Consider the following 56,490-nt stretch of genomic DNA (forward strand, 5'->3'; position numbering starts at 1 on the left):
CTGCCGCCTGTTGCACCAGCGCGCCCGTGCGCACTGATCCGGTAAAGCTGATGTGCTGGACACCGGGGTGCGCGGCCAGCGCCGCGCCTGCCTCCGGCCCACGTCCGGGCACCACGTTCAAAGCGCCATCCGGCAGACCCGCCTCGCGCGCGATATGGGCAAAGGCAAGGGCGGTCAGGCAAGCCTCTTCCGCCGGTTTCAAGACACAGGCATTGCCCATAGCGAGGGCCGCGCCGACCGAACGGCCAATGATCTGCATCGGGTAGTTCCACGGCACGATATGGCCTGTTACTCCGTGCGGTTCGCGTAAGGTGTAAACCGTGTAGCCGTCGAGATAGGGGATGGTTTCGCCCATCACCTTGTCTGCCGCACCGCCGTAAAACTCCATATAGCGTGCCAGAGCCACGGCATCGGCGCGGGCTTGCGTCAGCGGTTTGCCCACGTCATGGGCCTCGATCTCGGCCAGCTGATCGATACGGGCGAGCACCGCGCGGCCGATATCGCTCAAGATACGGCCCCGTTCGGTGGCGCTCATCCGGCCCCAAGCGCCTGCCCGGGCGGCATGGGCGGCGCGGGCGGCGGCATCGATATCACTGGCCTGCCCAGCGGCGATCCGCGCCAGATCGCTGCCATCAGATGGGTTGATCAGCGTCAGTGTGTCCGCCGCAGCACGCCAAGAGCCGCCGATCAGCATTGTGGAAGGGTCGAACCAGAGGGCCTGCGTCATGGCGCACCTTTATATGCAAACGTGTAGCTGTGAGACTGATATGGCGTCAGCGCGGGGCCCCGTGCAAGCCCTGTCACACCGGACAGAGTCGGCAACAGCCCATCCCAGAACCGCGCTGTGCCGGGCAACGCCTTGGCCACACCCAGCGCCCACGGGCCGGGAAAACGCGCAAAACACAAGGGCGCAGCACGGGTGCCAAGGCCCTTGCCGCGCCAGTCGTGAAGTATGCCGAATTCCGACAGGTCGTGATGGGCGTCCAGACGTTCGATCAAGGCAAAACCGACGCGGCGCTCTTGGTGCATTATCAACAGCGCAAAGGTGTCGGGATCGTCAAACCAGTCGATGATTTCCTCCAGGGGCGGGGGCGGCTCGTCTGGAGCTAGTTCGCCGAAATAGGCGGTGGCCGTGGCCTGCAGCCAAGCCATCTGATCGCGGGGCGCGGGGATCAGTGCAACGCTCATGCGGTATCGGTTATGGGCAAGACCGGCGCCGCCTCGATCAGCGTTTGGGTGTAGGGGTGCTTGGGGGCCGAAAACACGTCCTCGGTCGCGCCTTTCTCGACAATCTTCCCGTTCTGCATGACCAGAACGTGGTCGGTGATACTACGCACAACGCTGAGGTCATGGCTGATGAACAGGTAGGTGAGGTTGTATTCACCGCACAGCTTGGCAATCAGATCGAGGATCTGGGCGCGGACCGAAACGTCAAGCGCGCTGACCGCCTCGTCAAAGACTATGAGTTCGGGACGGATGATCAAGGCGCGCGCGATGGCGAGCCGTTGGCGCTGGCCGCCGGAAAACTGATGCGGGTATTTTTCGGCATCATCCGGCGACAGACCCACCGCACGCAGCGCCTCGGCAATGCGGGCGTCGCGATCCTTGGGCGGCGAGGGCAGCAGATGAAACGGCTCGGTGATCAGGCGTGATACTCGGTGGCGTGGGTTGAAACTGCCGTAGGGGTCCTGAAAGACCACCTGCATCTTGCGCCGCACATCGAGGTTGGGATGACCGTCGGAATAGACCGGCATCCCATCAAGCAGGATGCTGCCCGATTGCACTGGCTCCAACCCCAGAATGGCGCGGGTCAGTGTGGACTTGCCACAGCCGGATTCTCCCACCAGCCCAACCCGCCCACCGCGCGGGATATCAAAGCTGACTAGATCGACGGCGCGGAATGTGCCGGGGTCGGAAAACAGACCGGTACGGGGCAGGGCATAGTCGCGCACCACGCTGCGCACTTGCAGCAGCGGGGCATTTTCCACAGGCTCCGGCAGTTTCGCCTGATGGGCAGAGGCCGCGAACAGCGCCTTGGTATAGGGGTGCTGCGGGGCGCTCAATAAGACGGGGGTGTCCCCCGCCTCAACCACGGCGCCATTCTGCATGACGGTGATGCGCTGCGCCATCTGGGCGACGACGGCGAGGTCATGGGTAATCATCAACAGCCCCATGCCATCTTCGTGGGCCAACTCGACCAGCAGATCGAGAATCTGGGCTTGCGTGGTGACATCAAGCGCTGTTGTCGGCTCATCCGCGATCAGCAGTTTTGGTCCGCAGGCGATGGCGATAGCGATGACAACCCGCTGGCGCTGTCCACCGGACAACTCATGCGGATAACGGCGCGGCGACATGCCCGCCAGACCGACGCGAGCCAGCACCTCTTCGGTGCGCGCTGCGGGGTCAAGGTCAGAGCGATGCAGCCGCACGGATTCCCCGATCTGGGCGCCGATGGTCTGCACGGGGTTGAGCGCGGTCATCGGTTCCTGAAACACCATGCCCAAGTGATTTCCGCGCAAGTCGCACATCTGCGCCTCGCTCAGTTGCGTCACATCCTGCCCGTCGAGGATGACGGTGCCTTGCGCCTCGCTGCCATCGGGCAGCAATTGCATGATGGCCAGCGCTGTCATCGACTTGCCCGACCCGCTTTCACCCGTCACCGCAACAACTTCGCCCGGATCAAGGCGCAGCGAGACGTCATGCAGGATCTGGGTGCCGTGGATCGACAGCGACAAATTACTGATCTCAAGCAGGCTCATACGCGGGCCACCCTGAGGCGGGGATCAAGGGCGTCCCGCAAGCCATCTCCCAGCAGGTTCAGGCCCAGAACCGTGATGATGATGGCAAAGCCGGGCACCAGCGCCATATGCGGCGCAATCGATACCAGCGTCTGCGCATCCGCGAGCATCCGCCCCCAACTGGGTGTGGGTGGCTGCGCGCCAAGACCGACATAGGACAATGCGGCCTCGGCCAGAATGCCCAGGGAGAACTGGATCGTGGCCTGTACAATCAGCAGGTTGGCGATGTTGGGCAGGATGTGCTCGACACTGATCCGCGCCGGCCCCTTGCCCGCGACTCGAGCCGCCATTATGAACTCGCGTGCCCAAAGGGGCAGGGCGCCACCCCGCGTGACACGGGCGAAGACGGGGATATTGAAGATGCCGATGGCGATAATCGCGTTGATCGCCCCGGCCCCGAAAATCGCAGTGATCAGGATGGCGATGACGAGGCTGGGAAAGGCAAAGATCAGATCATTGCCCCGCATGATGATTTCGTCCACCCAGCCACCTTGCCTAGCGGCGGCCCACAGGCCCAGAGGCACGCCAAGCCCGATCCCGATGCCCACGGCGACAAAGGCGACGGCAATCGACGTGCGCGCACCGACCATGATCATCGAAAACATATCTCGCCCGAAATGATCCGTGCCGAACCAGTGGGTTGCATTGGGCGTCTGCAGCTTGGCAGGGATGTCCATCGCCGTATGCTCAAACGGGGTCCACACAAACGAGACAAGCGCGGCCAGCACCATTAGCGCCGACAAGACGCCGCCGAGGATCAGCGTACGGCTCATGTGCGCGCCCTCAGCCGGGGGTCGACGGCGGCATAGGCCAGATCGACCGCGAAATTCACCACGATCACGGCAAAGACCAGCAGCATGGTCACCGATTCAACCACGATCAGGTCGCGGGCCGAGATGCTTTGAAAGATCAGTCGCCCGAGGCCCGGCAAATAAAACACCTGCTCGATGATGATGCCCCCAGCCAGCAGGAACGAGAATTGCAGGCCCAGAATGGTCAGCACCGGGATCATGGCGTTACGCAACCCATGGCGGCGCAAGGCCTGGCCCTTGGTCAGGCCCTTGGCCCGTGCGGTGCGCATGAAATCCTCTCCGAGCACATCTAGAAGGGCAGATCGCATGACGCGCGCAAGGATCGCGGCCTGCGGCAAGGCCAGCGCGATGGCGGGCAATGTCAGCGATTTGAGTGCGGCGAATGCCCCCTTGTCCCAACCTGCAAACCCACCCGCGCTGAACCAGCGCAAATTGATTGCAAAGATCAGCACCAACATCATCGCAAACCAGAAATTGGGAATGGCAACGCCAATTTGCGTGGCTCCCATCACGCCAATATCCCCCGCCTTGCCCCGCCGGGACGCTGCATAGATGCCCGCCGGAAAGGCGATCAGCGTCGACAAGGCCAGCGCATAAAGCGCCAGCGGCAGCGACACCCAGAGCCGGTCCGCGATCATCTGGCTGACCGGGGTGCGGTATTGATAGGAGGTGCCGAAATCACCCTGCACCATGCCTCCGACCCAGCCCAGATAACGCTGCAGCTTGGACTGATCGAGGCCCAGTTCAGCCCGCAGGGCTGCCAGCGTGTCCTCTTGCGCGTTGATCCCCAGCATGAACGAGGCGGGGTCGCCCGGTGCCACTTCGATCACCATAAAGATGACCAGCGACGCGATGGCGAGGCTGATCAGAAGGGACAACAGGCGTTTGAAGGTATAGCGCAGCATATGCCTGTGACGTTAGGCGGGGTCTTTCGAGTGCGCAAGCACGTCCCTGAGTGCGCCCATGTCCTGCCCCAGGGTCGCCAGCGCCAGACCACGGACGGTGGCAAGGTAACAGGCCTGATCCCAACCACAGGTTTGAGTCAGGTTTTCCCATGTCCGCACAGACAGCAACGTCCACAGCAGATCGGTCGCCTGTTCGGGGTCAGTATCGGGGGGCAGTGTTCCATCAGCAACGAGCGCTTGGACGGCGGCCGCGCAGCCTTCGCGCATGTCAGCCATGCGCATGTTCCAGGCTTCCGCTGCTTCCGCGTCTGTGTCCACAACAGCAAGGATGGCCCGCGCGACCCCGTAGATGCGCGGGATGTAATTGCCCCACGCGGTGACAAACGCATCCAACCGCTCGATGCCGGACTGGGCTGAGCGGCTGGATGCGAGGGCCGTATTCACGTCGTTGGTTTGGTCCTGATAGCGGGTCGCAGCCACCAAAACATCCGTCCGGCTGGGAAAGTGCAGATAGACGGCCTGACGGCTGACTCCTGACGCCTTTGCGATATCGCTCATGGTCGGCAACTTTGCGTCGGTTTTTTCCAGCAACGACAGAGTGGCCTGCAAAATTCGGGTCGGGGTATCCGGAGAAGTACTTGACATACTGTAAAGTAGCGCTTAGTTGACAGGCTGTCAATTGACACAGTGTAAAGCAACTCTCAGGAAAGGAAGATCCCCATGACCAAACGCATTTTCATCTGGGTGGCACACCCGAAACCGAATTCCCTGAATGCCGCGCTCGCCGCACGCTATGCCAAGGGTGCCGAGGCCAAAGGCGCCGAAGTCCGCGTCATGGCACTTGCAGACATGCAGGTCGATCCTGATTTTGAAGGCTATGACAGCAAACGGGAACTGACCCCGGACCTTGCCACGTGGCAGGACAACATCCGCTGGGCGGATCATGTGGTGATTGTCCATCCCTGCTGGTGGGGTGCGATGCCAAGCAAGGCCAAGGCAGTATTGGATGCGGGCCTGCTGTCGGGCTTTGCCTACAAATATCATGCGCGGGGCATGGGCTGGGAAAAGCTGCTGGAAGGGCGCACGGGCGATGCCATCATCACTTCGGACACGCCTGTCTGGATCGACACAGTGATCTATCGCAGCACAGTGCGGCGCGTGATGCGCAATCAGGTGATGAAGTTCACCGGCATCAAGCCGCGCAAGGTGGTGCAGATGGGATCGGTCAAGCTGGCCCCTCCGGCCAAGATCGACAGTTGGTTGAACCGCGCCGAATCCATGGGGGCGGCAGCCGCCTGAGGGGTCGCCACCCCGCTCGAAACATCTATGTAGGGGGCCATGACGCGCCCCCTTTTCATCGGTTCCGAAATTTATCGCGGCTCAAGCTACGGAGGCTGGCACCCGCTGCGGGTGCCGCGCGTTTCGACAGTAATTGACCTGTCACGGGCCATGGGCTGGTTACCCTCGGATGTCTATGTGCCAAGCCCCCGCGTCAAACCCGCGGCGCTTACGATATGGCACACGCCGGAATATGTCGCCGCACTGCACGCCGCCGAGGCTGCCCAATCCGTCAGCGACGCCGTGCGCGCACGTCACGCGCTTGGCACCCCCAACAACCCGATCTTTCCTGAAATGTACCGCCGCCCCGCCACGGCGGCAGGGGGGTCGCTGCTTGCCGGTGAGTTGTTGGCCAAGGGCGGCATCGTTTATCATCCCGCCGGGGGTACGCATCACGGGATGCCGGACCGGGCCGGGGGCTTTTGTTATCTCAACGATCCGGTTCTGGCGATCCTGTCCTTGCGCCGCAACGGGGCTGCGCGGGTCGCCTATGTCGATATCGACGCGCACCACCCCGATGGGGTCGAACACGCGTTTGGAGATGATCCGGACGTGTTGATGATCTCTGTGCATGAAGACGGGTTGTGGCCGCGCACCGGCGCCTTGGGCGCAACGGACACGACGATCAACCTGCCTGTGCCACGTGGCCTCAATGATGATGAAATGGCGCTGATCCGCGACGACGTCATCCTGCCTCGCGTCACAGCATTCAAACCTGATGCCATCGTGTTGCAATGCGGCGCAGACGGGGTCGAGGAAGACCCGCAATCCCATCTGTCACTGTCCAACCAATCTCACTGGGCGATCATACGTAGCCTGATGGGACTCGCGCCGCGACTGCTGGTGCTGGGCGGCGGCGGGTACAATCCGTGGTCCGTCGGGCGCCTCTGGACCGGCGTCTGGGCGACGCTCAACGGGTTTGACATCCCCGAACGGGTCACGGTGGAGGCAGAGGAAGTGCTTAGAACGCTGCGCTTTGACGGCAACCGCAGGGGCAAGAACCCGCCCGAGCACTGGTTCACGACACTGGCCGACAGCCCACGCCATGGCCCGATCCGCGACACGCTGCGCACGAGGACCAAGTCGCTCTGACCAACCTGATTTTGTCATAATATCCTTGCCCGAGGGGCTGGACTGCTAGGACGGGGACACTTGATAATCCGCATCACTCACATGCTCCAACCACGTCGCGGCTGACCCATCCTGCATCTCTTGCATGGCGATATGGGTCATTGTCGTGTCGGGTCCGGCGCCGTGCCAGTGTTCAACCCCGGCCGGGATCCAGACGGTATCACCTGGCCGGATCAATCGCGGGGCTTCGCCACGCAGACAGACCAGGCCCACCCCTTGGGTCACATGCAATGTCTGACCCAGCGGATGCGTGTGCCAGGCCGAACGCGCGCCCGGTTCAAAGTGCACATTCAGCGCATGAAGACGGGCAGGGGGCTCAGCCGAAATGATCGGGTCCTGCCAGACCGTGCCGGTGAAATAGTCGGGATTGGCCCGCATGGAGGGGCGCGTTCCGGCACCATAAATCTGCATCGGGCGCTCCCCTGCCATTCGACTAAACCCGTAAGGCGCACCTGGTGGTGCGCCCAGCCTTTATTCGGCCCAGCTCACACCGGTGAGGTCTGTGGCCTGGGTCGGCGCGTTGGTCCACAGACCCTGTACACCCGCCTTGGCGACGGACAATTGCGCCAGTTGGAACAGGTAACCATTCACCGCGTCCGCCGCGATGATTTCCTGCGCCTTGGCCATCATGTTGGTGCGCGCCTCGGGATCGGTTGTGGCATTGAGGGTCGTCATCAACTCCTGAAAATCCGGGTTGTCATACTGAAAATAGTAATCCGGATTGCCATAGATACCGATGTCCATGGGCTCGGTATGGCTGACGATGCTCAGACCAAAACTCTTGCCACGGAATACGGTTTCCAACCACTGCGCCCACTCGACATTGATGATTTCTGCCTTGATGCCAACCTCAGCCAACTGGGCGGCAATGATTTCGCCGCCGCGTCGGGCATAGGAAGGTGGCGGCAGGTGCAGCGTGGTTTCAAACCCGTCGGGCATGCCCGCCTCGGCCAGCAAGGCGCGGGCCTTGTCCGGGTCAAAGGCAGACCCGCCGGTCAAGTCGACATATGCCGGGTTGTGCGGCGCAAAATGTGTGCCGATGGGTGTGCCATAGCCAAACATCGCACCATCCACGATGGCCTGGCGGTCAATGGCATGGGCCACCGCTTGGCGAACGCGCACATCATCGAACGGAGCCTGTTTGTTGTTCGTCGACAGGATCGTTTCGCCTTCGGTCGATCCGATCAGGACCTGAAAACGGGGGTCGGCCTCGAACTGGGGCAGGTTTTCCGGGGCCGGGAAGCCCGTAAACACATCGACGTCTTCGGCCATCATCGCGGCAAAGGCCGCAGTGGGGTCAGAGATGAATTTGAATGTCGCTTCGGTGAGCGCGGGCTGTTCGCCCCAATAGTCGGCATATTGGCTGATCTGAATGCTGTCGCCTTGCGTCCATGAATCGAACTTGAATGGGCCCGTTCCTATGGGTTGTTGCTTGATGTTTTCGATGGACTCTGGGGCCACGATCACTGCATCGCCCCAGGCCAGATTGAACAGCATGTTGCCGTTGGGCTCGGACAGGGTGACGCGCACCGTGCTTGCGTCCACGACCTCGACGCTGGCGATCGCCGCATAAAGCGCCTTTTGGGCATTTGCGCTGTCTTCGGCGAGGATGCGGTCGAGGGTAAACTTCACGTCTTCGGCGTCCATTGTGGTGCCGTCGTGAAAGGTGACCCCTTCGCGCAGATTGAAGGTATAGGTCAGCCCGTCTTCGGAAATCTCCCAGCTTTCGGCGAGACCGGGCACAACCGATCCGTCGCCCATGAACCGGGTCAGACCTTCGAATACGTTGGAATAGAGAACCGAATCGATGGCTCCCGCAGCGGCGGAGGTCGGATCGAGATGCGGCGGTTCCAGTTGCATTGCGACGGTGATGTCAGTCTTGGCGGCAGCCATTCCGGCAAACAGTGCAGCGCCAGCGACGCCAAGGAACAGGGGGCGGATGTGGACCATGGGTTTCTCCCTCAGGTGGCAATTTGACCAAAGGCTAGCCAAAACCGCACCGCTTGGCCAGCGTGCAACACTTGGCATGGGCGTTCAGCTGCGATACGTCGGCGTCTTTCGCCGAGAAGAGGAAGTGTGATGGCAGTGCTGGGCGTGGATTTCGGGACGTCGAATTCGGCAGTTGGCATGTGCGTGAACGGGACCGCAAAACTGATCCCGCTGGAGCCGGGCGCACTGACTTTGCCAACTGCGGTGTTCTTTGATTTCGAGGCGCGTAAACGTGTCTATGGCAGCGCTGCGAACTCCGCCCTGATAGCGGGCGACGAGGGGCGCTATATGCGGGCGCTGAAGTCTTTGCTCGGCACTTCGCTGATGCGCGAGCGGCGCAATCTGCTGAACGAGTCGATTGATTTCATCACTATCGTCGGCCGCTTTCTGGCCGAGATGAAAGGCCGCGCCGAAGCCGCGACTGGATTGCAGTTTGATCAGGCCTTGTCCGGGCGACCCGTGCTGTTTCATTCAGGCGATCCCAGGCGAAACGCGCAAGCACTGGTCGATCTAAAGGAGTGTTATCAGGCCGCCGGTTTCAAGGAAGTGTCCTTCATGGCCGAACCGGAGGCCGCAGCGCTCGCCATTCGCGCCGCCCTGCAGCCCGGCGATTTGGGGCTGGTGGTGGACATCGGCGGTGGCACGTCTGATTTCACACTGTTTCGGCAAGGATCAGACGCGGGCATCGACATATTGGCCAGTCACGGCCTGCGCCTGGGTGGTACGAATTTCGACCGCGCGCTCAGCCTTGCCTTTGTCATGCCCGAGCTGGGTATGGGGTCGTCGATCCGGCATGCCTTTGGCGACCAGACGCATGTAGCACCCAACGCGATCTTTCACGATCTGGCGACATGGCAGAAAATCCCGTTTCTCTACACGCAAGACACCCGCCGCGCGGCACGTGAATTGGCACAATACGCTGAAGATCGGGTGCGCCTTAATCGTCTTGTGCGAGTGTTGGAAGAAGAGATGGGCCATGACATGGCTTTTGCCGTGGAAGCCGCAAAGATCGAGGCGAACACCGGGGCCGCAGCCGTTCCTGAGATTGATCTGAAAATGGTGGCACCGAACTTGCGTGTGCCACTTTACCCGGTCGCGATGACTGCGACATTGAGTGAGATGGCAGGCAAGATCGCGGATGCCGCCGAGGAAACTCTGGCGCAGGCAGGGGTAGAGCCGGACGCGGTGGACCGGCTGATCTTTGTTGGTGGATCAAGTCTGATGCAGGTCGTTGAAACAGCACTGACCGGGCGATTGCCACGGGCCAAGGTGCATCGCGGGGCGGCGCTCACGGCGATTGTCGAAGGGTTGGCATTGGCGGCAGGGGACGGGTTTTGACCTAAAGCCCAGCTGCTTTCTGGTGCTGAAAGCACGGTGACCCCATCCGAATTTGCGTCAATTTCGACACATTCTCTGCGTCAGAGAACGGGGTGCAGCAGTTTTTGCAGGGCCGCGCCCATCACTTTGGCGCTGTCCAGCATATCCGTGATCCCGATCCATTCGTCCGGTTTGTGCGCCATTTCCAACTCGCCCGGCCCATAGGCAATGCAATTGCGCAATTGTCCGATCCGGTCGATGTGCTTTTGATCGTAAGAGCCGGGCGAGGCCACATATGTCGGCTCGATTCCCAGTACATCATGGATTGCGGCATGCACCGTCTCTACCACCGGCGCGGCCTTGTCGGTCATTGACGGCAGCACGACGTTCAACTCGCGCATGTCATAGTCGAACCTGTCGCGGGAGGACTTGAGACCTTCGAGAAGGGCAACGACCTCGCCGCGGACGTCCTCGACATTCTCTTCCACAAGGAATCGGCGATCAATCACGATCCGGCAACTGTCGGGCACGCAATGCGCGGGCAGGCCATTATAGTCGTCGCTTTGCTCGGCCTGTCCGCCATGGATGGAATTGATGTTCATCGTCGATTGCCGCGCGCCATCGGGCACCACCGGCATTTCGGTATGGCGCGCCGCCATGGCGGGGAACAGATCGCTTTCGAATTTGTCAAGCACCGCGCCCATATGGCGGACAGCGCAATCGCCAAGGAAAGGCATGGAACCGTGGGCGATCTCTCCCCTCGTTTCGATTTCCGCCCACCAGCCACCGCGGTGGCCGAGGCAGATGCGATCCTTGTTCAGTGGTTCGGGGATGATCACGTGCTGCACGCGTTCGGGATTGAAAAAACCCTGTTCAGCCAGATAGGCCACGCCGCCATAGCCACCGGATTCCTCGTCCGCAGTGGCGCTGATTTCGATGGACCCAGCGAAATCGGGGTGTTCTTCGATGAACCCCTCGGCGGCGATGATCGAGGCGGCAAGACCGCCTTTCATATCGCAGGCCCCACGTCCATAGATCCGGTCGCCGTCAACTTCTGCGCCAAACGGTTCGCGCGTCCAGCCGTGCCCAACCTCGACCACGTCGTGATGGCTGTTGAAATGCACGCATTCGCCCGCACGACGTCCTTCGCGGCGCGCCACAAGGTTCCAGCGCGGAAAGCGATCACTGTCACCCGGCGTTCCCTTTGCGCGGATCATTTGCGTCTCGAACCCGTGCGCTTTCAGCCGCGCCTCAACCAAAGCGCAGACGTCGTGATAGTGCCGCCCCGGCGGGTTTAGCGTGGGGATGCGGATCAAGCCTTGGGTCAGCGCGATCAGGTCATCGCGTTTGTCATCGATGCGTGTGGACAGGGTCATGGGCCGCAGTGTTGAGCGATCATGCGCCAATGGCAAGGGCAGGGGTGGTTGCATCCGACCCTTCGGGGAGGATTTTCTTGAAACAGAGAAGGGGCGAGTTCACTGGCTTTGATAGCCGTCAGGCCTAGAGTTTGCCCAATGGCACCTTGAGCGCCATGTCGCCTTCCTTGTCGCGCGGGATGTCGCCGGCGCGCATGTTCACCTGCAAGGCCGGGATGATCAGCGAAGGCATGGCCAGTTGCGCGTCTCTCTCAGTGCGGAACTTTATGAAATCCTCGCGCGTCTTGCCGCCACCCACATGGATGTTGTTCTCGCGCTCTTCCGCGACTGTCGTTTCCCAGGCGATGGCGCGTCCGCCCGGCCCATAATCGTGACAGATGAACAGACGCATCTCGTCCGGCAGCGCCAACACCCGCATGATGCTGTCATAAAGCTGGCCGGCATCCCCGCCGGGAAAATCCGCCCGGGCCGAGCCGCCATCGGGCATGAACAGGGTGTCACCAACAAAGGCCGCGTCACCCATGACATGCACCATACAGGCCGGAGTGTGCCCCGGCGTGTGCATCGCATAGCATTGCATCGCGCCGACCGAATAGCTGTCATTGTCCTCGAAAAGTGCGTCGAATTGCGATCCGTCGCGCTGAAATTCTGTACCCTCGTTAAAGACCTTGCCGAAAGTGTCCTGTACCTCGGTGATCTTGGCCCCGATCCCGATCTTGCCGCCAAGTGCCTGCTGGATATAAGGCGCGCCCGACAGGTGATCGGCATGCACATGGGTTTCGATGATCCAGTCAAGCCGCAAGCCCTCTGCCTTGATATGCGCGATCATCGCGTCCGCACCATCAAAGCTCAGCTTTCCGGCGGCGTAATCAATGTCCATCACGGCATCGATAACTGCGCATCCAGGCCCGTCCGGTTCCTGCACCACATAAGAAATCGTGTTGGATCGGTCGTCAAAGAAAGGTGTCACCGTCGGTGTCTTGGTCATGTCAGGCGTCATGGCTTGTCCTCCTTTTCAACGGGTCCGCCCTGCGCCTCCCATGTTGAGAACCCTTCCCGCAGATGCGCCGCGTCAAACCCCATATCCTGTAATGTGGCCACGGTCAGGGCCGAGCGCCAGCCTGAGGCGCAGTGAAACAAGTAGGTCTTGTCCGTCTGGCCGAACACAGGCTTGAAATAGGGGCTGTCGGGATCGACCCAGAATTCGATCATGCCACGCGGCGCATGGACCGATCCGGGGATGTAACCTGTGCGCTCACGTTCACGCACATCCCGGATATCGATAATAACCACATCAGGGTCCCCAACCATGGCGATGGCATCTGGTGTCTCGACCTCGCGAATGCGTGCACGTGCGGCTGCAACCAATTCGGCGGCGGTGGTTTTCAAGGCCATGAGGCACCTCCCTTTACTGGAGATCATAGTGGCAGCCTGTCTGCCCTCCGACAAGGCGCAAGAAAATGCAGGTAATCTGACTTATGTTAAGTAAACTGTCCGATTGGAGTTTCCCCGTTGGCTCAGCACCTGGAACTGTGGCGGCTCACCTATGACGACACGCCGGAACCGGTGACGCAATGGTGATCAAGTCGCCTTGCATCTCTTCGGAAACATTCAGACAAACTGCGTTCTGAACAAAGCAGAGGTATCCCGTGTCCGGACTTTTCACTCCCTTCACTCTTCGTGGTGTCACGTTCAAGAACCGGGTCGCCGTGTCCCCGATGAGCCAATACCGGGCAGCCGACGGCATCGCCAACGATTGGCATCTCGTGCATCTGGGCCGCTTTGCCACGGGCGGTGCGGGCCTCGTCTTTGCCGAAGCTACCGCTGTTGAAAACCGTGGAAAGCGCACGCACGGCGATCTCGGCCTGTGGGATGACAGGCATATCGCTCCGCTGAAACAAATCGCGGACTTCATCAAGCAGGAAGGTTCCGTGCCGGGCATTCAGCTGAGCCATGCGGGTCGTAAGGCGTCCGAACGTCGCCCTTGGCATGGTGAGACACCCGTCGATGACACAGATGTGCAAGAGCGGTCAGAAAGCCCATGGCCAGCCATCGCACCATCTGCCTTGCCCTATGCGACGGGCTGGCCAACACCTTCCGAGATGAGGGAAACGGACATTCAGGCAGTCATCGATGCATTTGGCGCTGCGGCGCGGCGCGCGCATTTGGCCGGATTTGAGGTGATCGAAATATATGCCGCCCATGGCTTTCTGGTCCATCAGTTCCTGTCCCCCATCGCCAATCAAAGAGGCGACAAATGGGGCGGCTCCTTTGAAAACCGGGCCAGATTTGCCTGCGAAGTTGCCAAGGCGGTGCGCGCCAGCTGGCCGGAAACGCTCCCGCTGTCATTTCGCTTGTCCGGTACCGACTGGCTGGATGGCGGTCTGGAAATCGACGACATTGTCCGCTTGTCCAAACTGCTCGGGTCTCTGGGTGTGGACATCATCGACTGTTCGTCAGGGGGTATCGGAGGCAAAGATCGTCCGCGCAGGATGACGATTTCGCAAGGGTTTCAGGTGCCCTTTGCACAGCAAGTCAGGCAAGAGACGGGCCTGCCCACAATAGCCGTCGGCTTTTTGTGGGACGCGCATTTTTGCGACCAGATTGTCCGCAATGGGCAGGCCGACATGATCGCACTGGCGCGCGAGCTGTTGGATGATCCCAATTGGCCGCTGCACGCCGCGCAACAGTTGCGGCCAGAGATCGGGCATGACGCGTGGCCAACAGAATTTGGCTGGTGGTTGGACAAGAGAGACCGGCTTTTGACCAAGTTGGGTCTGCGTTCAGGTGCTGGACGCCAATAGAGTTTTGCAGTCTTGTGCTGCCACGCGATCCTGACACGAGGGGAACCCCATGACATTTGCCTTTGACCCTCCACCCCAGGCCTCTGTCGCGATTAGAGGCAGCGATCAGCGGTTTCCAGTGCGGCGTATCTTTTGCGTCGGGCGCAACTATGCCGCTCATGCGCGTGAGATGGGCAAGGACCCCGATCGCGAGCCGCCCTTCTTCTTTACCAAGCCAGCGGATGCGGTTGTGGATTGCCCATGCACCCTGTCCTATCCGTCCCTAACGCAGGATCTACACCACGAAATTGAACTGGTCATCGCGATCGGCAAGGGCGGGTCCAACATCGCCCAAGAGGACGTGACGGATCACATTTGGGGTGCGGGCGTCGGCATTGATCTGACCCGCCGCGACCTGCAGGCCGAGGCGAAAAAGATGGGCCGCCCATGGGATTGGGCCAAGGCGTTTGATCAATCCGCCCCCATGTCCGCCATCACGCCCATCGCGCAAGTGCCAAGCCTGTCGCAGGCCCGCATCTGGCTGGCTGTGAATGGAGAGGTCCGTCAGGATGCGGATATCGCAGACCTGATCTGGGACGTGAACGAACACATCGCGACGCTGTCGCAGGCCATGGAACTGGCCCCCGGTGATCTGGTGATGACGGGGACTCCGGCAGGTGTCGGCGCGGTTCATGCTGGCGATGTGATGACCGGCGGCGTCGATGGGTTGGGCGAAATCGAGGTGACGATCAACCCAAGACCCTGACGTTCCTCAGACCGATTGCGTGGCGGCCACTGCGCGTTGCCAGCGGGCATAGCCCTCTGCCCGCTCATCCTCGGACATCTTCGGATCGAAGCGCGCTTCGCGCGCCCATGTCGCTGCAAACCCCTGCTGATCTGGATAGACCCCTGCGCGCATGCCAGCGAGCCACGCCGCGCCAAGCGCTGTTGTTTCCAGACCTTGGGGACGGTCCACCGGCGCGCCCAAGATGTCGGACAGAAACTGCATCGCCCAGTCATTGGCGCTGAGACCGCCATCAACGCGCAGCACCGCTTCGTCCCCATCCGGCCAATCCGCGCGCATCGCTTCCCACAGGTCGCGGGTCTGAAAGCCGATGCTTTCAAGTGCGGCGCGGGCCATGTCGGCAGGGTTGGTGTCGCGGGTCAGACCGTAGACCGCACCGCGGCAATCCGGATTCCAATACGGTGCACCAAGCCCGGTGAAGGCGGGCACAAGCGTGACTTCACCTCGTCCCTTTTCGGCCAGTGCCTGCGTTTCCGAAGCCGTGCCAATGATGCCCAGACCATCGCGCAGCCATTGCACCACTGCCCCGGCGATAAAGATCGACCCTTCCAGCGCATAAGTTGGCGTACCATCGAGCTGATATGCCACCGTTGTAAGCAACCGGTTGTTCGACGTCACCGGCGCAGCGCCGGTGTTGAGCAGGGCAAAGCACCCCGTGCCATAGGTCGATTTCAGCATGCCCGGTTCAAAACAGGCCTGTCCGATAGTTGCGGCCTGTTGATCGCCCGCGACGCCGTAGATTGGCGTTTCACCCCCCAACATATCCGTAACCCCGAAATCCGAGGCGCAGTCGCGCACTTCGGGCAGCATATTCATCGGAATGCCGAGCATGGCGCACATCTCGGAACTCCACGCACCTTTGTGGATGTCATAAAGCATGGTGCGCGCCGCGTTGGTCGCATCCGTGACATGGGCCGTGCGTCCGGTCATGTGCCAGATCAAAAAGCTGTCGACAGTGCCAAAAAGCAGTTTGCCTGCTGCAGCACGGGCACGCGAGCCCTCGTACTGGTCGAGAATCCATTTGACCTTGGTGGCCGAAAAATAGGGATCAAGCAGAAGGCCGGTGATCTCTGTGACCTGATCGCCAAATCCATCGGCGCGCAGGCCTTCGCACATCTTGGCGGTGCGGCGGTCTTGCCAGACGATAGCGTTGTGCAGCGGCGCGCCGGTTTCGGCGTCCCAGATCACAGTCGTTTCGCGCTGGTTGGTGATGCCGATGGCGGCGATGTCGCTCGCGCCAAGACCGGCCTTTTCCATCGCGCTTTTACAGGTCGCCTGCACGGTGGCCCACAGATCGCGTGGATCATGTTCGACCCAGCCGCTGGCGGGGAAATGCTGGGTGAATTCCTGTTGCGCGCTGGCCCCCGGTTTCATGTCCGGACCGAAAACGATGGCACGGGAGGACGTCGTGCCCTGATCAATCGCCAGAATATGTGTCATTGAGATGGGTCCTTGATGCTGCGCAGGTCTGGACAGGTTTAGGGCATCACGCGGGGCGCATCAATCGCCTCGCCTAGCGTTCGGGCGCGATGTCCTTGAACCCCAAAAGGACCGCTGCCCCGATCATCAACCCGCCGCTGAGGCGGTTGATCCCTGCCATGGAAAGGCGCGCAAGCCGCTGTGCCACACGCGCGCTCGCCCAGCCCCAGGCCACGAGGGTCAGGCCATCCACGACCAGATAGGTGGCCCCAAGGATCAGCAGTTGTGGCAGGATGGCGACGGTGGGGTCGATGAACTGTGGGAAAAGCGCAGCAAAGAACACAACCGCAAAAGGGTTGGTCATGGACGTCAGAAATCCGATCCGAAACAATCCGGTTGCGCGCGCCGCCGGGGGTGTGGCGCCCTCCCCCTCACGCGCCAGCATCAGGCGCAGGCCAATCCAGACGAGGTAAGCCACCCCGAGCCATTTGATCCAGCCAAAGGCCTGCGCAGAGGTGGCGATGATGGCAGCCAGCCCAAAGGCGGCAGCTGTCATTTGCAGGACGTTCGCGCTGAGGTCCCCGGCAATCACCCACAGGCTGCGCCGCAACCCATGCTTCATCGCGTTGGACACGATCAAAAGCTGGCTGGTGTCGGGGGGTGTGGCAAAGAACACCGCAACAGCTGCAAGGTACAGAAAGTAGGTCTCTGCGCTCACGCGCCTGCAACCTGTTCCAGATCCGCTCCAAAGATCGTTTCGGCATGATCGGTCAGGTAAATCCGCAGCCAGGGCGTGAACCGCTCGGGCTGGTTGCAGACCTGCGCCATGAGATCATGAAAGTCCATCCACTCGACGGCCATGACTTCATCCGGGTTCGGCACCACCGTCAGGCCTTGCGGGGCGCGGCCCAGAAAGACGTCGACCACCTCGTGCTCGACCAGCCCATTCCCGACCTCGGCGCGGTATTCCAAGTGGTGGCGATGCGTCAGCGGCAGGCCGGTGATCCCCACCTCTTCATCCAGCCGGCGCACCGCGCAATCGAGCGGTGCCTCGTCCCAATCGGGATGGGTGCAGCAGGTGTTCGCCCACAGACCCGGCGTGTGGTATTTGCCCATCGCGCGTTGCTGCATCAGCACCTCTGTCCCGCGGATTACAAACACCGACACCGCCTTGTGGCGCAGGCCGCGCTGGTGGGCCTCCAGCTTTTCTACCGGGGTCAGAGTGCCGTCGATCCAGGCGGGGATCATGATGCTCATACGTGGTTCGCTTTCACGAGGCCCGTCAGGTGGGCCATGTTCTTGATGCCGATTTTCAGATGCGCCATGGGGCGGGCGCGGACCAGTTTCTTGTTCATATAGGCTTCGAAGGTCAAGCGTTGCACGTCGACATCGTGGCACAGAGACACAAAGCGTTCGCGCCGATCGTCCGAGCGGTAATAGGCGTTCTGCATCGAGGCAAGCACGCGGAACACCATCTTGTGCTCACGCATGAACAGCTTGCGGGCCAGCTTCAGATCCTTCACCCGACCCGAGGCGAGTGTCGCAGCGCATGCTGTTGCTGCAACGCGTCCCCCGACCATCGCATAATAGATGCCCTCACCCGAGGATGGCGCCACAACGCCAGCCGCGTCCCCGGCCAGCACCACATCCTTGCCATTGTCCCAGCACTCGAGCGGTTTGAGGGGGATTGGCGCGCCTTCCTTGCGCAGGGTTTCGCAGTGATCGAGGCCGGAGGCGGTGCGCAGGGCGGCTGTTGCCTTTTTCAAATCGACCGAGGACAGTTCAGAACCCATGCCGACACTGGCGCTGTCCCCATGCGGAAACACCCAGCCGTAAAAGTCCGGCGATATCGCACCGTCATAGATCACGTCGCAACGCATCGGATCGTACTCTTCGGTTTTGAGCGGGGCTTTGATGATCTCGTGATAGGCAAAGACCAGTGGCACTTTGTCGGCGTCCTTGACCTCGGCCAGACCGACCCGCGATTTCGCGCCATCCGCGCCAATGACCAACTTGCAGGGCAGTTCGTGGTATTCCTGTGTGGCCTTGTCGCGATAGATCACGACGGGCGTGCCCTCGGGCCGTTCGATCCGCACGAAGGTGCCGGTGAAGTATTCGGCCCCTGCCTCAGCCGCGCGAGCGCGCAGGAACGGGTCGAAATCCTTGCGATCCACCATCCCGACATAGCCGTTCTCGATCGGAATATCGACATGCCGACCGGTGGGTGAAATCATGCGAGCGGTGGTCACCTTGGTCAGTAACTGCTCTTCCCCGATGTGGAAATCCTGCATCAGACGTGGCGGGATCGCCCCACCACAGGGCTTGATCCGTCCCTCGCGGTCCAGCAGCGCCACCCTGTGACCCGAACGCACCAGATCCTCGGCTGCGGTCGCACCGGACGGGCCTCCGCCCACAACAACTACGTCATACATATCGTCATTCCCCCGGAACCAAGGTTGCATCATTGATTTCTGTTGCACGCATCACTGAGGCGGCCATGACCGCAGCGGCGAGGAACAGGATCGCTTCGAGTGTGAAGACCGACGCGTAGGCCGCAGCGTCGGGCAGGATCAAACGGGTCAGGTCGAGCATGCCTGTCGCAACCAGCCCGGCGAGACCAGCGGCAATCGCTTGCGCGGCCCCAAAGACACCCATGCGTGTGCCTGTCGCCTTGGCGTGGGCGGCGGCCAGTTGCATCATCGACCCCACGGCACCGACAACAAACAACCCGTTGCCGAGGCCCAGCACCACCGTGCTTGGCACCAGCGGCAGGCCCGCGCCCAGACCCAGCAGGCCAAGGGCCGAGATCACACAGCCCGCAATCCCCCAGAACCGCAGCGAGCCGATGCGCAGTTGTGACAAGACGCCGGCACCGACCATGCCCAGCAATGCAGCCCCGTCCTTGCCACCCGACAGCTTGGTACTGTCTTCGGGGCCAAGGTCGTGGATGTGTCCGGCAAAGGGTTCAAGGATCAATTCAGAAAGGTAAAAGGCGAGGATCGACAGGAATACAAACCCGGTAAAGCGCCGCGCGACCGGGTCTGCCCAGGTCTGGCGCAAGGCAGTCCTGAAGGGTGCATCGTCTCGTTCGGCCACGTTGCCCGCGCGCGCCTCGACACCCAATGTCGCGATGATGCTGAGAACACAGGCAATCACCACAACCACCGCGACAACACTCACCAACCGCGCAGGGCTGTAGGGTTCAAGTGCAAAGCCCGTGCCGATGGAGGCTGCAATCGCGCCCGCGATCAGGAACAGCCATGCGGTTGTCGCCACCCCGCCCTTGCGCGCGCCAGATGCACTCGCGAGTAACGCAAGGAACGACGTGCCCGCCGCCCCGATCCCCAGACCGATGGCAATGTATGAGACAAGCCAGACGAACAATGCCATGGGCACGGACGTCTCAGCCACGGAAATGCCCCACGCCGCGCCAAGCACACCAGCACCGGTGACGGCCATGCCGCCAAGGATGAACGGCGTCCGCCCGCCTTTGATGTCCGAGCGATGGCCCCAGACCGGACGGGTTAACTGCACACCATAGTGCAAGGCCACCAGCAGCCCTGGCAGCAGCGCGGGCAGCGCCAGCTCAACCGTCATCAGCCGATTGAACAGATTTACGGGCAACGCGGCGAGGCCGCCAATGGCCGCATTGACGAGACATAGCCGCGCGAGAGTGCCCCAACCGACGCTCATCCCAGCCCCCTGAGCGCGAAGGCTGCAACCATCATGCCGGACACGTAAAGCAGAACGCCGGTTCCATTATACCACGGCGCCCTTGCCTTGGGGTCGCGGAACATGATCGTCATCGCCCAGAACTGCAGGATCAAGACCAGCACCACTCCCGCCGCATGGCCGGGCCGGTCCCACAAGATCAACAGCGCGATCACCACCGCCTGCGGCACGGCCATGACCCAGCAGGCCACTTGCGCCGCGCGGCGTGGGCCAAGCGTGACGGGCAGCGAGTTGACCCCCGTCTGGCGGTCGCCTTCCAGCGCCTTGAAATCGTTGAGGGTCATGATGCCATGCGCACCCAACCCATAAAGCAGCGCGACGATCAGCACTTCGGCGCTTGGCGCTCCTGCACCCAGAACCGCAGCGCCCGTGATCCACGGCAGGGTTTCATAACTGAGGCCCACAAGGCCCGGCCCCCACCAGCCCGACCGTTTCAAACGGACAGGTTCGGCGGAATAGGCCCACGCGGCCAGCACACCCACAACCGTGGCGGCAAAGCCCCACGGCCCAAGCTGCCAACCGACAAAAAGTGAAAGAGCCGACATGGCCAATGCAATCCACAGACCCCATCGGCCGGGAATGCGCCCGGATGGGATCGGGCGATCGGGTTCATTGATCGCGTCCACATGTCGGTCGCACCAGTCGTTCGCAGCTTGAGACATCCCACACACGATTGGCCCAGCCAGCAAGATGCCCAGCAAAACCAGATGCCATTGCCCGGCCACGGCGGCGCCTGACGCGACCAACCCGCAGACATAGGCCCACATCGGTGGGAACCACGTGATCGGTTTGATCAAACGCAGGGCGGCGGCAGGCTCCGGGTAACGGCGCACGGGAAGGGAAGGACTGACATCCATAGTGTCAACTATGGCTTACACTTTGAGTCGGCGCAAGTGTCAGGCCCGCCTGACGGACGGGGTCAGCTGTCTTTGCTCAACAAACCGAACTTGCGCAATTTCACGTAAAGCGACTGGCGCGACAGGCCCAGCATTTCGGCTGCGGCCACGCGGTTGTTGCGCGTCAGGTTTACCGCGGTTTCGATGCACATCTTTTCAACGACATCGGTGGTTTCAGCGACAATTTCCTTGAGCGAGGCAGAGCCGACAAGGTCCATCACATTGCGCCCTGGATCCGGCAGGTTACCTGACGGGGACTCGGCTTTGCGCACAGTTTCAAGGCGGCTGACGTCGCGCAGGATCAGGGCAATCGCCGGGTGCTCTGCGTCTTCGAGACGGGCGGCGGACACCTCAACGGGCACGCGCGCACCAAGGTCATTGACCAGCCGTGTGGAATAGGCACGCACCAGCCCGGACTTGGTTGCGTTCTCAAGCAGTACATTCATGTCGATCTGTCCGCGCGCCATGAAATCTGCGAGCGAGGCACCAACAACATCGCTCAGATGGGCAGCACCGACCAGATCAAGGAAGGCATCGTTGACCGACAGAACCGTGCCACGCATGTCGAGGAATACAATTGAATCCGTGGTCGTGCGGAATAGCGCCACTGCGTGGCGCGCTGACGTGTCGGGTTGTACCGATACGAAATCTTCGCCCCGCAAGCGGCACATCAACACCCGTTGGCCTGCGGCCCGGAACACGGTGGGCTGTACGGTCAGGGTCTGACGCGTGCGGCTGGCGCGCACAGCAATCGGGCCTGCATCGTCCGACAGGGTCGCGTTCATCAGGCTTTCGATCAGCTCGGCACCCGAGCGATCCGAAAACAGGCTGGCAAAGGTCGCACCCATGAGCGACTCGGTCTTGAGACCGAGAAGGGCTGCGGCGTGATCATTGGCGTCTTCGATCCGGCCCGTCTGCACAGAGACAAACACAACCGCATCATCCACATTGCCCATCACCACCCGGTAGCGGGTGTCAAATTCGCGGCGCGCCTCATAGCCCTGTTCCAGCGCGATCTGGGCCTGCACAAGCTGTTGCTGCGTTTCCGCGATGGGTCGCAGGTCACGACCAAGCAGCAGAACCGCATTTTCATGACCAAAGCGGTGGAAGGTATAACGCACCGGATATTGCCACGTCGCATTGTCGAGGTGATTAAGCTCAAGCGATTTCTTGGGCGGCGTTCCCGCAAGGTAGGCGTTGTGGGCGGCCTGAAACTTTTCGATGCTTTCCTCGGTCAAAAAGTCGACGACTGCGCGCCCTTCCCAATGCTTGAGGTTCCCGAAACTGTCATCCTGCGCGTTGATCAGAACCGACAGGATTGTGCCTTCGGCCGAGACGACCAGCGCGATGTCCGACGCGGCTGCAATGATGCTGCTGAGAAACTGGGGTTCGATCAGGGGCACGGCGCCGCTGGACCAGAAATTGCTGCCTCCGGTTGTCATCGCAGACCCAACGCTTTTTTGCGCTTTGCACAAAACCCAACAACTTCGGAGGCTGTATTCGTCACAAGATCGACGCCTGTCTTCCTCTTAATCGCGTCAGCATTTCCTCGCAGAGGCCCGCCAATAGCAAGCACTGGCAGTTGATCCGTCGCCGACTTGATCCGTTTTACTGTTTTTTCCACCAATGCCAATGCATCAACCCGGGCGCAAGACATCATCACCATGTCTGGTCGGTCCACAGCGACCCGCGCTGCAATCTGAGTTGGCGTTTCGGAAATTGCCAAGCTTACATCACAGCCGGACCGGCGCAGTTGTGCGGCAACGACACTGGCGCCCAGAAAATGCTGCTCACCTTCTGGCACAGCAACCAACGCGTGCAGCGTGTCCTCCGGGACCTGTCCTACCCAGACCAGTTCGCCCGATGCTTCGCCCAGCAAAGCCTGTAGACGCAAAGCCCCCACTGTGACTTCGGCAAAGGTAATGTCGTTGCACATCCACTGATCACCAAGCTGCATGGCCGCTTGTGGGATGTAGAGATCAACGATGACATCGCAGGTCAGCCGAAAGCCGCGCATTTCTTCGAGCGCGCGCGCGGCATCAAACCCGTTTTTGCCAAGGATGGCGCGGCTTAGGTAATCGAGGGCAATCTGACGGACTCCGGCGGCCGTGACGGTCTGACGCTCGCACAGCATCGAAATGACCTGAGTGGCCAGGGGCTCAACCCCGTTCCCCCCCTCAATCAGAGAAGGGTTCGTGCCAAATGTGTCGTCTTGCGCCATGGATGACCTCGATCCGTTCAAACGCAATGAACAACTCTGGCGCGTCAGAGTCGCGGATACGCCCAAAACACTCTGCTTCGACACCTGTGTTGTCAACTAGGTTTGACAGTCTCTGGCGCCAAAGTTCGTATACCCAGATGCCGTATCACGGATTTTCCCATAAAAATAGTGCTATCGTGCATTTTTTACGCAGTTGTGAGCCCGAAAAACACACGCCCATCCTCACAGCAGAACTGTAACTTTCAGTTGACACTTTTCCAATCTAGCCGATAGTTTCGGTGTATGAATTCAAGCCAAAGGCACGGCACTATGTCGATGCACACCCAAGCACAGCGCGCGCCCGTCGGACTTTACACTCCCGAAGAACGCACGCGCCGGGACGCGACGATCTGGACCCCTGTTCAGGGCATCCTGGCCCCTGTGCAATTCGTGGTCTTTCTGGTCTCTCTGGTGCTTGTGCTGCGCTACCTTGCGACAGGCGAGGGGTACGTCATTGCGACGTGGTCAATCGTTATCAAGACCGGGGTGCTTTACGTCATCATGGTGACCGGTGCGATCTGGGAAAAAGTTGTTTTTGGCCAATACCTTCTGGCGCCCGCCTTTTTCTGGGAAGACGTCTTTTCCTTTCTCGTGATCGGCCTGCACACCGCCTATCTCTGGGCGCTGTTTTCCGGGGCGCTGGCGCCCGTTTCCCTGATGCTTTTGGCTCTGGCCGCCTACGCCGCCTACGTCATCAACGCGGTTCAATTTGTGCTCAAACTGCGCGCTGCACGATTGCAGATGGCACGCGTTCAGGAGGCCACCGCATGACCGAACTTCCCCGACTTCCAAGCACGGGAGGATGCCGCGATACGCCGATTCTCAAGCAACGCGGACAGCGCGAAGTGTTCTGCGGCCTGACGGGAATCATCTGGCTCCATCGCAAGATGCAGGACGCGTTTTTCCTGGTGATCGGGTCACGCACTTGTGCGCATTTGCTGCAATCTGCTGCCGGTGTGATGATTTTCGCCGAACCCCGTTTCGGCACAGCGATTCTCGAAGAGACAGACCTTGCCGGTCTGGCCGACGCGCAGGACGAGTTGGACAAGGTCGTGACCGAATTGCTGGCCCGACGCCCGGACATCAAACAACTATTCCTTGTTGGGTCCTGCCCGTCGGAGGTGATCAAGCTTGATCTCGCCAAGGCGGCCGAGCGGATGACCCAAGCCCACGCTCCTCGGGTGCGGGTGCTGAATTTCTCCGGCTCAGGAATTGAGACAACCTTTACCCAGGGCGAGGACGCTTGCCTTGCCTCGATGGTCCCGGTTCTGCCCACGGATGACCAGCGCCAGTTGCTGCTGGTCGGCGCACTGCCGGATGTGGTCGAAGAACAGGCCATTGGCCTTCTTGAGGCAATGGGGATCGGTCCGATCAAAGTGCTGCCCGCACCCCGTGCCACGGATGATCTGGGCGTGGGCAGCGGCACAGTCTATGCGCTGACCCAGCCGTTTCTGGGCGACACTCATGATGCGCTGACCCGGCGTGGCGCCCGCCATCTGCCCGCACCCTTTCCGTTCGGCGAAGAAGGCACGACGCAATGGCTGGCCGCGATTGCCAGCGAATTCGGTGTGGCGCCTGAGCTGTTCGAACAAGTGACCGCCGCCCCACGTGCCCGTGCCCGCAAGGCCATTTCGCAAGCCGCCGACGGGTTGCGCGGCAAATCAGTGTTCTTTTTCCCGGACAGCCAGCTGGAAATCCCTCTCGCCCGCTTTCTGACCCGGGAATGCGGCATGGAGGCTGTCGAGGTCAGCGCGCCCTTCATCCATAAGGGCATTGTCGGCCCCGATCTTGATATGCTCGCCGAAGGACCTGTGATTTCCGAAGGACAGGATGTCGATCTGCAACTGGACCGCGCCCGGGACGCACGCCCAGACCTGACGGTTTGCGGCCTTGGTCTTGCCAACCCGCTTGAGGCCGAGGGGCTCGCCACAAAGTGGGCCATCGAACTCGTGTTCACGCCCGTGCATTTCTACGAACAGGCCGGTGATCTTGCTGGCCTCTTTTCTCGTCCGATCCGCCGTCATGGCCTCCTCAAGCTGGAGGCCGCAGAATGAAACTGACGGTGTGGACATATGAGGGCCCACCCCATGTGGGCGCCATGCGCGTCGCAACGGGCATGAAAGGGCTGCACTATGTGCTGCATGCCCCACAGGGCGACACCTATGCCGATCTGCTGTTTACCATGATCGAACGCCGCGATCACCGCCCGCCCGTCACCTACACCACCTTTCAGGCCCGCGATCTGGGCGCTGACACCGCCAATCTGTTCAAGACAGCCGCGCAAGATGCCTACAACCGGTTCAAACCCGAAGCGATCATTGTCGGCGCATCCTGCACCGCCGAATTGATCCAGGACGACCCTGGCGGCATGGCCGAAACCATGGGCCTGCCCGTGCCGGTGATCGCGCTGGAACTGCCGAGCTACCAACGCAAGGAGAACTTTGGCGCGGATGAGACGTTCTATCAGATCGTCAAGGCGCTCGCCAAACCGATGGAGCGGACCAAGCAGATCACGGCCAACCTGATCGGCCCCACCGCATTGGGGTTCCGTCATCGCGATGACATTCAGGAGGTCACGGCACTGCTGTCCGACATGGGCATCAGCGTCAATGTGGTTGCCCCCATGACCTCTTCGCCCAGCGACATCGCCCGCATGGGTGCCGGGCATTTCAACGTGTTGATGTATCCGGAAACCGGTGAAAGTGCCGCGCGCTGGATGGAGAAGGAACTGGACCAGCCCTATACCAAGGTTGTCCCCATCGGTGTTGGCGCAACGCGCGATTTCGTGGCCGAAGTCGCTGCCCTGACTGGCGTGACTCCCTATCTCGATGACAGCCGCCTGCGTCTGCCTTGGTATTCGAAATCGGTGGATTCCACCTATCTGACCGGCAAGCGTGTGTTCCTGTTTGGCGATGGCACCCACGTTCTGAGCGCCGCCCGCGTGGCGCGCGACGAAATGGGCTTCGAAGTGGTCGGCATGGGCTGCTTCAACCGTGAAATGGCCCGGCCCGTGCGCACCCTGGCCAAGGAGATGGGCCTCTCCGCCACGATCACCGACGACTACCTCGAAGTAGAGCGTACCATTGAGGCGTTACAGCCCGAATTGATCCTCGGCACCCAGATGGAGCGCCATATCGGCAAGCGTCTTGGTATTCCCTGCGCCGTGATTTCGGCGCCTGTACACGTTCAGGACTTTCCCGCACGCTATTCGCCCCAGATGGGGATCGAGGGCGCCAATGTGCTGTTTGACACTTGGGTGCATCCGCTGGTCATGGGGCTGGAAGAGCATTTATTGCATATGTTCCGCGACGATTTTGAATTTCACGATGCAGCCGGGCCATCGCATCACGGTGGTCATGCGCCTGCGGCGAGCGGGTCAGGGGGGCCAGCCCCCCGTCCTGCGGACTCCCCCCGGAGTTTACCTGGCCAAGTGAATGCGGGTTCCGTGATCTGGCTCGATGATGCGGAGCGGGAGTTGAAGAAGATCCCGTTCTTTGTCCGCGGCAAGGCGCGCCGCAATACAGAAACATTTGCGAGCGAACGCGGTGTGGCCCAGATCTCGGTCGATACCCTTTACGAGGCAAAGGCACATTATGCGCGATGAAACCGGCATAACGGGGCGTTTGCCCGGCTACCGCGTGGTGATCATCACGCTGGACAGCCATGCCGCTGGCCCCGCGACCCGCGCGATGGAGCAATTGACACAGGACTATCCAGGTCTTGATCTGCAAGTACATGCCGCCGCCGAGTGGGGTGAAAGCCCCGAAGCCTTCGAGGCCGCCGAAGAGGCCGTGCGCCATGGCGACATCATCATTGCAAACCTATTGTTCCTCGAAGAGCACGTGGCTCGTATCCTGCCTGCGTTGCAGGCGCGGCGTAATCATTGCGACGCGATGATCGGTGTGATTGCCGATGCCGAGGTGGTGCGCCTCACCCGCATGGGCACGCTGGACATGACCGCGCCGCCTTCGACCATGGGCAAGTTGATGAAGCGCTTGCGCGGCTCTTCCAAGCCGTCGACCGAAAGCGGGGCCAAGAAGATGGCGATGCTGCGTCGTCTGCCCAAGATTCTAAAGTTTCTGCCCGGCAAGGCGCAGGACCTGCGTGCCTGGTTTCTTGTCATGCAATACTGGCTGGGCGGGTCGGATGACAATGTGCGCGCCATGGTGCAGTTCCTGCTGAACCGCTATGCCACAGATACCGGTTGGGCCATGGCTCCCGAGGCCGCCGCCCCTATCGAATACCCCGACACCGGCCTCTATCACCCTGATCTGCCGCAGCGCATCACCACTGATCCCGCCGATATTCCCGGCCCCAAGGACGCCACGCTGACTGTCGGCGTTGTCATGTTGCGCTCTTACGTCTTGTCGGCGGACACGGCGCATTATGACGGCGTGATCCGTGCGTTTGAAGCCAAGGGCATGCGGGTTCTGCCCGCCTTTGCCGGGGGACTAGATGCCCGCCCGGCGGTAGACACCTATTTCCGCGGTCAGATCGACGCGCTTGTGTCGCTGACCGGTTTCAGCCTTGTGGGTGGACCAGCCTATAATGACAATGATGCGGCCGTGAAGATGCTGGCCGAATTGGATGTGCCCTACCTCGCGGCCCATTCGCTGGAATTCCAGACGCTGGGCCAATGGGCTGACAGCACGGGGGGGCTTGGCCCGATCGAGACCACGATGTTGGTCGCTTTGCCCGAGTTGGATGGCGCGGCCTGCCCGACGGTGTTCGGCGGCCGCTTGGGCCCTGAAGGGTGCACGGGCTGCGCACACAAGTGTCAGGCCCGCGCCGAAGCGAAAGCCATGGTGCCCTGCCCCGAACGGATCGAGAGCCTGGCCGAGAAAACGCGTCGCTTGGGCGATTTACGCCGCAAGAAAAACGCGGACAAGAAGGTCGCCGTGGTCCTGTTCGGGTTTCCCCCCAATGCCGGGGCGGTTGGAACTGCCGCCTATCTTTCTGTTTTTGAAAGCCTTTTCAACACGTTGACCGAGATGAAGGCGCGTGGATATACGGTCGACGTCCCCAAAACCGTGAACGCCCTGCGCGCGCAGGTGCTGGAAGGCAACGCCGCGCAATACGGACAAGAGGCAAATGTCGCAGCCCATGTGGATGCCGATACGATCGTGCGGAATTCCCGCCATCTTGCCGAGATCGAGGCCGTCTGGGGCCCTGCCCCGGGTCGCGTGCAGTCGGATGGGCGCGGTGTCTACGTGCTTGGCGCCGAGATGGGCAATGTCTTTGTCGGCGTGCAGCCTGCGTTCGGCTACGAGGGCGACCCGATGCGCCTGCTGTTCGAGCGTGGCTTTGCGCCGACCCACGCCTTTGCCACCTTTTATCAATGGCTGCGCGACACTTACCGGGCCGATGCTGTGCTGCACTTTGGCATGCATGGCGCGCTTGAGTTCATGCCGGGCAAGCAGGCAGGCTTGGGCGCGCGTGACTGGCCGGATCGTCTGATCGGCGAGATGCCAAACATCTATCTTTATGCCGCCAACAACCCGTCCGAGGCGTCGCTGGCCAAGCGGCGCTCGAATGCGGTGACGATCACGCATCTGACGCCTCCGCTGGCAACAGCGGGCCTGTACAAGGGCATGGCCGAGTTGAAAGACAGCCTGACCCGCTGGCGCGCGATGCCCGACGACGACAGCGCGCGGGCCGATATCGAGGCGCTGATCTCGGAGCAGGCAGATGCGGTGGATATGGGCGGCGTGGCACCTGATGCGCTGTGGCTCAAATTGCTGGAAACCGAGGATGCGCTGATCCCCGATGGTCTGCATATCGTGGGCCAGCCACTGAGTGATGCGGCCCGAACAGAATACCTGGACCTGATGCCCCATGCCGATGCCGAAGCGCGCGGACGCGTCGACGCACTGTTGCGCCAAGAGACAGAACTGCCTTCTATTATGCGCGCTCTTAATGCGCGGTTCACCTTGCCGGTGGCTGGCGGCGATCTGATCCGATCGCCCGAGATCTTGCCGACCGGGCGCAACATCCACGCTTTTGACCCGTTCCGTATGCCCACCGCCTATGCCTGTCGCGATGGCGCGAAACAGGCGCAACTGCTACTGGACACACACCCCACCCTGCCCCGCTCCATCGCGCTGGTTCTATGGGGGTCGGACAATATCAAATCCGACGGTGGGCCGATTGCGCAGGCGCTTGCGCTGATGGGCTGCACACCGCGCTTTGACAGCTTTGGTCGTCTGGCCGGAGCCGATCTGATCCCTCTCACAGAGTTGGGCCGCCCGCGTATCGACGTTGTGATGACACTGTCAGGCATCTTCCGCGATCTGCTGCCCCTGCAAAGCCGCATGCTGGCCGAGGCGGCGCTGAAATGCGCCGAAGCCGACGAGCCACTGGAGCAGAACTTTATCCGCGCCCACGCGCTGGCCTATGCCGAAACGCAAGATTGCGATCTGGCAACGGCTGCGCTGCGCGTTTTCTCGAATGCCGAGGGGGCCTATGGATCGAACGTGAACCAGTTGGTTGACAGTTCAGCCTTTGGCGACGAGGACGAGTTGGCCGATGCCTACGAGACACGCAAGAGCTTTGCCTACGGAGTCGACGGCAAATCGGCCGCCAATCCCAAGCTGTTGCAACAGGCGCTGGCCGATGTGGAACTGGCCTATCAGAACCTTGAGTCGGTCGAATTGGGGGTCACGTCGGTTGATCACTATTTTGACACGCTGGGCGGCATTGCGCGTGCTGTGAAACGCGCACGAGGGTCCGAAGCTGCCGTCTATATTGGCGATCAGACGCGCGGCGCCGCCAAAGTACGCACGCTCAAGGATCAGGTGGCGCTGGAAACCCGCAGCCGGGCGCTGAACCCGAAATTCTTTGAAGGCCTACTGAAACACGGCCCCGAAGGCGTGCGCCAGATCGAAAGCCACGTGACCAACACGATGGGCTGGTCGGCGACAACCGGGCAGGTCGATGACTGGGTCTATCAGCGCATTTCCGAGACCTTTGTGCTGGACGAAGACATGCGCAAACGGCTGGCCGATCTGAACCCGACCGCATCGAGCCGCATGGCGAACCGTCTGCTGGAAGCCTCGGATCGCAACTATTGGGCGCCGGACGCCGACACGCTGGCCGCACTTCAGGATGCAGCCGACGCACTGGAAGACAAGCTGGAAGGGATCGCTGCCGAATGAACCCTTTGCATCACAACACGCGTCGGAGCCTCCGGCGGGCATATTTGAAGAACAATGAAGGGCCGGTTGTGGCCTATGAAAGGAGGCTCGCATGAGCCCACTCGACAGAAACCCACCGTCCTTGCGCGGACAGGATGGCGAAGGATCGGTGCAGGTGCATCAGGACGCCGATGCCAAAATTGAAGGGGCCAAGGTCTTTTCCGTTTATGGCAAGGGCGGGATTGGCAAATCGACCACCTCATCGAACCTGTCGGCCGCTTTTTCCATGCTGGGCAAGCGCGTGTTGCAGATTGGGTGCGATCCAAAGCATGATAGCACTTTTACCCTGACTGGCATGTTGCAGCCCACGGTGATCGACATCCTCAAGGAAGTTGATTTTCACCCTGAGGAGCTGCGACCCGAAGATTTCGTGGCCGAAGGGTTCAACGGCGTGAAATGCGTTGAGGCTGGTGGCCCCCCGGCAGGCACGGGCTGTGGTGGATATGTGGTCGGCCAGACCGTCAAGTTACTGAAACAACATCATCTTCTGGAAGAGACCGACGTTGTAATCTTTGACGTGCTCGGCGACGTGGTCTGCGGCGGTTTTGCCGCCCCGTTGCAGCATGCAGACCGCGCATTGATCGTGACTGCCAACGATTTTGACAGCATCTATGCAATGAACCGCATCATCGCTGCGGTGCAGGCCAAGTCGAAGAACTACAAGGTCCGTCTGGCGGGCTGTGTGGCGAACCGGTCAAAGGACACCAACGAGGTGGACCGATATTGCGACACCGTGGGGTTCAACCGCATCGCGCATATGCCGGATGTGGACGCCATCCGCCGCTCGCGCCTCAAGAAAAAGACGCTCTTCGAAATGGATGACGAAGAAGACATCGTTCAGTGCCGCGCGGAATACATGCGACTTGCCAAGCTGCTTTACGATGGCACCGAAGGCGTTGCCCCGATGCCAATGGAAGATCGCGACATCTTTGAGTTGTTAGGGTTCGATTGATGGAGACTGCCCGGCATACCCCAGATCTGACGGCCCGTGAAATACGGGGCGACGGCAAGGGCTATGACAAGACCCGGGCGCGGGTGGAGGACTATTTCGATCGTTCCGCCACCAAGACCTGGGAGCGTTTGACTTCGGATGCGCCTGTCAGCCGCATTCGCGAGACTGTGCGCGCGGGCCGAGAGCGGATGCGCGACCTCATGCTGTCCCGCCTGCCTGACGACCTGCGCGGTGCGCGGATACTGGATGCGGGCTGTGGCCCCGGTGTGGCGACAATTGAGCTGGCCAAACGCGGTGCAACGGTTGTCGCGGCAGATATCTCTCCGCAACTGATCGACATCGCCGAATTGCGCCTGCCGCCCGAGTTGAAACCGCAGGTTACTTTTCACGCGGGCGACATGCTGGACCGAAAGCTGGGCAGTTTTGACGCGGTGATCGCGATGGACAGCCTGATTTACTACACCGCCGATGACATTGGCGCGTCGCTCGCCAATCTGGAAAAGCGGGTGAGTGGGCCCATTGTGTTCACGGTCGCCCCGCGCACCCCTGCCCTGATGGTAATGTGGTACGCGGGCAAGGCTTTTCCTCGCTCTGACCGCTCACCGGTCATGATCCCGCATGCGCATCCCAAACTGGCCGCCGCTGCCAGGGCGCAAGGCGTGCGCCGCCTGCTGCGGCCCGTGGATCGGATCAGTTCAGGCTTTTACATCTCCGAAGCGATGGAGCTGCGCCCATGAGCACGCTCAAATCCCTTTCGGCGCGTTACCTGCCTTTTGCCGATGCGGCATCGGATGGGTTGCCGATGGGGCAATTGCTGCGCCTGTCGCTATTTCAGGTGTCGGTGGGCATGGCGAGCGTCATGCTGCTGGGCACGCTTAACCGTGTGATGATTGTCGAGTTGTCTGTACCAGCCATGATCGTGGCGATCATGATCGCGCTGCCAGTACTGATTGCTCCGTTCCGTGCGCTGTTGGGGTTCCGGTCGGACACGCACAAATCCGCCATTGGCTGGAAGCGGGTGCCTTACATCTGGTTCGGCTCGCTTTGGCAGTTCGGCGGGCTGGCCGTGATGCCCTTTGCGCTGCTGGTGTTGGGCGGGGACGTTTATCACGAAATTCCATTCGCTGGCGAGGTGTTGGCGGCCCTTGCGTTCCTGATGACCGGTCTGGGTCTGCACATGACACAGACGGCGGGTCTGGCCCTCGCCTCGGACCGTGCGACGGACGAAACCCGGCCCCGCGTGGTGGCTCTGCTTTATGTCATGTTCCTTGTGGGCATGGGGATCTCGGCGCTGATTATTGGCGGATTACTTAGCAACTACAGCGACTTACGCCTTATCCGTGTGGTGCAGGGCGCAGCCGTCGTCGGCGTTGCGCTGAACCTTGTCGCCCTGTGGAAACAGGAAAGCGTGCGGCCCATGACCAAGGCGCAGCGCGAAGAACCGCGCCCCCTGTTCCGCGAGGCTTGGACCGATTACGCCGCCGGCGGACAAGCCGGGCGGCTTTTGGCTTGCGTGTTTATGGGCACCATCGCCTTCAACATGCAGGACGTGCTGCTCGAGCCATATGGCGGCGAAATTCTGGGACTGTCGGTGTCGGCGACCACTTTGCTGACTGCCCTGTGGGCCACGGGTGCTCTGGTGGGTTTTGCCCTTGCAGGCAAGCGGTTGGCAGCGGGATCGAACCCCTATCGCCTTGCGGGTGCAGGCATTCTGTCAGGTATCTGGGCCTTCAGCCTCGTGATCTTTGCCGCACCCATGCAAGCCAATGTCTTGTTTTATGCCGGGGCAGTGCTGATCGGCTTCGGCAGCGGGCTGTTTGCGGTGTCAACCTTGATGGCGGCCATGGCGATGCCTGCGCGCGGCACGGCCGGTCGCGGATTGGCGCTGGGGGCCTGGGGTGCTGCGCAAGCCACGGCTGCCGGGATTGCCATCGCCTTGGGCGGCACGCTGCGCGACTGGGTTGGAGCCGTTGCTGCCTCCGGGGCCTGGGGCGAGGCGCTCAACAGCGCCGCCACCGGTTATTCATTTGTCTATCACGCTGAGATTGGCCTGCTTTTCGTCACTCTCGTCATCCTGGGACCGCTTGTGCGCACTTCGGCTCCTCTCACGCACACGGATGCTGCACGGCCCCTGGGTCTTGCGGATTTCCCAACATGACCTCTCGTAGGAAAGGAACACACCCATGACCGAGACATTCTTTGGCGAATTCGATCTGGCAAGCCTCGCGATATGGCTGTTCTGGATCTTCTTTGCGGGGCTGATCATCTACATCCAACGCGAGAACATGCGCGAGGGGTACCCGCTGGAAGATGACGAGGGTGAAAAATCCTCTAATCCTGCGATGTGGCCCATTCCCAGCGACAAGACGTTCAAACTACCCCATGGGCGCGGCGATGTGACCCTGCCATCGGGTCAAGCGCCCGAGAGGGATGAGATCGCCTTGAAGCGCGGCGGGCCCGGCAACGGGTATCCGCTGGAGCCCACGGGCGATCCGATGCTGGACGGTGTTGGCCCCGCGTCCTGGGCGCCACGCAAGGACTGGCCCGAGCTGGATGGCCATGGCCACCCGAAAATCATCCCGATGTCCACCAAAGACGCGTTTTCGGTCAAGGCCGGTCGTGACCCGCGCGGGTTGCCCGTGATGTCTGGCGACGGCGAAGTCGTGGGCCGCGTCACCGATATGTGGATCGACGAACCCGAGCAGATGGTGCGGTATCTGGAATACACGCTTGACCCAAAATGGGGCACCGGGAGCCGCCTTGTGCCGCTCACCATGGCCCGGATCGGGTCGGACAAGGTCAAGGTCCGCAGCCTCTATGGCAAGCACTTCGGCACCGTCCCTCAACATGCCAGTGCCACGCAGGTCACCGTTCTCGAAGAGGACAAGATCTGTGGCTATTACGGCGGCGGCACCCTCTATGCAGACGCAAAACGCCAGGAAAGCCTGGTCTGAAGACCTCTCACCGGGGTGGGCGCCACAGCCCGCCCTGCCCCGTCACCCATCATAAGGATGTGCGCCATGCCCCATGATGATTTCGAAATCGAGCCGGTGAAAGGGCTCCCCGAACGGCCCCCGGAGGGTGAGGAGATCCTGTGGCAAGGCAGACCCTCGACCTTTGCACTGGCCCGGGAGTCGCTGAACCTCTACTGGGTTGCGTGCTATTTCGGCCTGCTGGCCGTGTGGCGGTTTGTTACGGTTGTTGATTTGCTGCCCTTCGGGCAGGCCATTGCGGCCACCTTACCGCTGATCGTGCTGGGCGCGGTTGTGTGCGGGTTGCTTTACATTGTCGCGCTCATTCAAGCCCGCTCGACCGTCTACACCATCACCACGTCCCGCGTGGCGATGCGCATCGGAGCGGCCCTGACCCTGACGCTGAACCTGCCCTACCGCGAGGTGCGCAACGCAGCCCTCGATCTGCGCCGCGATGGCACCGGCACAATCGCGCTGGACACCGACGGCGAGACCAAGCTGAGCTATCTCGTGATCTGGCCCCATGCACGCCCCTGGCATTTCGCCGCCCCCGAGCCTGCGCTGCGCTGCATTCCGGATGCCGAACACGTGGCTGGCATTCTGGCCGAGGCCGCCGAGGCGCGTATCAACATCCCGCAAGTCGTGCGCACAGTACCTCTTGATGCGATGGCAGCGGAGTGAGGGCGATGTCTGACACACAAACCCATATCAGCCCCCGCATCCGCTCAAGTGATGACGAACTGGTGCCTCGCGTTCTCATTCGCGCCGTTCTGGCGCTGTTGCTGGCTGTGATGTCGCTGGTCACAATCGCCGTGCTGACGGACCGGCCGCTGGAGAGCACGCCGCCGCAGGGGGACATCCTGACCGAACGGGCGATCTTTGTGTCCGGTGACGCCTCGGGGGCGGCACGGGTGCTGGATGCCAATGGCTCCGTTCTGGCCGACTTTCCGTCTGACAAGGGCGGCTTTGTCGCTGGCATCGAACGGGTGATCGCGCGTGAACGCCTGAAGACCGGGGCAGACGCCGCTGCCCCTGTGTTGCTGCGCCTGCGCGCAGGCAACCGTCTGTCGATTTACGACCCCGAAACCAATTGGTCTGCCGAGCTGATGGGCTTTGGCGCCGACAATCTCCGCACCTTCGCCAGGTTGCTGGATCAACCCTGACCCCAAGGAGGAAGCCACCATGGGACTGCTGACAAAGGATATCGAACGTGCGCCCTGCACGGTTGAAATCAGCCACAAATTCGAAAGCCTGCACGCGCATGTGCGATTCAACAACGGCGCCGTGATCTATCCCGGTGACGAGGTAAAGGTGCAGGGGCCTGAAATCATGGCTCCGTTTGGTGAAATCGTATCCGAAGACCGTGAGGCGATAATCTTTCGCGCCTCCGCTCTGGAACGGCTCTGGACACGCCTCACCGGCGATTTCGAAGTCATGGAACTGTGCGAATTCTCATTCTCCGAAGAGGTGACGCTATGAATGCTCCGGTCAAACATACCGCTGATGCCACGTCCGTCGAAGAGGGCCTGGCGATCGCCGCCGAAAACGACAAACAGTTCACGTCGGAATTTGCCACCGAAACGGCAATGCAGAACACCCTGCTGACCCCACGCTTTTACACCACCGACTTTGACGAGATGGACGCCATCGATGTCAGCCCGGTGCGCGAGGACTGGGACAAGCTGATCGCGCAGATGGAAAGCGACCCGAACAAAGGGCATTTCAAGAAAAACGAAGACTGGGACACCGTCGATTGGGACGGGATGGAGCCGGAGCTGAAGAAGGAATTCATCGATTTTCTCATCAGTTCCTGTACCGCCGAGTTTTCGGGCTGCGTCCTTTACAAAGAGATGAAGCGCCGCGGCAACAACAAGGACATCACGCAGCTGTTCCAGCTGATGGCGCGCGACGAGGCCCGCCACGCCGGGTTCATCAACGACGCCCTGCGCGAAGCGGGTCTGCGGGTGAACCTCGGCTTTCTGACCCAGAAAAAGAAGTACACCTACTTCCGCCCCAAGTTCATCTACTACGCCACCTATCTCAGCGAAAAGATCGGCTATGCTCGATACATCACGATCTTCCGCCATCTTGAAGCGAACCCACAGCACCGGTTCCACCCGATTTTCAAGTGGTTCGAGGAATGGTGCAATGACGAGTTCAGCCATGGCGAGGCCTTTGCCCTTCTGATGAAGACCGACCCCAAGCTAACGCAAGGGTTCAACGTCTTCTGGATCAAATTCTTCCTCACGGCCGTCTATTCCACGATGTATGTGCGAGACCACCAGCGCCCGGCTTTTCATGGGGCACTTGGGGTTGATCCGGACTGGTATGCACATGAGGTGTTCACCAAAACCTCGACCCTGACCAAGCAGATCTTTCCAATTACGCTCGATATCGAGCATCCGCGCTGGCAGCGCGGGTTGGAACGGATGCAAAAGGCCAATGCCGATATGGCCGAGGCCAAGGGGTTGAAGAAGCTCGGCGCGCAAGCGCGCGCGGTTGCGGCATTTGTGTCCCTGATCACGATTCCGGCGAAAAAACACACGGTACCCGCCTCTGTGCGCCTGGAACCGGCATATTGAGCCAGGCGCTCACATATCCATTTTCCGATGCGGAAAATCCATGGAAACCCACTGGGTTTCCAACGCGTCGTTCCAAATGGGCGGTGGCGCTTTCTGCGTTAGAAAGCTGGCGGACATCGCATCGATGTCCGATCTCCGGAGGGGCCGCATGACCCCCTGGATCGCTGCCCTTATCGCGTTGTTCATCTGGTGGTTTTCCACCGGAACAATCCTGATGGCGGTGAAATATGCCGATCGCGCTGGCCCTCGCGCGCGGCGCAACACCACGCTGGCTGCTCTGCCGCTTGTCGCACTCGGCACCTATGGCGTCTGGTGGTCTGCCCCGCAGACCGACATTTTCGGCATCTACGTCGCCTTCCTTTCGGCCCTTGCCCTGTGGGGCTGGATCGAAATGGCATTTCTGACCGGGATCATCGCCGGACCCAACACAACCCCCCTGCCCGTCCATGTGGCCGAGTGGGAACGGTTCATCCGGGCCTGGGGTACATTGGCGTATCACGAGATGCTTTTGGGTGCGACGCTGGTTGCCCTGGGCCTTGCGCTTTGGCAGGCCCCCAACCCGTTTGCCTTTTACACGTTCGCGGTGCTGTTTTTTGCCCGTGTGTCGGCCAAGCTGAACCTGTTCTTTGGCGTGCCTCATATCAACATCGATTTTCTGCCTGAGGCCCTGTCGCATCTGGCCAGCCACTTCCGCATCTGCAGCCTCAACTGGTTCTTCCCGGTCTCGGTCACGGCCCTGACATTTGCCGCCGCCTGCTGGATTGAACGGCTTTATGCGGCGGACAGCGCGGGCCATGTCACAGGCTTTGCCCTGCTGACGGCCCTCACGGTCCTTGCGGCCATCGAACATTGGGTGATGGTTCTGCCGATCCCTGACGAACGGCTCTGGCGTTGGATGCTGCCCGCGCCCAAACCCACACCAAAACAACAAGCAAACCAAGGGGGACATCATGGACTTTGATGTATTGTTCCAATCTCAGATCGACGCGCTGAAAGAGGAAGGCAATTACCGCATCTTTGCCGAACTGGAGCGCAAGGCCGGGGCGTTTCCAAAGGCCAAGTGCCATGACGACGATACCCCTGACGAGGTGACGGTCTGGTGTTCGAATGACTATCTGGGCATGGGCCAGCACGAAAGCGTCACCAGAGCGATGAAAGACGCGGTGGACCTTTACGGTGCGGGTGCAGGCGGCACGCGCAACATCAGCGGCACCAACCACGCCCACAAGCTGCTGGAGGCCGAACTGGCCGACCTGCACGGCAAGGAACAGGCGCTACTGTTCACCTCTGGCTATGTGTCGAACTGGGCTGCCCTCAGCACGCTGGGCGCGCGTCTGCCCGATGCAGTGATCCTGTCGGACGAGCTGAACCACGCTTCCATGATCGAAGGGATCCGCCATTCCCGCGCCAACAAGGTCATCTGGCGTCACAACGACCCCGAGGACCTCGATCGCAAACTATCGGCCCTGCCCGCCAATGCCCCCAAGATCGTGGCATTTGAATCCGTCTATTCCATGGATGGCGACATCTGCCCGATGAAAGAGATTGTCGAAGTGGCCGAGAAACACGGCGCGATGACCTATCTGGACGAAGTACACGCCGTTGGCCTTTACGGCCCCCGTGGTGGCGGCATTTCCGAGCGTGAGGGCCTCGCTGACCGGATCACCCTGATCGAGGGCACCCTTGGCAAGGCTTACGGCGTTGTAGGCGGCTATATCACGGGCTCTGAGGCGATGTGCGACTTCATTCGCTCGTTCTCCTCCGGGTTCATCTTTACCACCGCCCTGCCCCCCGCTGTGGCGGCGGCGGCACGCACCTCTATCCAGCACCTCAAGCAGTCCGATCAGGAACGCATCCTGCAACGTGAACGGGTCGCGTACCTGCGCAAGCGCCTCGATCAAGAGGGCATCCCGCATCTCGACAATCCATCACACATCATCCCGGTGATGATCAAGGACCCGGTCAAATGCCGGATGCTGTCGGACTACCTCATGCAGCGTTACGGCATCTATGTGCAGCCCATCAACTACCCCACTGTGCCCAAGGGCACGGAACGGTTGCGCTTTACCCCGTCGCCGCTGCACAGCGTCGAGGACATCGAACATCTGGTCTTTGCGCTCAAGGATCTGTGGAAACAATGTGCCATCAGCCACGCAGTGGCGTGACCCTGAGGCCATCACAATTCGTGCCGATCCGGGGATCAAATCAAAGTTACTGTTGACTTGATCCGCAGATCGCTACGTTCATGTGCAAGAACACAAGTAAAGGAGACATACATGTTCCGTACTCTGACACTCCTGGCTGCGACAACGCTCGCCCTGCCCGCCTTCGCCGATGGCCACGCCGCATCCGGTGACGCAGAAGCCGGTGAAAAGGCGTTCCGCCAGTGCATTTCCTGCCACATCGTCGCAAACGAAGACGGTGATGTCCTTGCCGGGAAGAATGCCAAGACCGGGCCAAACCTTTACGGCATCATTGGCAACCAGTTCGGAACCGTCGAAGGGTTTCGCTATTCCGACATCAACCAGCTGGCCTCAAGCATGGAAGACGTCGTTGTGACCGAAGAAGTGTTTGTCGCCTATGTACAGGATCCAACCGCATATTTGCGCGAAGTGACCGGCGACAAGGGCCGCAGCAAGATGACCTTCAAGGTGCGCAAGGAAGAAGACGCGATCAACCTCTACGCCTACCTCGCGTCCCTGTCTCCAGCGGAAACAAACTGATCCCTCGACCGCAAATACAGCTTTGACAAGACCGCCTCCGGATCCTTCCGGTGGCGGTTTTTTCTTGCGCACCCTGTTGCTGGATCAGTGCCAGTCTTTACAAAGTCTTTACTCTGCACTGCCACTCCTCGCGTATCCTGTCCTTGCGATGAACGATTCGGAAAGCCTCAAGTTATGACACACGCCTTGCAGATCCACGTAAACCTGCGTCGTATCGTCCTTGCTGCAACTGCAGCCCTCGCGATCTTCGCCGCACTATCGCAACCTGCCAAGGCGCAGCAGAATGACGACACCGATTGCGTCGTAGCCGCCCATTATCCGCCCTACATCATAGGCAACACGCCCACCAACGCTGGAATTTCAATCGATATCATGCGCGCGGCGGCTGCGCGGGCGGGACGCACGATCCGCTTTGAAATAATGCCGTTCAAGCGCACGCTTCATGTGTTGGCAACGGATGCGACCTGTATGATGCCGGTCCTCTATCGCAATAAAACGCGCGAACCACTGTATCGTTGGATTGCAGCTTACGATGCCACTGAATTGCACTTTTTGACGGTGGGTGCACCGGTCAACACGATCGAGGAAGGGAGGCAATTGGGCAGCATCGGCGTCGAAATCAGCGCTTCCGCCTATCAATTGCTTTCGGGGCTGGGATTTGAAAACCTCGTCGAAATCGCCAACCCCTTGTCATCGGCGCGGATGCTTCATGCCGGTCGAATTGATGCGTGGGCGCAGTCCTCCAAGGCAGCAACAGGCGTATGGAACGGTTTAGGGCTGGAACCACCCTTGCAGGCGGGTGATCCGATTTATGCCGTTCCGGTTTACGTTGTGGCGGGTCTTGGCTTTCCGGACGAGTTGGCCGAAATCTACAAGACTGCAATTGAAAGCCTGGTTGCCGACGGAACAGCCGCGCGCATCATTTCCAGTTACGAATGACCTTGTAGGACCTGTCGCCTTGTCCGCAGAGCAGTTCACGCGCCTGCTCACATGATAATCCGCACTTCCGTGACATCACTGTCCACGTCACGACATGCCGCCAGTATCCGCTTTTCCAAATGAGTCTGGACATAAGCCCCATGAAAGCGGGACGGCGCGCGCAGTGTCAAATGCCCCCCTGCCCGCTCAACACGGACCAGACCGGCGATCCAGCTTGCATAGAGGCCGGGATCATCCGTGTGCAACATCGCGCGTGCAAGGGCCCATTCCGTCCCTGAGGACACATCCGGGGCCTCCACGTGTCCTTTGATCGGCATTGGTACCACCTTGGGCTCTTCATCGTGCCCCATGCGCAATTCAAAATCAGGCCCGACTGCGGGCCATTGATCTGATGTGTCCCGCAACATCCTGTCCAGATCGAGGCCATGCTTGGCCACCCTGCCCCGCGCGCCTTGGCGTTTGACCACCAGCCAACCGCGGGCGCGCCATTGGGCCATCTCGCGCTTTACCGTGCGTTCATCAACCGACCACAGCCGCGCAATTTCGCGTTGACCCACCATCAACTCGTCGCGCGCCCAATTGTAGCGCGCCGTGATCAACGTGATCAGCCGCAACACGCGCCGTTGATCGTGTTTGCCTTGCGCAAGCGCGTACGCGCCCAAAGCTGTAATGATGTCATATTTGCGCGCAGAAGCGCGTTGGCCGACCGGCCTTAGCGTTTGCATGACTGCCCTCATTTTGCTGTAACGCCCGGATCGTCGTCCGGTTTCACCTGCCAGCGGTCGGGTTACCCCACGGTTCTCGCCGCTTTTCCGCATCTCGTCCTGATTTGCGTCCACATCTGCGATTCTGTCAAGTGTGGATGTTCAGATCAACACGGATGCACCTAATCTAAATTGAAAAATTCAGGTTAATTGGTATTGGGGGACATCCTGAGTGTCCCCTATTTGGCAGCGTCTGTCACCCTATTGGTGGCGCTGCAATAACTTCTGTCCCCAATATATCGCGCGGTCTTCAAGAATTTCGTTCAAACGGCAATCGCATAAGAATCAACAACCAGCCAACGCCCTGGACGCCCACGGCGATGTTTCGAAACACGTTATTCCCCTTTTGCATTTTTTGCAAAACAGGCGTAAATGGAAATCAGAGCAGAATTAGCGTCCATACGTTGGGCATCCAAGGACTGTCCCCACGGGGACGCGCAATACAGGCCAGACATGTTTACACATACCGACCTCGCACGCCTGCAGGCTCAATCGCTCAAGATGCAGGGATTTATCCGGCAACAAACCTACTCGCCGCAAAGCGAAAAGACGCTGCGCCGCTTTTCTTCCTGGGAGGTGGCCGAGCTGATCTTCAAGGCCAATCAATCGACGCTGCGCGGGCGCCTCGCCGCCGACCCAACCCTGCCACAGGGCATCGTCGAAGAAGACGGTCGGCAACGTTGGTACACGCTGGGCGAAATCAACGAGATGCGCCGCCGGATCAAGGTCAATCGCAAGTCGCTGATGCCGTACCGCCCGCCGAACAAACGTGCCATCCGGGCCGCCATTGCGAACTTCAAGGGTGGCGCAGGTAAATCCACTACCGCGCTTCACTTTGCCCACGCCGCCGCACTTGATGGGTATCGCGTGCTCTGCGTCGACTTTGACCCGCAGGCCACGCTTTCCCACTCGATGGGGCTGTCTGACGTGGCGGAGGAATACACCGTTTGGGGCATCATGGCGCGCGATCTGGGCCAGGAAACGGACCGTCAGAATTCTGCGATTACCGGGGCCGAATCCGGCACCGCCCTGCCCCAGCGCAAACTACCCGCCGCGATCACCGATATGGGGCTCAGCGCGCTGCGCGCTTCCGACTTCATCAAGCCGACAAACTGGCCCACCATCGATCTGGTGCCCAGTTGCGCCAACGCCGCCTTTGTCGAATTCGCCTCGGCGCAGTACCGCCATATCAATCCGGAATGGTCATTCTTTGCGGCGGTGTCCCGCTTCCTCGACCAACTTTCGCCAGACAATTACGACCTCATCATTTTCGACTGCCCCCCGGCGATCGGTTATCAGTCCATGAACGCGGTCTTTGCGGCTGACGTGCTCTATATCCCGTCCGGCCCCGGCTATTGGGAATACGATTCCACAACTTCTTTCATCGGGCAACTGTCCGAGGCGCTTGAGGATCTGGCCCGCTTCAACGGCCTAGTCCCTGCGGGGACAATGGGCCTGCCCAAGAGCTTTCTCGACCTGCGTTTTTTGCTCACACGTTACGAGCCGGGCAACGATCTGCACCGCGCGATGCAGGGTGCGTTCCAAAAAGTGTTTGGTGATCGGGTTTGCGAACACCCGATCGAGATGACCCGCGCGGTCGAACAATCGGGGCGTTTCTTGTCCAGCATCTACGAAATGGACTACCGCGATATGACCCGCGAGACGTGGCGTCGGGCCCGGGCGTCGTTCGACCGTGCCTATGATGAATTCAAGATAAACCTTGGCACAGCCTGGGACCAATTGGAGGATGAGGCATGAGCAAACGGCGCGTGTTTGACATTGATTTTGAACCCGAAACGACCAGCCCACCGGCTGAAAGCGCACCGCCTGAAGCGGAGCCCACGCGGCGTGGGCCGATGGCATCGGCAATCTCGGAAAACGCCGCTGCGATGAGCGAGCGCCAGAGTGCCGAAGCCGCGATCCGGGCAGAGAATGACCGCCTCGCCCATGAATATGTATCACTCAAGCGCGACGGCGGCATCGTCGCGCGCGTTCCCATCGACGAGGTGCGGATTTCGAAACTGGTGCGCGACCGTGGCGCGGCGGACGATCCGGAATTTGCTGAACTTAAAACCTCGATCCGTGAGATTGGTCTGTCGAACCCGATTCAGGTCGAGGACACGGGCGTCGGCTATGAACTCATTCAGGGCTTTCGCCGTCTCAAGGCGTTCAAGGCTCTTTATGACGAGACCGGCGAGGCGCGTTTTGCCGCCATCCCGGCGGGTCTTGTGGCCAAGGGCGAGGCGCTCGATCGGCTGTACCGACGGATGATCGACGAGAACCTTGTGCGCCGCGATATTTCTTTTGCCGAAATGGGTCAGTTGGCTGCTGCCTACGCACGTCAGATGGAAATCGATTTAAGCGAAGCGATTGCGACGCTCTATGCCTCTGCCGGGCGGCAAAAGCGGAACTATATCGGGCATTTTGCGGCTCTAATGAGCTTAATAGGGCATAAACTGAAGTTCCCAGAAGCGATCCCCCGTGCCCTGGGGCTGCGCCTGATCAAAGCACTGGAAGAGATGCCGCGCCTGCGCCAGCAACTTGATACCGTACTGGATGCTCACGATCCGCAATCTGCCGAGGCAGAGTTGGGCATTCTCAATCAAGTTCTGGAATTCAAACCGGATGGCGAAGTGGTGCGCCCGCTTGCATCCTCCAAAACCACACTCAAACTGAACCGCAAGACCGGTCCGGTAAAAGTGACAGGCGCCAAGGGCAAGGTCGAGTTGCGGATGGATCAGGATTTCGGCGCCGTTGATGCGCGCAAGCTTGAGGCTGCAGTGCGCGCGATGCTGGACCAACTGGGCCTGTGATTGGCCCGGAGACATGCTGTAGCGGCCTTCACAAGCCTTGCTGTTTCGCCATGTCCAGGATCAAGTTTGCTATCTGGTCGGGCCGTTCTTCATGAGCAAGGTGCCCAAGGTCGGGCAGGTTGGTCACAGTGGCATCCGATAGCGATTGGGCAATGCCAAGTGATACCGTTGGCGGAACCGTCGCGTCTTTCTCACCGACAATAAATCGGACGGGCCCGTCATAACCCTTCAACGCATCTAACAGCGGTTGCAGTTTCCACTGTGCCATCATCAACAAAGTCGCATCGACGTGGTTTCTGTCTGCAACGAGGCGGCGGTACAGATCGAGCCCCACTTGGTCCAATTCAGAGCCTGTCGCATTGATCAGAGCCTTGATGCGGGCCGGATTGGCTGATGCGCCGGAGAATAGGCGCGCGGTGAACGGAACCGCTGCGAGTGCTTTCGCCATCAGCGGAAATATGAAGCCAGCCAGCCCCGGAAACTCGCCCAAAGCCGCGTTGATTCCAATCACCAAGGGCTGTTGTCCCCGCGGGGACAGGTCAGGCATGGCCATGCGCAAAGCGATTGCGCCACCTGCGGAATGGCCAACGATGATCCGTGGTTCCCACTCTTCCTGCACACATAACGCAGTGATGTCCTGCGCCATCGGATCCAGGCCGCAGCGGTGCCGCGCGCCCAACTGAGTGAAGCCCTGCCCCGGCAGGTCGATTGCAACCACGTGGTAGGCTTTCGACAGGGGCTCGATCATGTCGCGAAAATTGTGTGTCGACCCACCTGCCCCATGTAGCAAGAGCAGGGTTTGGCCCTTCCCGGCTTCTTGCACATGCCAGCGGTGCACCGGGCCGGATGTGCGGCGCGACAAGTTTGCATTCGGCCAGGTTTTGAGTGCGGACCAGTCCATGGATTAGCCATCCAGAGCGGAATTCACCGCGCTGGTCAACCGATGCGCGTCTGCCCGTGGCAATGGCACATACGGAGCGGACAAGGTCCGGCTGAGCGCTGCCAATGAGGGTTGAGGTCGGTTGGACATGTCGATCACAAGACTTGCGATTCCAGAAGCGGTCAGCGCTCGCGCCATCCGCGTTGCGTCCTCGCCGGCCAGCGCCCGATTGGCACTGCCATCAAGGGCAATATTCGCTCGGCCATCGGTGATCAGGACCACCGTCGGGGTCATTCCCTTGGACCGCGATTGCAAGGCCAGCAACAGCGCGCTCTGCAGTCCCGTCGCCAAAGGCGTGCCGCCACCGCCAGGCAACGCGGACAGGCGTCGCTTGGTCTGCACCAGCGAGCGGGTAGGGGGCAGCAAAACCTCGGCGTCGGTCCCCCGGAAAGAAATCAAGGAGACCTGATCGCGGCTTGCATAGGCTTCGGCCAAAAGCAGTTCGATAGCCCCTTTGGCCTCGCCCAAACGCGAGACCGCGGCTGAACCAGAGGCGTCTACGCAAAAGATCAACAGGCGATCTGATTGCTCCTGATAGCGTTTGAGACGGATGTCTGATGGGCGAAAGAGCAAACCCTGTTTGCCTGGCTGTTGTTGGCGGCGCAGCGGTTGCCATGGCGCCGCCGCGCGCAGGGTGCCGATCAGGTCGATGCGTTTGGTGCCGTCCAGCCGTCCGGGTCGCGAGGGCAGGGGGCGCCCCCGGCGGTTTGATGACCGTTTCTGGCCTGCGCCCGCGCCACCGCTTTGCCGTGCTGTCCCCGCAGGGACAAGTCCAGACAGCAGCCCTTGCGGAAGGAGCGATTTGACAGCCGCGATCAGCATGTCTGTGTCGGGCAGGTTCAGCTCCTGATCGCTGTCCTGACCATCTCCGGTATCGTCTTGGGGTGGAGGTGGCGTCTTCTCTTGCTCAGATTGCTCGGCCTCGGGAACGAGGGTTGCGCGATGGGGGTACACAAGCGACGCAGCCACAGTTACGTCCTGATCGGTCAAGTGATCTCTGCCCATTAATGTAGCGTTTGCCGATGCTGCCTTGAGCGCGAGTGTAGGCGCACGCAAGGACGGTATACCAAACCGAGCTGCAAGCAGCGTCAGTTGGGTCAATGCCTCTTCTCGGTCAACTGGACCACCAGAGGGATTTGTCCCCGCGGGGACAGACGGTTTGCGTCCCTCGGGGCAGATGTGAAATGCGAGGCGTTCAGATAAAACGGTCGGTGTGCTTTCGTCCTCCTCAATCCCTTCATCAAGAGCCAGAATGCCATTTGTTAGAGACCGTTCGGACAGTGTCGCGAGTTTTGCGCCCAGCGATGTGGGGCACCTCTCGGCCATGGGGATCATTGCAGTACACGAAGTATGAAAAAAACCTTTATTTTCAATGATTTCTGATGATGCAAGTGTCGCACTCAGATCAATGCCACCAAATAGTTGCTCGTCCGCAATGCCAATGGGCAATTTGCGTATCGGATGGCGGGGACGAAAGTCTGCCAGCAGCGCATCGCGGGCAGGGGAAGCGCGCATGCGAATGACTGCGCCGCCCAGGCCCACAGGATCTATTGCAAGTAATTTGAGTGCCAATGCGGCATTATGCCAGGACTCCGCGCTCATCAGGCTAAGGGGCAGCGAGTCATGTCAGCACCGCTTCGACGGTGCGTTCGACGCGCGTACCGCTTCCGGCCTCGTCCAGTGGGTCGCGGCGCAGGCGGTGGGACAAGGCGATAGGGGCAATTGAGCGCAGATGATCACGGGTCAGAACGCGCGCCTTGTCATAGGCGGCCAAGGCACGCGCGGCGCGCAGCAGGGTCAATTCGCCACGCAACCCGTCTGAGCCAAGGGCGATACACAGTTCTGCGCAATCATGCAGGATTGCATCCGGTGTCTCGATTTGCGGCAGTAATTTGCGCGCGGCCAGTATCCGACGCCTGATTTTGGCATCTTCCTTTTCGTATTGGGTCATAAAGGCCGCGTGATCACTTTCGAACCGGTCACGGCGTTTGATGACCTCGATCCGTTGCGCGACATCATTTGGGCTGCGCACTTCAACGGACAGCCCAAAGCGGTCCAGCAATTGCGGTCGCAATTCGCCCTCCTCGGGGTTGCCGGAGCCGACAAGAACAAAGCGGGCAGGGTGGCGGATGGACAGGCCTTCGCGTTCAACCACGTTTTCGCCGGATTGGGCCACGTCCAGCAGCAGATCCACGATGTGATCTTCAAGCAGATTGACCTCGTCGATGTAGAGGTAACCGCGATTGGCACGCGCGAGCAAGCCGGGTTCAAATGCCTTTTCCCCCCGCGTCAGGGCGCGTTCGATGTCGAGCGCGCCAACCACACGGTCTTCGGTCGCGCCAAGGGGCAGATCGATGACCGGTGTTGGACGCTTGGCTTTCTTTTTTGTCTCTATATAGGCCCATTCTGGGCATTCTTCATGGTTGGCGGCATTGATGGGGCAACCGACAATGGCTGTGATGGGCGGCAAAAGGGCGGCCAGCGCGCGCACTGCTGTCGATTTGCCCGTTCCCCGGTCGCCAAACACCAGAACGCCGCCAATCCCGGGGTCGATGGCAGTCAAGACCATGGCGCGCTTCATATCGGTCTGCCCGACAATTGCAGAAAAAGGGAAGGGGGAGTTGATCATTGCAAGTTCAGTCCTTCAAGCGGGCTGACCCCGCCCCACGTGCCTGTGTCGCCGAGAATAGCAAAGCGGGCATAAAGTTCTTCCTTGAACCAAGCGCCATCGCGGACGGCCTGAATGGCGGCGGCGTGCGGTCCGTTTGTGCGCGCAAATGCTGCCATTTCGTGCGTCCCTGGCCAGATGGAGAAGGTGATCTGGTGCAACATCGGAACCTCGCCGATGCCAATCTTGAAAACGACATTCGGGTCCGACCCGATCATGGTCGAGATGTCCGGGACACGGCCCCAGAACTTGGCAAGAATACTGGGTCTGATCGTGGCTCGAGTCAGGGCGGCCAAAGGTCCCGAAACAGGCTCTGATACGGGTGAAAACGGCTCAGTTCCGCTCCATTCTCCACGCGCAGATGTCGGCGAAAGGAAGACAGTCCAATGCTCAAAGGCGCGTCGGCGGTAACGAGCGAAAATAGATGTGCCCGCGATGCGTTTTTCAGCCGTGCAGCGGTCAGGCCACACGCAGAGAATGGCATAGACGCCTGTGTTCGGCAGGGGCGTAAATCCTTCGCCTGTTCCTGACCCGCAGAGTTTCCAGAACGCCAGATCGGGGATGCGGGCCATGGCCATCCGCGCGCCGCCCATCATGGCAAGCGCCCAAGCCCGGTCGCGCCACCGGGAAAAGCGGAAGAAGGAAAGGGTGATTGTCTGACTCATCTGTTTCGCACTGAAGGGCAGCCTTTCGGCACGTCTCCAAGCTTATGGGCGGAAAAGAAATTGTCAACTAAACTAGACACATCTATGTTCGAACAAGATGACACGCCTTGATCCTATAGAATCGGAAACCCGCACCGGAAACCGCGCCATCGTGATCGGCGCAGGTCTTGGCGGTTTGGCCGCTGCGATGCGTCTGGGGGCCAAAGGGTACAAGGTCACCGTGGTGGACAAGCTGAATGTGCCGGGCGGGCGCGGGTCGGCCATCTGGCAGGAGGGTCACCGGTTCGATCTGGGCCCGACGATAGTCACTGTGCCGCAACTTTATCGAGAGCTTTGGGCTGCATGCGGGCGTGATTTTGACGTTGATGTTGACCTTCGGCCGCTCACCCCGTTTTACGAAATTCGCTGGCCAGACGGGACCAGGTTTGTTGCCCAGCAAGACACCAATGCGATGCGCGAAGAGGTGGCCAAGATCGAGCCGCGGGATGTGGCCGGGTTTGACAAATTCCTGCAAGATTCGGCCAAGCGGTACTGGTTCGGCTTTGAGGACCTGGGTCGCCGTTCGATGCACAAGCTGTGGGATCTGGTGCAGGTGCTGCCGACCTTTGGCATCTTGCGCGCGGACCGGTCCGTCTACGCCCACGCCGCCAAGCGATTCCGCAACGAAAAGCTGCGCATGGCATTTTCCTTTCACCCGCTTTTTATCGGCGGCGATCCGACCCATGTGACCAGCATGTATATTCTGGTCAGCTACCTCGAAAAAGAATTCGGGGTGCACTATGCGATGGGTGGTCTTGCCCATATGGCGCGCAAGATGGGTGACGTGATCGAGGATCAGGGCGGCGCCTTGCTGATGGACACTGAGGTCGACGAAATCGTGATTGACGGCGGTCGCGCGCGCGGTGTGCGGCTGTCCTCGGGGCTCGAACTGGGCGCGGATGTGGTTGTGTCCAATGCGGATTCAGGCCACACCTATGACCGCCTTTTGCGCAATCGCCCCAAGAAACGCTGGACGCCTGCGCGCCTCAAACGCACCCGCTATTCGATGAGCCTGTTTGTCTGGTATTTCGGCACCAAGGGCACGCGCGGCGAGTGGTCGGACGTGGGACACCACACCATCCTTAACGCGCCACGCTACACTGGCCTGCTCGATGATATCTTCATGAAGGGCAAACTGGCCGACGACATGAGCCTCTATGTCCATCGCCCCTCCGTCACCGACCCGAGCGTCGCGCCAGAGGGCGATGACACATTCTATGTCCTGTCCCCAGTGCCTCATCTGGGCCATGGCGGTGTTGATTGGGCGACCGAGGCAGAGGCCTACAAAACCAAGATGCTGAAGGTGCTCGAAGATCAGCTTATGCCCGGGTTAGGGTCGAAAATCAGCACAGATACCGTGTTCACGCCCGAGACGTTCCGCGACCGTTACCTGTCGCCCCACGGTTCGGGTTTTTCCATTGAGCCGCGTATTCTGCAATCGGCCTGGTTTCGCCCCCACAACGTGAGTGAAGAAGCCGAAGGCCTCTATCTTGTCGGTGCCGGCACCCATCCGGGCGCGGGTGTGCCTGGCGTGATTTCCACCGCCGAAGTGCTTGGCCAGCTTGTTCCGGATGCAGTCAAATGATGAACCCCCGCGATCTGGAAGCCTGTACCGAAGCGATCCGTCATGGATCGCTGTCTTTTCATGCTGCCTCGAAATTGCTGCCCAAACGGGTGCGCGACCCGGCGCTGGCGCTCTACGCCTTTTGCCGTCTGGCGGATGACGAGGTTGATCTGAAGGCAGAAAAGGTCGACGCGGTGTTGCGCCTGCGTGACCGGCTGGACCTTGTCTATGCCGGCACTCCGCAGGATGCAGCGCCTGATCGCGCCTTTGCCGCAGTGGTCGAACAGTTCGATATGCCTCGCGCGCTACCGGACGCCTTGCTTGAGGGGCTCGCCTGGGATGCAGAGGGGCGGACCTATGCGACCCTTTCGGGGGTCAAGGCCTATTCAGCCCGCGTCGCCTCTGCGGTTGGTGCAATGATGTGCGTGTTGATGGGCGTGCGGGATCGCGATGCGCTGGCCCGCGCCTGCGATTTGGGCGTGGCCATGCAGTTAACCAACATTGCGCGTGATGTGGGTGAGGATGCGCTTGAAGGGCGGGTGTACCTGCCCACCGACTGGATGGACGCAGCCGGGATAGATCGTGCCACCTTTTTCGCGGACCCGCGCCCCACCAAGGCGGTGCGCGACATGGTCAAACAACTCGTGATCGAGGCGCACAGGCTCTATTATCGCTCCGAAGCCGGGCTGGCCGCACTGCCACGCGGGTGTCGTCCCGGTATTTATGCTGCGCGCTACATCTATGCCGGCATTGCCGGGCGATTGACCTCGATGGACTATGACAGCATCAGCGCGCGCGCCCGCACCAGCAGGGCGCAGAAACTGGGATGGCTGGCACAATCGGTTGCGCAAAGCGGGACCAGCATGGTCATGCCACGGTCCCCAGTACTGTTCGCCAAACCGCTCTCCGAAGTGCAGTTCCTTGTGGATGCTGCTGCCAAGGACGGACCACCAAGACGCAGTGACAGTCTGTTCGAAGCGCTTGCATCGCTTGAGGCCAAGCGGCAGTCTGAAAGAGCCGCTTTGATCGGCGCGCGCACAGGGGCGACTTAACGCACATGTTCTGGCTTTTGTTCTGCATCTTTTTCGCGGCTTGCCTTGGGGCTGGGATCACCGGCGGGCTGTTTCCGCCCGGGCCCTGGTATCGCGCGCTCAACAAACCATCATGGACGCCACCGGACTGGGTGTTTCCGGTCACGTGGATGGTGCTCTATACGTGCATGGCGTTTGCGGGCGCGCGGGCCGGTATGGCCGAAGGCAACGGGATTGCCATGGCGTTCTGGGCGATGCAGATTGCGTTCAATGGCTTGTGGACCCCGGTGTTTTTCGGCCTGCGCAACATCCGCATGGGCATGGCGATCATCGTTGTGTTGTGGCTGACCGTGTTCAGCACAATGCTGGCTTTGTGGCAGGTCGACACGCTCGCGGGCGTGCTGTTCGTACCCTACCTAGTCTGGGTGACCATCGCCGCTGCCCTCAATGCATCTGTGTGGAACCTCAACCGTGAGGAAGCGGCAAAGCCGTCGGTCCGACAGGGATAATCCCGACTTCACTTGGCCAAACAAACTCTCCCCGAAGGGCCGATCCGCAATTGGCTCCCACGTTTCCTTGAATCGATCAGTTTCCGGCCAGATCAGGAAAAGGTCCAGTTGCGACGACGCGGCACGCGGACCGCCAACATAGGTTTTAGCAAAGGCGAGCGAAAACGTGTCAGATCAAGCGCCTCGTGCACGCCCGTCGTCTCTTGACCATTCAGTGTCGTGCGCACGGCCGAGCGGGAATAGAACGGTGCGTCCAGCATGTTTTGCACCTGCTGTGCCTTGGTGCCCGCATCGCCGCGCGTCTCGCGTTTGACCGACCAAAACGAACGCTTCATGGGCAGTTTGGCGGGCAGGGGGATGTGATGCGCCTGACCGCCTGCATCAAAGGAAAAGGCAGCAGCCAGCTCGGACCCGTCTAGTCGGGTTGCATCATAAAAACACGTCGCGCCCTCGCCCGTTGGATAACGGCCCCAAGTCCAATAGCTGAAGTCTTCTTCCAGCGCGCGGGTGCCGAAATTCGCATCGAAGTATCCTTCACCCGACCATGTCCATCCGGGGCGGTCGATGTCGACTTCGATGCGCGCGCGCGGCGCGAAGGGGCGCCAGATATGAGCGCCGTCCTCGGTCAGAGGTAATTCGACATCCGTGATCGCGGATGGGAGCACGCGGATCTGCCCCTCGATCTTGGAAATCAACGGATGCGAGGACATTTCGCAGATGTCGATCACCAACTGATCATTCTCCCACCGCATCGCGGACGGTCCGACCTCCAGCCGCGACGCGGTCTGCCGCAGGGCCGATTGCCCGCGGTCGGTCATGGTGAACCGCCCGCCTTTGCCATAGGTCGCCACATTGATGCAGACGTGATCTTGCGGGTTCTTGCGCCCCGACCAGCGATACCAGGGCGAAAACACTGAACCGATGAAGCCGATCACCGACACCGCCCGCGTGCCGCAATCGCTCAAGCCGTCGACATACCACCACGCATAGCCGTTGGGGCCGACAGGGACGTTGAAGTTCGGTCGCTCAAGATCGCCGCGACCGCGTGCCGTGCGGAGAGGGTCGCCATCGGGACGCCCGCGCCCGGATGTGTCCCACCCCCGGCAAGGTAAAGGTTCGGAATCGATGTGCAGGCAGTTGGCCTCTTCAGCGCCGCCGTCAGCCCGTGCGGAGTCTGGCCGTACAGCGCGCCGAGGCTTGCCGGAAACATCCGTGCGAAAGCTTGGGGCGTCGTCACTGTTTGCGTGGTCTGCATCGGGCTGAAAGTCAGCCCGAGTTGCGCCATCTGCTGCGTGATCTGATGAAGCCATGGAGTCAGGTCCTCGTCGTCGGTTGTGTCGTGTGTGGCCGGGGCATTTGTGATGATTTCGAAGCGTTCGATTTCGGGCGGGGTGTCGCCCTGTCCGCGATCAAGGGCGCAAACGTAAAAGGAAGGGTGGGCAGGCACACGGCCTGCCATCAGGTCATTGAATTCGTCCACCGGATCGGCAGCGAAGAACACGTTGTGATGGGCAAGTTCAGGTCCATGCGGTGTGGCGGCAAAACTGAGAACGCGTGCAGAGAAGCTGCGCGCCACTTTCATTGTTTGCGCAGCGATATGTTCGGTGTCTGGGCCAAGGGCGCCCGCAGGCAAAGCGCGCGGATCGCCCGCATGCACAACCACGTCGCAGGGCAGGTGGGTGCCGTCCTCCAGGTGAATGGCGTGGGCCGTGTTGTCCTTGACTTCGATCCGATCGACATGGGCCGAGGTGCGAATATCGACCCCGTGCTCTGTCAACAGCGCGCCAAGCGCCTCGGTCAGTTTGTGCATGCCACCCTTGACCACCCAGACACCCGACGCCTCTGCCTGCCAGATCAGCGACAGGATGGCGGGCGCATGGGTCGGGCTGCCCCCGACGTAAGTGGCATAACGTCCGAACAACTGGCGCAATCGCGGATCATCAAAGCTGGACCTCAGCAATCTTTGCAGCGTGGACAGTGGCGCCATGGCTGGAATCAGGGACGGGTGTTTCAGTACATGGGCGGTGAGTGCGCCAATGCGTGGCTCTCCCGCTTGCATCATGGGCGCATCAAAAGCGTCAAACAGGCGGGCCGTGCGCGCACAGAACCGGGTGAACTGGTCGGCTGCCTTTGGGCCAGCAAAGTCACGAATGGCCTCCGTGCTCCGCACTTGATCTGCAAACAGGTCCAGCGTTCTGCCATCGGCCCAGAAATGGCGCGCCAGCGTGTCCTGCCTGATCAGCGTGACATGATCATCGAGGCGCGCGCCAAGCTGCGCAAACAGATCATCAAACACGTGGCGCATCGTCAGCACGGTCGGTCCCGCATCAATAGGTCCGGCCTGTGATGGCACCGTGCGGATCTTTCCCCCCACGCGCTTGTGCCGTTCCAGCAGCGTTACCGCATATCCCGCCGCGCGCAGACGCGCCGCACAGGCGAGGCCTGCGATGCCGGCGCCAATGACAACGGCGCGCTCGGAAGGGGGCAAAGACGGGATGGGTCAGGGCCTTTTACGATGGGAACAGGGTCAGCGTGATTGTTGACTCGCAAAGGCAAAGTGTCCAGTATGATTTACACTTTGGTGTCTCACATTCATGACACTTGTTCGATTTGGGAGCGACCGCATGGGCCTGAACACACGGATCGAAGCGGCAATTGCCGACGCAGTCGCCATCGGTCAAGGGGCAGGGCGCGCAACACCGCCTCGATTGGCAAGCGCGCTGCACTATGCCACCGCACCCGGCGGCGCCCGTATTCGTCCCACCATCCTGATGTCCGTTGCGATGGCTTGCGGCGATGACCGGCCCGAGGTCTCTGATGCCGCGGCCTCTGCGCTTGAACTCATCCATTGCGCGTCCTTGGTCCATGACGATCTGCCCTGCTTTGATGATGCCGATGTTCGGCGCGGCAAGGCATCGGTGCATCGCGCCTATTCCGAACCTTTGGCCGTGCTTACGGGGGACAGCCTGATCGTGCTGGCCTTTGAAATTCTGGCCCGCCAATCGTCCCTTGCGCCCGACCGTGTGGCGCAACTGATCATGACATTGGCCCAACGCACCGGCATGCCCGGTGGCATTTGCGCGGGGCAGGGCTGGGAAAGCGAAGGCGAGGTTGACCTCAAAGCCTACCATCAGGCCAAGACCGGTGCGCTGTTCATTGCTGCCACGCAGATGGGGGCCATCGCTGCGGGTCAGGAGGCCGAGCCGTGGTTCGAACTGGGCGACCGCATTGGCGAGGCGTTTCAGGTCGCAGACGATCTGCGCGATGCTCTTTATGATGCCGACACATTGGGTAAGCCTGCCGGGCAGGATGATCTGCATGGCCGGCCCAATGCGGTGACCGAGTTGGGCGTACAAGGCGCGATCAGCCGTCTCAAGGATATTCTGGGCGGGGCCATTGCCTCGATCCCAAGCTGCCGGGGCGAGGCGCAGCTGGCCGAGATGGTGCGCATGTATGCCGAGCGTCTGACGCCCGTTGTTGCCAACACAACCGTGCCTGGCGAATGAACAGCGAGGCGGCCAACCTGCCCGCATGGCGCGGTGGCTGGATCAACCGCCTCATTGCGCGTCCGGGCTTTCAAAGCTGGGCCAGCCGATTCCCTTTGACCCGTGGTCGCGCCCGCGCTGATGGTGCAGCGTTGTTTGATGTTGTGCAGGGATTTGTTCAAAGCCAGGTGCTGATGGCGCTGGTCGAGCTGGATATGTTCCGTCGCCTGCGCGCAGGACCACAAAGCGCCGAGGTGCTGGGCCGAGCCTGCGATATCCCGACCGAGCGGATGCAGGTGCTGTTGCAGGCGGGCGCCGCCCTTGGGCTGCTGAAACGCAAGCGGGGCCGATATGGTCTTGCCCGCAAAGGGGCGGCACTGATGGGGGTGCCGGGGCTTGAGGCGATGATCCGCCATCACAAGGCGTTCTATGACGATCTGCGCGACCCCGTGGCTTTGCTGCGCGGTCCCGAGGACACCAAGCTGAGCCAGTTCTGGCCCTATGTCTTTGGCGGAGATGTTCCCGATGCCGAGGCGGCAACCTATTCCGATCTGATGGCGCAATCCCAGCGGCTGGTGGCCGAGGACACGTTGCGGGCCGTCTCCCTCAAGGGCGTTTCTCACCTGCTGGATGTCGGCGGGGGAACGGGCGCGTTTCTGGAGGCGGCAGGCCATGCAGCACCCAAGATGCAGATGACTCTTTTTGATTTGCCCCCGGTCGTGCCAGAGGCACAGGCCCGATTTGATGCAGCAGGCATGGCGGACCGAGTGAGTATTGTACCCGGCTCTTTCCGTGAAGAGGCACTGCCCACAGGCGCCGATGCTGTGTCGCTGATCCGCGTGCTTTATGATCACTCGGATGAAACGGTGCGCACCCTGCTGGCGCGGGTGTTTGCGGCCTTGCCCGCGGGTGGTCGGCTGATCATCTCTGAGCCCATGGGCGGTGGCACGCGGCCTGAGCGGGCAGGGGACGTGTACTTTGCTCTATACACCATGGCCATGCAGACGGGCCGCGCCCGCTCTGCTGCCGAGATCGAAGCGCTGGTCACCGAGGCGGGCTTTGTTCAGGTGCGCAGCCCCGAGCCGGCGCG

The 56,490-nt window shown here is 60.8% G+C and carries 54 protein-coding genes (1 of these 54 only partly in view); 28 read left to right on the forward strand and 26 right to left on the reverse strand.

Annotated features, from left to right (window positions below; all coding sequences use genetic code 11):
* The 6 genes from Q1A89_RS21805 to Q1A89_RS21830 form a co-directional block, all read right to left on the reverse strand.
* The coding region (locus Q1A89_RS21805; RefSeq protein ID WP_299733564.1) for an aldehyde dehydrogenase family protein at window positions 1–727 on the reverse strand (727 nt) is incomplete at its 3' end.
* On the reverse strand, window positions 724–1,188 hold the full coding sequence (locus Q1A89_RS21810) for a GNAT family N-acetyltransferase (protein WP_299733566.1): 465 nt from the start codon (window positions 1,186–1,188) through the stop codon (window positions 724–726). The genes Q1A89_RS21805 and Q1A89_RS21810, both read right to left, overlap by 4 nt.
* Window positions 1,185–2,759 carry an ABC transporter ATP-binding protein gene (locus Q1A89_RS21815; protein ID WP_299733568.1) on the reverse strand — a complete coding sequence of 525 codons (1,575 nt, stop codon included), beginning with the start codon at window positions 2,757–2,759 and terminating at the stop codon, window positions 1,185–1,187. Before Q1A89_RS21815 ends, Q1A89_RS21810 begins: the two co-directional genes overlap by 4 nt.
* Window positions 2,756–3,571 (reverse strand): ABC transporter permease, encoded by an 816-nt coding sequence (locus tag Q1A89_RS21820; protein WP_299733569.1) that lies wholly within the window; start codon window positions 3,569–3,571, stop codon window positions 2,756–2,758. Before Q1A89_RS21820 ends, Q1A89_RS21815 begins: the two co-directional genes overlap by 4 nt.
* Window positions 3,568–4,515, reverse strand: coding sequence for an ABC transporter permease (locus Q1A89_RS21825; protein ID WP_299733571.1), 948 nt, complete (start codon window positions 4,513–4,515; stop codon window positions 3,568–3,570). Before Q1A89_RS21825 ends, Q1A89_RS21820 begins: the two co-directional genes overlap by 4 nt.
* A gap of 12 nt (window positions 4,516–4,527) precedes the next feature.
* Entirely contained in the window at window positions 4,528–5,160 is a 633-nt protein-coding gene (locus tag Q1A89_RS21830; protein ID WP_299733573.1) for a TetR/AcrR family transcriptional regulator, read from the reverse strand.
* A gap of 75 nt (window positions 5,161–5,235) precedes the next feature.
* Here Q1A89_RS21830 and Q1A89_RS21835 point away from each other — a divergent pair, with 75 nt between their 5' ends.
* Together Q1A89_RS21835 and Q1A89_RS21840 are read left to right on the forward strand one after the other, a co-directional pair.
* A complete protein-coding gene (locus Q1A89_RS21835) occupies window positions 5,236–5,814 on the forward strand; it encodes an NAD(P)H-dependent oxidoreductase (RefSeq protein ID WP_299733575.1) in 579 nt (192 codons plus the stop codon).
* A 39-nt stretch (window positions 5,815–5,853) separates the two neighbouring features.
* Entirely contained in the window at window positions 5,854–6,945 is a 1,092-nt protein-coding gene (locus Q1A89_RS21840) for an acetoin utilization protein AcuC (RefSeq protein WP_299733589.1), read from the forward strand.
* Between the two features lie 45 nt (window positions 6,946–6,990).
* On the opposite strand, the gene Q1A89_RS21845 is transcribed toward Q1A89_RS21840, so the two are convergent.
* Both Q1A89_RS21845 and Q1A89_RS21850 read right to left on the reverse strand, forming a co-directional pair.
* Window positions 6,991–7,395, reverse strand: coding sequence for a cupin domain-containing protein (locus Q1A89_RS21845; protein ID WP_299733591.1), 405 nt, complete (start codon window positions 7,393–7,395; stop codon window positions 6,991–6,993).
* A 60-nt stretch (window positions 7,396–7,455) separates the two neighbouring features.
* Window positions 7,456–8,934 (reverse strand): ABC transporter substrate-binding protein, encoded by a 1,479-nt coding sequence (locus Q1A89_RS21850; protein WP_299733593.1) that lies wholly within the window; start codon window positions 8,932–8,934, stop codon window positions 7,456–7,458.
* A gap of 129 nt (window positions 8,935–9,063) precedes the next feature.
* On the opposite strand from Q1A89_RS21850, the gene Q1A89_RS21855 reads away from it, so the two are divergent.
* Window positions 9,064–10,311: an Hsp70 family protein gene (locus Q1A89_RS21855; RefSeq protein ID WP_299733595.1), complete on the forward strand. Its 1,248-nt coding sequence runs from the start codon at window positions 9,064–9,066 to the stop codon at window positions 10,309–10,311.
* An 80-nt stretch (window positions 10,312–10,391) separates the two neighbouring features.
* Here the strand turns inward: Q1A89_RS21855 and Q1A89_RS21860 are convergent, their stop codons facing one another.
* From Q1A89_RS21860 to Q1A89_RS21870, 3 genes are all read right to left on the reverse strand, one after another.
* Entirely contained in the window at window positions 10,392–11,666 is a 1,275-nt protein-coding gene (locus Q1A89_RS21860; RefSeq protein ID WP_299733597.1) for an acetylornithine deacetylase/succinyl-diaminopimelate desuccinylase family protein, read from the reverse strand.
* A 124-nt stretch (window positions 11,667–11,790) separates the two neighbouring features.
* Complete coding sequence (locus tag Q1A89_RS21865) at window positions 11,791–12,666, reverse strand: MBL fold metallo-hydrolase (RefSeq protein WP_299733599.1); 876 nt, start codon at window positions 12,664–12,666, stop codon at window positions 11,791–11,793.
* Window positions 12,663–13,061: a rhodanese-like domain-containing protein gene (locus Q1A89_RS21870; protein ID WP_299733601.1), complete on the reverse strand. Its 399-nt coding sequence runs from the start codon at window positions 13,059–13,061 to the stop codon at window positions 12,663–12,665. The genes Q1A89_RS21865 and Q1A89_RS21870 overlap by 4 nt, the downstream gene beginning before the upstream one ends.
* Window positions 13,062–13,315: 254 nt before the next feature.
* Here Q1A89_RS21870 and Q1A89_RS21875 point away from each other — a divergent pair, with 254 nt between their 5' ends.
* Window positions 13,316–14,470, forward strand: coding sequence for an NADH:flavin oxidoreductase/NADH oxidase (locus Q1A89_RS21875; RefSeq protein ID WP_299733603.1), 1,155 nt, complete (start codon window positions 13,316–13,318; stop codon window positions 14,468–14,470).
* Window positions 14,471–14,519: 49 nt separating this feature from the next.
* Window positions 14,520–15,215 carry a fumarylacetoacetate hydrolase family protein gene (locus tag Q1A89_RS21880; RefSeq protein ID WP_299733605.1) on the forward strand — a complete coding sequence of 232 codons (696 nt, stop codon included), beginning with the start codon at window positions 14,520–14,522 and terminating at the stop codon, window positions 15,213–15,215.
* Window positions 15,216–15,221: 6 nt separating this feature from the next.
* Here Q1A89_RS21880 and glpK read toward each other — a convergent pair whose 3' ends face one another.
* From glpK to Q1A89_RS21920, 8 genes are all read right to left on the reverse strand, one after another.
* Window positions 15,222–16,694 (reverse strand): glycerol kinase GlpK, encoded by a 1,473-nt coding sequence (gene glpK, locus Q1A89_RS21885; protein WP_299733607.1) that lies wholly within the window; start codon window positions 16,692–16,694, stop codon window positions 15,222–15,224.
* A 73-nt stretch (window positions 16,695–16,767) separates the two neighbouring features.
* A complete protein-coding gene (locus Q1A89_RS21890) occupies window positions 16,768–17,391 on the reverse strand; it encodes a LysE family translocator (RefSeq protein ID WP_299733609.1) in 624 nt (207 codons plus the stop codon).
* Complete coding sequence (gene idi / locus Q1A89_RS21895; protein WP_299733611.1) at window positions 17,388–17,930, reverse strand: isopentenyl-diphosphate Delta-isomerase; 543 nt, start codon at window positions 17,928–17,930, stop codon at window positions 17,388–17,390. The genes Q1A89_RS21890 and idi overlap by 4 nt, the downstream gene beginning before the upstream one ends.
* Window positions 17,927–19,105, reverse strand: coding sequence for a geranylgeranyl diphosphate reductase (locus Q1A89_RS21900; RefSeq protein WP_299733613.1), 1,179 nt, complete (start codon window positions 19,103–19,105; stop codon window positions 17,927–17,929). Before Q1A89_RS21900 ends, idi begins: the two co-directional genes overlap by 4 nt.
* A gap of 4 nt (window positions 19,106–19,109) precedes the next feature.
* Window positions 19,110–20,366, reverse strand: a complete 1,257-nt coding sequence (locus tag Q1A89_RS21905) for an MFS transporter (RefSeq protein WP_299733615.1) — start codon at window positions 20,364–20,366, stop codon at window positions 19,110–19,112.
* Complete coding sequence (gene chlG, locus Q1A89_RS21910) at window positions 20,363–21,262, reverse strand: chlorophyll synthase ChlG (RefSeq protein ID WP_299733617.1); 900 nt, start codon at window positions 21,260–21,262, stop codon at window positions 20,363–20,365. The genes Q1A89_RS21905 and chlG overlap by 4 nt, the downstream gene beginning before the upstream one ends.
* A gap of 62 nt (window positions 21,263–21,324) precedes the next feature.
* Entirely contained in the window at window positions 21,325–22,743 is a 1,419-nt protein-coding gene (gene ppsR / locus Q1A89_RS21915) for a transcriptional regulator PpsR (protein ID WP_299733619.1), read from the reverse strand.
* On the reverse strand, window positions 22,740–23,522 hold the full coding sequence (locus Q1A89_RS21920) for a B12-binding domain-containing protein (protein WP_299733621.1): 783 nt from the start codon (window positions 23,520–23,522) through the stop codon (window positions 22,740–22,742). The genes ppsR and Q1A89_RS21920 overlap by 4 nt, the downstream gene beginning before the upstream one ends.
* A gap of 309 nt (window positions 23,523–23,831) precedes the next feature.
* On the opposite strand from Q1A89_RS21920, the gene bchF reads away from it, so the two are divergent.
* The 16 genes from bchF (at window position 23,832) to Q1A89_RS22000 (ending at window position 40,922) form a co-directional block, all read left to right on the forward strand.
* A complete protein-coding gene (bchF, locus tag Q1A89_RS21925; protein WP_299733623.1) occupies window positions 23,832–24,332 on the forward strand; it encodes a 2-vinyl bacteriochlorophyllide hydratase in 501 nt (166 codons plus the stop codon).
* Window positions 24,329–25,615, forward strand: a complete 1,287-nt coding sequence (locus Q1A89_RS21930) for a ferredoxin:protochlorophyllide reductase (ATP-dependent) subunit N (RefSeq protein WP_299733625.1) — start codon at window positions 24,329–24,331, stop codon at window positions 25,613–25,615. The genes bchF and Q1A89_RS21930 overlap by 4 nt, the downstream gene beginning before the upstream one ends.
* Entirely contained in the window at window positions 25,612–27,165 is a 1,554-nt protein-coding gene (gene bchB / locus Q1A89_RS21935) for a ferredoxin:protochlorophyllide reductase (ATP-dependent) subunit B (RefSeq protein WP_299733627.1), read from the forward strand. Before Q1A89_RS21930 ends, bchB begins: the two co-directional genes overlap by 4 nt.
* The gene (locus Q1A89_RS21940) at window positions 27,155–30,715 is read left to right on the forward strand and encodes a magnesium chelatase subunit H (RefSeq protein ID WP_299733629.1); all 3,561 of its coding nucleotides are present in this window, start codon (window positions 27,155–27,157) and stop codon (window positions 30,713–30,715) included. Before bchB ends, Q1A89_RS21940 begins: the two co-directional genes overlap by 11 nt.
* 91 nt (window positions 30,716–30,806) lie before the next feature.
* Window positions 30,807–31,706 (forward strand): ferredoxin:protochlorophyllide reductase (ATP-dependent) iron-sulfur ATP-binding protein, encoded by a 900-nt coding sequence (gene bchL / locus Q1A89_RS21945; protein ID WP_299733631.1) that lies wholly within the window; start codon window positions 30,807–30,809, stop codon window positions 31,704–31,706.
* Window positions 31,706–32,443, forward strand: coding sequence for a magnesium protoporphyrin IX methyltransferase (gene bchM, locus Q1A89_RS21950; protein WP_299733633.1), 738 nt, complete (start codon window positions 31,706–31,708; stop codon window positions 32,441–32,443). The genes bchL and bchM overlap by 1 nt, the downstream gene beginning before the upstream one ends.
* Window positions 32,440–33,864, forward strand: coding sequence for a PucC family protein (locus Q1A89_RS21955; protein ID WP_299733635.1), 1,425 nt, complete (start codon window positions 32,440–32,442; stop codon window positions 33,862–33,864). Before bchM ends, Q1A89_RS21955 begins: the two co-directional genes overlap by 4 nt.
* 25 nt (window positions 33,865–33,889) lie before the next feature.
* A complete protein-coding gene (gene puhA, locus Q1A89_RS21960) occupies window positions 33,890–34,660 on the forward strand; it encodes a photosynthetic reaction center subunit H (RefSeq protein WP_299733637.1) in 771 nt (256 codons plus the stop codon).
* Window positions 34,661–34,726: 66 nt separating this feature from the next.
* Window positions 34,727–35,359: a photosynthetic complex putative assembly protein PuhB gene (gene puhB, locus Q1A89_RS21965; protein ID WP_299733639.1), complete on the forward strand. Its 633-nt coding sequence runs from the start codon at window positions 34,727–34,729 to the stop codon at window positions 35,357–35,359.
* A 5-nt stretch (window positions 35,360–35,364) separates the two neighbouring features.
* A complete protein-coding gene (puhC, locus tag Q1A89_RS21970; protein ID WP_299733642.1) occupies window positions 35,365–35,841 on the forward strand; it encodes a photosynthetic complex assembly protein PuhC in 477 nt (158 codons plus the stop codon).
* A 19-nt stretch (window positions 35,842–35,860) separates the two neighbouring features.
* The gene (locus tag Q1A89_RS21975; RefSeq protein WP_299733644.1) at window positions 35,861–36,157 is read left to right on the forward strand and encodes a hypothetical protein; all 297 of its coding nucleotides are present in this window, start codon (window positions 35,861–35,863) and stop codon (window positions 36,155–36,157) included.
* Window positions 36,154–37,260, forward strand: coding sequence for a magnesium-protoporphyrin IX monomethyl ester (oxidative) cyclase (acsF, locus tag Q1A89_RS21980; protein WP_299733646.1), 1,107 nt, complete (start codon window positions 36,154–36,156; stop codon window positions 37,258–37,260). Before Q1A89_RS21975 ends, acsF begins: the two co-directional genes overlap by 4 nt.
* Before the next feature lie 148 nt (window positions 37,261–37,408).
* Window positions 37,409–38,221: a putative photosynthetic complex assembly protein PuhE gene (puhE, locus tag Q1A89_RS21985; protein ID WP_299733648.1), complete on the forward strand. Its 813-nt coding sequence runs from the start codon at window positions 37,409–37,411 to the stop codon at window positions 38,219–38,221.
* The gene (gene hemA, locus Q1A89_RS21990; RefSeq protein WP_299733650.1) at window positions 38,211–39,425 is read left to right on the forward strand and encodes a 5-aminolevulinate synthase; all 1,215 of its coding nucleotides are present in this window, start codon (window positions 38,211–38,213) and stop codon (window positions 39,423–39,425) included. The genes puhE and hemA overlap by 11 nt, the downstream gene beginning before the upstream one ends.
* 111 nt (window positions 39,426–39,536) lie before the next feature.
* Window positions 39,537–39,983, forward strand: a complete 447-nt coding sequence (locus Q1A89_RS21995) for a c-type cytochrome (protein WP_299733653.1) — start codon at window positions 39,537–39,539, stop codon at window positions 39,981–39,983.
* A gap of 174 nt (window positions 39,984–40,157) precedes the next feature.
* Window positions 40,158–40,922, forward strand: a complete 765-nt coding sequence (locus tag Q1A89_RS22000; protein WP_299733655.1) for a transporter substrate-binding domain-containing protein — start codon at window positions 40,158–40,160, stop codon at window positions 40,920–40,922.
* A 47-nt stretch (window positions 40,923–40,969) separates the two neighbouring features.
* Here Q1A89_RS22000 and Q1A89_RS22005 read toward each other — a convergent pair whose 3' ends face one another.
* The gene (locus tag Q1A89_RS22005; RefSeq protein ID WP_299733657.1) at window positions 40,970–41,647 is read right to left on the reverse strand and encodes a hypothetical protein; all 678 of its coding nucleotides are present in this window, start codon (window positions 41,645–41,647) and stop codon (window positions 40,970–40,972) included.
* A 492-nt stretch (window positions 41,648–42,139) separates the two neighbouring features.
* Between Q1A89_RS22005 and Q1A89_RS22010 the strand changes: the two genes are divergently transcribed.
* Window positions 42,140–43,444: an AAA family ATPase gene (locus Q1A89_RS22010; protein ID WP_299733659.1), complete on the forward strand. Its 1,305-nt coding sequence runs from the start codon at window positions 42,140–42,142 to the stop codon at window positions 43,442–43,444.
* Window positions 43,441–44,499, forward strand: coding sequence for a ParB/RepB/Spo0J family partition protein (locus tag Q1A89_RS22015; RefSeq protein WP_299733661.1), 1,059 nt, complete (start codon window positions 43,441–43,443; stop codon window positions 44,497–44,499). Before Q1A89_RS22010 ends, Q1A89_RS22015 begins: the two co-directional genes overlap by 4 nt.
* A gap of 28 nt (window positions 44,500–44,527) precedes the next feature.
* Here the strand turns inward: Q1A89_RS22015 and bchO are convergent, their stop codons facing one another.
* From bchO to crtA, 4 genes are read right to left on the reverse strand one after another with little or no spacing between them, the layout of a single operon-like run.
* Complete coding sequence (bchO, locus tag Q1A89_RS22020) at window positions 44,528–45,400, reverse strand: alpha/beta fold hydrolase BchO (protein ID WP_299733663.1); 873 nt, start codon at window positions 45,398–45,400, stop codon at window positions 44,528–44,530.
* 3 nt (window positions 45,401–45,403) lie between these two features.
* Complete coding sequence (locus Q1A89_RS22025) at window positions 45,404–47,041, reverse strand: magnesium chelatase subunit D (protein ID WP_299733665.1); 1,638 nt, start codon at window positions 47,039–47,041, stop codon at window positions 45,404–45,406.
* 19 nt (window positions 47,042–47,060) lie between these two features.
* Entirely contained in the window at window positions 47,061–48,065 is a 1,005-nt protein-coding gene (gene bchI, locus Q1A89_RS22030; protein ID WP_299733724.1) for a magnesium chelatase ATPase subunit I, read from the reverse strand.
* On the reverse strand, window positions 48,065–48,772 hold the full coding sequence (gene crtA, locus Q1A89_RS22035; RefSeq protein ID WP_299733667.1) for a spheroidene monooxygenase: 708 nt from the start codon (window positions 48,770–48,772) through the stop codon (window positions 48,065–48,067). The genes bchI and crtA overlap by 1 nt, the downstream gene beginning before the upstream one ends.
* Before the next feature lie 97 nt (window positions 48,773–48,869).
* Between crtA and Q1A89_RS22040 the strand changes: the two genes are divergently transcribed.
* The 3 genes from Q1A89_RS22040 to Q1A89_RS22050 are packed head-to-tail and all read left to right on the forward strand — an operon-like array spanning window position 48,870 to window position 51,915.
* Window positions 48,870–50,396 (forward strand): phytoene desaturase, encoded by a 1,527-nt coding sequence (locus Q1A89_RS22040; RefSeq protein ID WP_299733669.1) that lies wholly within the window; start codon window positions 48,870–48,872, stop codon window positions 50,394–50,396.
* On the forward strand, window positions 50,393–51,427 hold the full coding sequence (crtB, locus tag Q1A89_RS22045) for a 15-cis-phytoene synthase (protein WP_299733671.1): 1,035 nt from the start codon (window positions 50,393–50,395) through the stop codon (window positions 51,425–51,427). The genes Q1A89_RS22040 and crtB overlap by 4 nt, the downstream gene beginning before the upstream one ends.
* 5 nt (window positions 51,428–51,432) lie before the next feature.
* A complete protein-coding gene (locus Q1A89_RS22050; protein ID WP_299733673.1) occupies window positions 51,433–51,915 on the forward strand; it encodes a TspO/MBR family protein in 483 nt (160 codons plus the stop codon).
* 92 nt (window positions 51,916–52,007) lie between these two features.
* On the opposite strand, the gene crtC is transcribed toward Q1A89_RS22050, so the two are convergent.
* Both crtC and crtD read right to left on the reverse strand, forming a co-directional pair.
* Window positions 52,008–52,880, reverse strand: coding sequence for a carotenoid 1,2-hydratase (crtC, locus tag Q1A89_RS22055; RefSeq protein ID WP_299733676.1), 873 nt, complete (start codon window positions 52,878–52,880; stop codon window positions 52,008–52,010).
* Window positions 52,877–54,403: a 1-hydroxycarotenoid 3,4-desaturase CrtD gene (gene crtD, locus Q1A89_RS22060; RefSeq protein ID WP_299733678.1), complete on the reverse strand. Its 1,527-nt coding sequence runs from the start codon at window positions 54,401–54,403 to the stop codon at window positions 52,877–52,879. Before crtD ends, crtC begins: the two co-directional genes overlap by 4 nt.
* Window positions 54,404–54,539: 136 nt before the next feature.
* Here crtD and Q1A89_RS22065 point away from each other — a divergent pair, with 136 nt between their 5' ends.
* On the forward strand, window positions 54,540–55,421 hold the full coding sequence (locus Q1A89_RS22065) for a polyprenyl synthetase family protein (protein WP_299733680.1): 882 nt from the start codon (window positions 54,540–54,542) through the stop codon (window positions 55,419–55,421).
* Window positions 55,418–56,490: the 5' portion of a methyltransferase gene (locus Q1A89_RS22070; RefSeq protein WP_299733681.1), read on the forward strand. It continues 43 nt past the right edge of the window; 1,073 of the gene's 1,116 nt are visible here — the first part of the coding sequence; the start codon lies at window positions 55,418–55,420; its stop codon lies off the right edge, out of view. The genes Q1A89_RS22065 and Q1A89_RS22070 overlap by 4 nt, the downstream gene beginning before the upstream one ends.

It is taken from the genome of uncultured Tateyamaria sp., assembly GCF_947503045.1.
In the GTDB taxonomy this organism is placed as follows: Bacteria; Pseudomonadota; Alphaproteobacteria; order Rhodobacterales; family Rhodobacteraceae; genus Tateyamaria.

What these genes read in the sequence shown, in the direction of transcription:
- Q1A89_RS21840 (WP_299733589.1), top strand. Translation starts at nt 5,854, where the DNA reads ATGACGCGCCCCCTTTTCATCGGTTCCGAAATTTATCGCGGCTCAAGC.
- ppsR (WP_299733619.1), bottom strand. Translation starts at nt 22,743, where the DNA reads ATGACAACCGGAGGCAGCAATTTCTGGTCCAGCGGCGCCGTGCCCCTG.
- puhB (WP_299733639.1), top strand. Translation starts at nt 34,727, where the DNA reads ATGCCCCATGATGATTTCGAAATCGAGCCGGTGAAAGGGCTCCCCGAA.
- Q1A89_RS22050 (WP_299733673.1), top strand. Translation starts at nt 51,433, where the DNA reads ATGTTCTGGCTTTTGTTCTGCATCTTTTTCGCGGCTTGCCTTGGGGCT.
- Q1A89_RS21810 (WP_299733566.1), bottom strand. Translation starts at nt 1,188, where the DNA reads ATGAGCGTTGCACTGATCCCCGCGCCCCGCGATCAGATGGCTTGGCTG.
- puhC (WP_299733642.1), top strand. Translation starts at nt 35,365, where the DNA reads ATGTCTGACACACAAACCCATATCAGCCCCCGCATCCGCTCAAGTGAT.
- Q1A89_RS21940 (WP_299733629.1), top strand. Translation starts at nt 27,155, where the DNA reads ATGCGCGATGAAACCGGCATAACGGGGCGTTTGCCCGGCTACCGCGTG.
- bchF (WP_299733623.1), top strand. Translation starts at nt 23,832, where the DNA reads ATGTCGATGCACACCCAAGCACAGCGCGCGCCCGTCGGACTTTACACT.
- bchO (WP_299733663.1), bottom strand. Translation starts at nt 45,400, where the DNA reads ATGGACTGGTCCGCACTCAAAACCTGGCCGAATGCAAACTTGTCGCGC.
- Q1A89_RS21825 (WP_299733571.1), bottom strand. Translation starts at nt 4,515, where the DNA reads ATGCTGCGCTATACCTTCAAACGCCTGTTGTCCCTTCTGATCAGCCTC.
- hemA (WP_299733650.1), top strand. Translation starts at nt 38,211, where the DNA reads ATGGACTTTGATGTATTGTTCCAATCTCAGATCGACGCGCTGAAAGAG.
- idi (WP_299733611.1), bottom strand. Translation starts at nt 17,930, where the DNA reads ATGAGCATCATGATCCCCGCCTGGATCGACGGCACTCTGACCCCGGTA.
- Q1A89_RS21850 (WP_299733593.1), bottom strand. Translation starts at nt 8,934, where the DNA reads ATGGTCCACATCCGCCCCCTGTTCCTTGGCGTCGCTGGCGCTGCACTG.
- Q1A89_RS22015 (WP_299733661.1), top strand. Translation starts at nt 43,441, where the DNA reads ATGAGCAAACGGCGCGTGTTTGACATTGATTTTGAACCCGAAACGACC.
- bchL (WP_299733631.1), top strand. Translation starts at nt 30,807, where the DNA reads ATGAGCCCACTCGACAGAAACCCACCGTCCTTGCGCGGACAGGATGGC.
- Q1A89_RS21920 (WP_299733621.1), bottom strand. Translation starts at nt 23,522, where the DNA reads ATGGCGCAAGACGACACATTTGGCACGAACCCTTCTCTGATTGAGGGG.
- Q1A89_RS22010 (WP_299733659.1), top strand. Translation starts at nt 42,140, where the DNA reads ATGTTTACACATACCGACCTCGCACGCCTGCAGGCTCAATCGCTCAAG.
- puhE (WP_299733648.1), top strand. Translation starts at nt 37,409, where the DNA reads ATGACCCCCTGGATCGCTGCCCTTATCGCGTTGTTCATCTGGTGGTTT.
- Q1A89_RS21995 (WP_299733653.1), top strand. Translation starts at nt 39,537, where the DNA reads ATGTTCCGTACTCTGACACTCCTGGCTGCGACAACGCTCGCCCTGCCC.
- Q1A89_RS22025 (WP_299733665.1), bottom strand. Translation starts at nt 47,041, where the DNA reads ATGAGCGCGGAGTCCTGGCATAATGCCGCATTGGCACTCAAATTACTT.
- Q1A89_RS22000 (WP_299733655.1), top strand. Translation starts at nt 40,158, where the DNA reads ATGACACACGCCTTGCAGATCCACGTAAACCTGCGTCGTATCGTCCTT.
- Q1A89_RS22005 (WP_299733657.1), bottom strand. Translation starts at nt 41,647, where the DNA reads ATGCAAACGCTAAGGCCGGTCGGCCAACGCGCTTCTGCGCGCAAATAT.
- Q1A89_RS21865 (WP_299733599.1), bottom strand. Translation starts at nt 12,666, where the DNA reads ATGACGCCTGACATGACCAAGACACCGACGGTGACACCTTTCTTTGAC.
- Q1A89_RS21855 (WP_299733595.1), top strand. Translation starts at nt 9,064, where the DNA reads ATGGCAGTGCTGGGCGTGGATTTCGGGACGTCGAATTCGGCAGTTGGC.
- Q1A89_RS21870 (WP_299733601.1), bottom strand. Translation starts at nt 13,061, where the DNA reads ATGGCCTTGAAAACCACCGCCGCCGAATTGGTTGCAGCCGCACGTGCA.
- chlG (WP_299733617.1), bottom strand. Translation starts at nt 21,262, where the DNA reads ATGGATGTCAGTCCTTCCCTTCCCGTGCGCCGTTACCCGGAGCCTGCC.
- crtB (WP_299733671.1), top strand. Translation starts at nt 50,393, where the DNA reads ATGATGAACCCCCGCGATCTGGAAGCCTGTACCGAAGCGATCCGTCAT.
- Q1A89_RS21835 (WP_299733575.1), top strand. Translation starts at nt 5,236, where the DNA reads ATGACCAAACGCATTTTCATCTGGGTGGCACACCCGAAACCGAATTCC.
- Q1A89_RS21815 (WP_299733568.1), bottom strand. Translation starts at nt 2,759, where the DNA reads ATGAGCCTGCTTGAGATCAGTAATTTGTCGCTGTCGATCCACGGCACC.
- Q1A89_RS21955 (WP_299733635.1), top strand. Translation starts at nt 32,440, where the DNA reads ATGAGCACGCTCAAATCCCTTTCGGCGCGTTACCTGCCTTTTGCCGAT.
- Q1A89_RS21845 (WP_299733591.1), bottom strand. Translation starts at nt 7,395, where the DNA reads ATGCAGATTTATGGTGCCGGAACGCGCCCCTCCATGCGGGCCAATCCC.
- Q1A89_RS21860 (WP_299733597.1), bottom strand. Translation starts at nt 11,666, where the DNA reads ATGACCCTGTCCACACGCATCGATGACAAACGCGATGACCTGATCGCG.
- Q1A89_RS21905 (WP_299733615.1), bottom strand. Translation starts at nt 20,366, where the DNA reads ATGAGCGTCGGTTGGGGCACTCTCGCGCGGCTATGTCTCGTCAATGCG.
- puhA (WP_299733637.1), top strand. Translation starts at nt 33,890, where the DNA reads ATGACCGAGACATTCTTTGGCGAATTCGATCTGGCAAGCCTCGCGATA.
- Q1A89_RS22040 (WP_299733669.1), top strand. Translation starts at nt 48,870, where the DNA reads ATGACACGCCTTGATCCTATAGAATCGGAAACCCGCACCGGAAACCGC.
- Q1A89_RS21900 (WP_299733613.1), bottom strand. Translation starts at nt 19,105, where the DNA reads ATGTATGACGTAGTTGTTGTGGGCGGAGGCCCGTCCGGTGCGACCGCA.
- Q1A89_RS21830 (WP_299733573.1), bottom strand. Translation starts at nt 5,160, where the DNA reads ATGTCAAGTACTTCTCCGGATACCCCGACCCGAATTTTGCAGGCCACT.
- Q1A89_RS21820 (WP_299733569.1), bottom strand. Translation starts at nt 3,571, where the DNA reads ATGAGCCGTACGCTGATCCTCGGCGGCGTCTTGTCGGCGCTAATGGTG.
- crtA (WP_299733667.1), bottom strand. Translation starts at nt 48,772, where the DNA reads ATGAGTCAGACAATCACCCTTTCCTTCTTCCGCTTTTCCCGGTGGCGC.
- Q1A89_RS22065 (WP_299733680.1), top strand. Translation starts at nt 54,540, where the DNA reads ATGGGCCTGAACACACGGATCGAAGCGGCAATTGCCGACGCAGTCGCC.
- Q1A89_RS21930 (WP_299733625.1), top strand. Translation starts at nt 24,329, where the DNA reads ATGACCGAACTTCCCCGACTTCCAAGCACGGGAGGATGCCGCGATACG.
- bchB (WP_299733627.1), top strand. Translation starts at nt 25,612, where the DNA reads ATGAAACTGACGGTGTGGACATATGAGGGCCCACCCCATGTGGGCGCC.
- bchM (WP_299733633.1), top strand. Translation starts at nt 31,706, where the DNA reads ATGGAGACTGCCCGGCATACCCCAGATCTGACGGCCCGTGAAATACGG.
- Q1A89_RS21880 (WP_299733605.1), top strand. Translation starts at nt 14,520, where the DNA reads ATGACATTTGCCTTTGACCCTCCACCCCAGGCCTCTGTCGCGATTAGA.
- Q1A89_RS21975 (WP_299733644.1), top strand. Translation starts at nt 35,861, where the DNA reads ATGGGACTGCTGACAAAGGATATCGAACGTGCGCCCTGCACGGTTGAA.
- glpK (WP_299733607.1), bottom strand. Translation starts at nt 16,694, where the DNA reads ATGACACATATTCTGGCGATTGATCAGGGCACGACGTCCTCCCGTGCC.
- acsF (WP_299733646.1), top strand. Translation starts at nt 36,154, where the DNA reads ATGAATGCTCCGGTCAAACATACCGCTGATGCCACGTCCGTCGAAGAG.